45 protein-coding genes are annotated in these 50,033 nt (G+C 65.7%); 22 read left to right on the forward strand and 23 right to left on the reverse strand.

Annotated elements, in window-relative coordinates; genetic code table 11:
- Positions 1 to 31: 31 nt before the first annotated feature.
- Complete coding sequence (locus tag AC5JJ6_RS35110; RefSeq protein WP_496046480.1) at positions 32 to 1,192, reverse strand: hypothetical protein; 1,161 nt, start codon at positions 1,190 to 1,192, stop codon at positions 32 to 34.
- A 346-nt stretch (positions 1,193 to 1,538) separates the two neighbouring features.
- Here AC5JJ6_RS35110 and AC5JJ6_RS35115 point away from each other — a divergent pair, with 346 nt between their 5' ends.
- The 16 genes from AC5JJ6_RS35115 to AC5JJ6_RS35190 all read left to right on the forward strand — a co-directional run bounded on the left by AC5JJ6_RS35115 (position 1,539) and on the right by AC5JJ6_RS35190 (position 19,350).
- A complete protein-coding gene (locus tag AC5JJ6_RS35115) occupies positions 1,539 to 3,086 on the forward strand; it encodes a PfkB family carbohydrate kinase (RefSeq protein WP_496046481.1) in 1,548 nt (515 codons plus the stop codon).
- 8 nt (positions 3,087 to 3,094) lie between these two features.
- Entirely contained in the window at positions 3,095 to 3,718 is a 624-nt protein-coding gene (locus tag AC5JJ6_RS35120) for an SIS domain-containing protein (RefSeq protein WP_496046482.1), read from the forward strand.
- 10 nt (positions 3,719 to 3,728) lie between these two features.
- Positions 3,729 to 5,372 carry a hypothetical protein gene (locus tag AC5JJ6_RS35125; protein WP_496046483.1) on the forward strand — a complete coding sequence of 548 codons (1,644 nt, stop codon included), beginning with the start codon at positions 3,729 to 3,731 and terminating at the stop codon, positions 5,370 to 5,372.
- Complete coding sequence (locus tag AC5JJ6_RS35130) at positions 5,344 to 6,264, forward strand: transketolase (RefSeq protein ID WP_496046484.1); 921 nt, start codon at positions 5,344 to 5,346, stop codon at positions 6,262 to 6,264. The genes AC5JJ6_RS35125 and AC5JJ6_RS35130 overlap by 29 nt, the downstream gene beginning before the upstream one ends.
- Before the next feature lie 130 nt (positions 6,265 to 6,394).
- On the forward strand, positions 6,395 to 7,330 hold the full coding sequence (locus AC5JJ6_RS35135; RefSeq protein WP_496046485.1) for a transketolase family protein: 936 nt from the start codon (positions 6,395 to 6,397) through the stop codon (positions 7,328 to 7,330).
- On the forward strand, positions 7,327 to 8,133 hold the full coding sequence (locus AC5JJ6_RS35140) for a sporadic carbohydrate cluster 2OG-Fe(II) oxygenase (protein WP_496046486.1): 807 nt from the start codon (positions 7,327 to 7,329) through the stop codon (positions 8,131 to 8,133). Before AC5JJ6_RS35135 ends, AC5JJ6_RS35140 begins: the two co-directional genes overlap by 4 nt.
- Entirely contained in the window at positions 8,126 to 8,557 is a 432-nt protein-coding gene (locus AC5JJ6_RS35145) for an LIC12192 family sporadic carbohydrate cluster protein (RefSeq protein WP_496046487.1), read from the forward strand. Before AC5JJ6_RS35140 ends, AC5JJ6_RS35145 begins: the two co-directional genes overlap by 8 nt.
- An 18-nt stretch (positions 8,558 to 8,575) precedes the next feature.
- Positions 8,576 to 9,640 (forward strand): radical SAM/SPASM domain-containing protein, encoded by a 1,065-nt coding sequence (locus AC5JJ6_RS35150; RefSeq protein ID WP_496046488.1) that lies wholly within the window; start codon positions 8,576 to 8,578, stop codon positions 9,638 to 9,640.
- The gene (locus tag AC5JJ6_RS35155) at positions 9,640 to 10,302 is read left to right on the forward strand and encodes a class I SAM-dependent methyltransferase (protein WP_496046489.1); all 663 of its coding nucleotides are present in this window, start codon (positions 9,640 to 9,642) and stop codon (positions 10,300 to 10,302) included. The genes AC5JJ6_RS35150 and AC5JJ6_RS35155 overlap by 1 nt, the downstream gene beginning before the upstream one ends.
- Entirely contained in the window at positions 10,299 to 11,369 is a 1,071-nt protein-coding gene (locus tag AC5JJ6_RS35160; RefSeq protein WP_496046490.1) for a Gfo/Idh/MocA family protein, read from the forward strand. The genes AC5JJ6_RS35155 and AC5JJ6_RS35160 overlap by 4 nt, the downstream gene beginning before the upstream one ends.
- Positions 11,366 to 12,610, forward strand: a complete 1,245-nt coding sequence (locus AC5JJ6_RS35165; RefSeq protein ID WP_496046491.1) for a methyltransferase domain-containing protein — start codon at positions 11,366 to 11,368, stop codon at positions 12,608 to 12,610. The genes AC5JJ6_RS35160 and AC5JJ6_RS35165 overlap by 4 nt, the downstream gene beginning before the upstream one ends.
- Before the next feature lie 16 nt (positions 12,611 to 12,626).
- The gene (locus AC5JJ6_RS35170; RefSeq protein ID WP_496046492.1) at positions 12,627 to 13,034 is read left to right on the forward strand and encodes a VOC family protein; all 408 of its coding nucleotides are present in this window, start codon (positions 12,627 to 12,629) and stop codon (positions 13,032 to 13,034) included.
- Between the two features lie 292 nt (positions 13,035 to 13,326).
- Positions 13,327 to 15,498, forward strand: a complete 2,172-nt coding sequence (locus tag AC5JJ6_RS35175; RefSeq protein WP_496046493.1) for a type I secretion system permease/ATPase — start codon at positions 13,327 to 13,329, stop codon at positions 15,496 to 15,498.
- A complete protein-coding gene (locus AC5JJ6_RS35180) occupies positions 15,482 to 16,891 on the forward strand; it encodes an HlyD family type I secretion periplasmic adaptor subunit (protein WP_496046494.1) in 1,410 nt (469 codons plus the stop codon). Before AC5JJ6_RS35175 ends, AC5JJ6_RS35180 begins: the two co-directional genes overlap by 17 nt.
- 225 nt (positions 16,892 to 17,116) lie before the next feature.
- A complete protein-coding gene (locus AC5JJ6_RS35185; RefSeq protein ID WP_496046495.1) occupies positions 17,117 to 18,031 on the forward strand; it encodes a hypothetical protein in 915 nt (304 codons plus the stop codon).
- Entirely contained in the window at positions 18,016 to 19,350 is a 1,335-nt protein-coding gene (locus tag AC5JJ6_RS35190; protein ID WP_496046496.1) for a DUF6271 family protein, read from the forward strand. The genes AC5JJ6_RS35185 and AC5JJ6_RS35190 overlap by 16 nt, the downstream gene beginning before the upstream one ends.
- Positions 19,351 to 19,384: 34 nt before the next feature.
- On the opposite strand, the gene AC5JJ6_RS35195 is transcribed toward AC5JJ6_RS35190, so the two are convergent.
- From AC5JJ6_RS35195 to AC5JJ6_RS35205, 3 genes are all read right to left on the reverse strand, one after another.
- Complete coding sequence (locus tag AC5JJ6_RS35195; RefSeq protein ID WP_496046497.1) at positions 19,385 to 20,170, reverse strand: 2OG-Fe dioxygenase family protein; 786 nt, start codon at positions 20,168 to 20,170, stop codon at positions 19,385 to 19,387.
- A 74-nt stretch (positions 20,171 to 20,244) separates the two neighbouring features.
- Positions 20,245 to 21,375 carry an arginine 2,3-aminomutase gene (gene blsG, locus AC5JJ6_RS35200; RefSeq protein ID WP_496046498.1) on the reverse strand — a complete coding sequence of 377 codons (1,131 nt, stop codon included), beginning with the start codon at positions 21,373 to 21,375 and terminating at the stop codon, positions 20,245 to 20,247.
- A gap of 44 nt (positions 21,376 to 21,419) precedes the next feature.
- On the reverse strand, positions 21,420 to 23,543 hold the full coding sequence (locus tag AC5JJ6_RS35205) for a B12-binding domain-containing radical SAM protein (protein WP_496046499.1): 2,124 nt from the start codon (positions 23,541 to 23,543) through the stop codon (positions 21,420 to 21,422).
- 225 nt (positions 23,544 to 23,768) lie between these two features.
- Between AC5JJ6_RS35205 and AC5JJ6_RS35210 the strand changes: the two genes are divergently transcribed.
- The 3 genes from AC5JJ6_RS35210 to AC5JJ6_RS35220 all read left to right on the forward strand — a co-directional run bounded on the left by AC5JJ6_RS35210 (position 23,769) and on the right by AC5JJ6_RS35220 (position 27,050).
- Complete coding sequence (locus AC5JJ6_RS35210) at positions 23,769 to 24,758, forward strand: D-alanine--D-alanine ligase family protein (protein WP_496046500.1); 990 nt, start codon at positions 23,769 to 23,771, stop codon at positions 24,756 to 24,758.
- A 160-nt stretch (positions 24,759 to 24,918) separates the two neighbouring features.
- Positions 24,919 to 25,890 carry a zinc-binding dehydrogenase gene (locus AC5JJ6_RS35215; RefSeq protein ID WP_496046501.1) on the forward strand — a complete coding sequence of 324 codons (972 nt, stop codon included), beginning with the start codon at positions 24,919 to 24,921 and terminating at the stop codon, positions 25,888 to 25,890.
- 398 nt (positions 25,891 to 26,288) lie between these two features.
- Positions 26,289 to 27,050: a hypothetical protein gene (locus AC5JJ6_RS35220; RefSeq protein WP_496046502.1), complete on the forward strand. Its 762-nt coding sequence runs from the start codon at positions 26,289 to 26,291 to the stop codon at positions 27,048 to 27,050.
- 166 nt (positions 27,051 to 27,216) lie between these two features.
- Here AC5JJ6_RS35220 and AC5JJ6_RS35225 read toward each other — a convergent pair whose 3' ends face one another.
- From AC5JJ6_RS35225 to AC5JJ6_RS35235, 3 genes are all read right to left on the reverse strand, one after another.
- Positions 27,217 to 27,624: a DNA-binding protein gene (locus AC5JJ6_RS35225; RefSeq protein WP_496046503.1), complete on the reverse strand. Its 408-nt coding sequence runs from the start codon at positions 27,622 to 27,624 to the stop codon at positions 27,217 to 27,219.
- A gap of 111 nt (positions 27,625 to 27,735) precedes the next feature.
- Positions 27,736 to 29,220: a methyl-accepting chemotaxis protein gene (locus tag AC5JJ6_RS35230; protein WP_496046504.1), complete on the reverse strand. Its 1,485-nt coding sequence runs from the start codon at positions 29,218 to 29,220 to the stop codon at positions 27,736 to 27,738.
- A 40-nt stretch (positions 29,221 to 29,260) separates the two neighbouring features.
- On the reverse strand, positions 29,261 to 29,674 hold the full coding sequence (locus AC5JJ6_RS35235) for a response regulator (protein ID WP_496046505.1): 414 nt from the start codon (positions 29,672 to 29,674) through the stop codon (positions 29,261 to 29,263).
- 285 nt (positions 29,675 to 29,959) lie between these two features.
- Here AC5JJ6_RS35235 and AC5JJ6_RS35240 point away from each other — a divergent pair, with 285 nt between their 5' ends.
- Positions 29,960 to 31,369 carry a sigma-54-dependent transcriptional regulator gene (locus AC5JJ6_RS35240; RefSeq protein WP_496046506.1) on the forward strand — a complete coding sequence of 470 codons (1,410 nt, stop codon included), beginning with the start codon at positions 29,960 to 29,962 and terminating at the stop codon, positions 31,367 to 31,369.
- 6 nt (positions 31,370 to 31,375) lie between these two features.
- On the opposite strand, the gene AC5JJ6_RS35245 is transcribed toward AC5JJ6_RS35240, so the two are convergent.
- The 10 genes from AC5JJ6_RS35245 to AC5JJ6_RS35290 all read right to left on the reverse strand — a co-directional run bounded on the left by AC5JJ6_RS35245 (position 31,376) and on the right by AC5JJ6_RS35290 (position 40,886).
- On the reverse strand, positions 31,376 to 32,194 hold the full coding sequence (locus AC5JJ6_RS35245) for a substrate-binding periplasmic protein (RefSeq protein WP_496046507.1): 819 nt from the start codon (positions 32,192 to 32,194) through the stop codon (positions 31,376 to 31,378).
- Positions 32,191 to 32,589, reverse strand: coding sequence for a c-type cytochrome (locus AC5JJ6_RS35250; protein WP_496046508.1), 399 nt, complete (start codon positions 32,587 to 32,589; stop codon positions 32,191 to 32,193). The genes AC5JJ6_RS35245 and AC5JJ6_RS35250 overlap by 4 nt, the downstream gene beginning before the upstream one ends.
- A 100-nt stretch (positions 32,590 to 32,689) precedes the next feature.
- On the reverse strand, positions 32,690 to 34,393 hold the full coding sequence (locus AC5JJ6_RS35255) for a pyrroloquinoline quinone-dependent dehydrogenase (RefSeq protein WP_496046509.1): 1,704 nt from the start codon (positions 34,391 to 34,393) through the stop codon (positions 32,690 to 32,692).
- A gap of 234 nt (positions 34,394 to 34,627) precedes the next feature.
- On the reverse strand, positions 34,628 to 35,425 hold the full coding sequence (locus AC5JJ6_RS35260) for an alpha/beta fold hydrolase (RefSeq protein WP_496046510.1): 798 nt from the start codon (positions 35,423 to 35,425) through the stop codon (positions 34,628 to 34,630).
- Between the two features lie 27 nt (positions 35,426 to 35,452).
- Positions 35,453 to 36,259 (reverse strand): alpha/beta fold hydrolase, encoded by an 807-nt coding sequence (locus AC5JJ6_RS35265; protein ID WP_496046511.1) that lies wholly within the window; start codon positions 36,257 to 36,259, stop codon positions 35,453 to 35,455.
- 8 nt (positions 36,260 to 36,267) lie between these two features.
- On the reverse strand, positions 36,268 to 36,996 hold the full coding sequence (locus tag AC5JJ6_RS35270; RefSeq protein WP_496046512.1) for an ABC transporter ATP-binding protein: 729 nt from the start codon (positions 36,994 to 36,996) through the stop codon (positions 36,268 to 36,270).
- Positions 36,986 to 37,729, reverse strand: coding sequence for an ABC transporter ATP-binding protein (locus AC5JJ6_RS35275; protein WP_496046513.1), 744 nt, complete (start codon positions 37,727 to 37,729; stop codon positions 36,986 to 36,988). Before AC5JJ6_RS35275 ends, AC5JJ6_RS35270 begins: the two co-directional genes overlap by 11 nt.
- On the reverse strand, positions 37,726 to 38,745 hold the full coding sequence (locus tag AC5JJ6_RS35280) for a branched-chain amino acid ABC transporter permease (protein ID WP_496046514.1): 1,020 nt from the start codon (positions 38,743 to 38,745) through the stop codon (positions 37,726 to 37,728). Before AC5JJ6_RS35280 ends, AC5JJ6_RS35275 begins: the two co-directional genes overlap by 4 nt.
- The gene (locus AC5JJ6_RS35285) at positions 38,742 to 39,608 is read right to left on the reverse strand and encodes a branched-chain amino acid ABC transporter permease (protein ID WP_496046515.1); all 867 of its coding nucleotides are present in this window, start codon (positions 39,606 to 39,608) and stop codon (positions 38,742 to 38,744) included. Before AC5JJ6_RS35285 ends, AC5JJ6_RS35280 begins: the two co-directional genes overlap by 4 nt.
- A 39-nt stretch (positions 39,609 to 39,647) precedes the next feature.
- A complete protein-coding gene (locus tag AC5JJ6_RS35290; RefSeq protein ID WP_496046516.1) occupies positions 39,648 to 40,886 on the reverse strand; it encodes an ABC transporter substrate-binding protein in 1,239 nt (412 codons plus the stop codon).
- A gap of 258 nt (positions 40,887 to 41,144) precedes the next feature.
- On the opposite strand from AC5JJ6_RS35290, the gene AC5JJ6_RS35295 reads away from it, so the two are divergent.
- Together AC5JJ6_RS35295 and AC5JJ6_RS35300 are read left to right on the forward strand one after the other, a co-directional pair.
- On the forward strand, positions 41,145 to 41,780 hold the full coding sequence (locus tag AC5JJ6_RS35295) for a GntR family transcriptional regulator (RefSeq protein ID WP_496046524.1): 636 nt from the start codon (positions 41,145 to 41,147) through the stop codon (positions 41,778 to 41,780).
- A 58-nt stretch (positions 41,781 to 41,838) separates the two neighbouring features.
- A complete protein-coding gene (locus AC5JJ6_RS35300; protein ID WP_496046517.1) occupies positions 41,839 to 43,368 on the forward strand; it encodes an aldehyde dehydrogenase in 1,530 nt (509 codons plus the stop codon).
- Here the strand turns inward: AC5JJ6_RS35300 and AC5JJ6_RS35305 are convergent.
- The 6 genes from AC5JJ6_RS35305 to AC5JJ6_RS35330 all read right to left on the reverse strand — a co-directional run.
- On the reverse strand, positions 43,350 to 43,703 hold the full coding sequence (locus AC5JJ6_RS35305) for a hypothetical protein (RefSeq protein ID WP_496046518.1): 354 nt from the start codon (positions 43,701 to 43,703) through the stop codon (positions 43,350 to 43,352). The genes AC5JJ6_RS35300 and AC5JJ6_RS35305 overlap by 19 nt on opposite strands.
- Entirely contained in the window at positions 43,700 to 44,092 is a 393-nt protein-coding gene (locus AC5JJ6_RS35310) for a VanZ family protein (RefSeq protein ID WP_496046519.1), read from the reverse strand. Before AC5JJ6_RS35310 ends, AC5JJ6_RS35305 begins: the two co-directional genes overlap by 4 nt.
- Positions 44,093 to 44,167: 75 nt before the next feature.
- Positions 44,168 to 45,151, reverse strand: coding sequence for an ABC transporter permease (locus AC5JJ6_RS35315; RefSeq protein WP_496046520.1), 984 nt, complete (start codon positions 45,149 to 45,151; stop codon positions 44,168 to 44,170).
- Entirely contained in the window at positions 45,148 to 47,625 is a 2,478-nt protein-coding gene (locus AC5JJ6_RS35320) for an ATP-binding cassette domain-containing protein (RefSeq protein WP_496046521.1), read from the reverse strand. Before AC5JJ6_RS35320 ends, AC5JJ6_RS35315 begins: the two co-directional genes overlap by 4 nt.
- A gap of 9 nt (positions 47,626 to 47,634) precedes the next feature.
- Positions 47,635 to 48,696, reverse strand: coding sequence for an ABC transporter substrate-binding protein (locus AC5JJ6_RS35325; protein WP_496046522.1), 1,062 nt, complete (start codon positions 48,694 to 48,696; stop codon positions 47,635 to 47,637).
- A gap of 135 nt (positions 48,697 to 48,831) precedes the next feature.
- Positions 48,832 to 50,033 (reverse strand): alpha-amylase family glycosyl hydrolase (locus tag AC5JJ6_RS35330; protein ID WP_496046523.1); only part of this gene is annotated, 1,202 nt, incomplete at its 5' end.

Below are 50,033 nucleotides of genomic sequence, written 5' to 3' on the forward strand. Positions count from 1 at the left end.
CCCTTCGACCGACCGGCCGTCATACCGCCGGTCAGCTTGAGGACAGCGACGCGCCGAGTTCCTCCAGCAGGTCGTGCCGGTCCGGCAGCGAGCCGGCCTCAGTCGGGAAGAAGGCGTCGAGCAGGCGGGGCTCGGCAAAACAGACCGTAGGCTGGGTGAAGCACTCCGACCGGAATTGTCCGGCCCACAGGGGATGGCCCCTTTTGACCAGGACGCCGTTGGGAACCGTGAATTCCTGACGGATCAGACGCCCGCCGGCTCCATTCTCGTCGCCAAGCCGTAGTTCCACGGTGCCGGCCGCCAGGAAGAGAGGGGCGAAGCCGGCTTCGTACAGGAACCGGTTGGTGTCGCGGCCGTCATGGTTCCAGCCGGGGCATTGAAAGAAGAAGATCCCGTCATCGGCCAGAAGCTGATAGGACAGGGCAAGGTATTCGGTCAGCGCTCCGACGGAGAATTCGTTCAGATTGGCGTTCGAGGTGATGACATCGAACTTGCGGCCGCACCCGGCCAGGTCGGGAATGCGCCACCAGGGATAATGCGAACAGATCTCCCGGTGCCGCGCGCTCCCCGCCACAGTCAAGGTATTCAGATGCTCATAGTCGTCGGATCGGAAATAGCCTCCGCCGTGCCAGGACGAATCGCCCGGTGATTGGCCGGGAACGGCGGCATATTCGCGGAAGTTCGATCCGAAGAGATGCGTGTCCAGCAGGCTTTGCAGCAGATAGAAACTCTCGCACGCTTCGACCGAACTATAGTTTTCCAGCCCTTCGTGCCGCGCGAAGAACAGGCTGGTATAGCCGCAGCCGGGACCGATTTCGAGGATGCTCCTGAAGTCCGGCTTTAGCAGGGAGATCTTCTGGTAAATGGCCAAAGCCGACATTACGGTCGAAAATGGAACGATGACTTCCTGGGTATTCAAATACTTGAGCTGTAAAATGCAGATGTCCCGCAACGCCCCCATCAGCAGCGAGCGGCGAGCCGGTGTCAGTCCTCCCAGTTCCCGCATATAGCTGTCGAACCGGTTCTCCTGCATCGTGTCGATCAACGGACGCAGATCGGCGAAGGAATTGGCGCGGACAGGAAAACCTGCCTTCTCGAACACTTCGAGGGTATGCCGCTGCGCAATACGCCAGGTCGGAAGCTGTTGCTTGGCAATAGTCTCGGCCAGGCGGTATTGGGTTGGATCAAGCATCATCCGGTCCTTGTTGAAAGCCAGCCTTTGAGCAAGCTCAACGGCTGGAGCAATGCTCGGATACGCAACCGGTATCTTATCGGGCTTCTGCTCTAGGTCATGGGAACACCTGCAATAGTTAAGATTTTCTTTAAGTTTGCTCCCCTCTATCGAACAGCCGAAAGATGAACATCTCGTTTAGGTTTGGTTAACCGTTCCGTCCTAAGCTCGTAGCCCTAGTGAAGATCCGCTGAATTACGGGAAGCGACGAGGACATGGGGAGAGTATCGCCCGCCGGCCCCACCGGCTCGATCGGAGCTTTTCGGACGGGCCGCACACCCGGTTCCACAACCTGCTCCAGCAGAGCATGACCGTGAGCAACGACGGCGCGGGGGCCGCGACATCCAAACTGGTCGGCATCGATGAGGCGGCCCGCCTTGCCGACAGCCACAAGGCGGCGGGACGGCGGGTCGTCCTGGCCCACGGCGTCTTCGACCTCCTCCATATCGGGCATCTGCGCCACCTGAAGCTTGCCCGCCAGGAAGGCGATGTCCTGATCGTCTCGATCACCGCCGACCGGTTCGTCAACAAGGGACCGGGTCGCCCGGTCTTTCCGGAACAGGTCCGGGCCGAGATGCTCGGCGCCCTGGATACCGTATCGCTCGTCGTGATCAGCGAGGCCCCGACCGCCGTTCCGATGATCGAAGCGCTCCGGCCCGACGTCTACATCAAGGGCTCGGAATATGCCGAGGCGGAGCAGGACGTCACCGGCAAGATCGTCGACGAGAGACTGGCGGTGGAGCGCGGCGGCGGGCGGATCGTCTTCACCGACGACGTAGTCCACAGCTCGTCGGCGCTGATCAACCAGTTCATGGACATCCATGATCCGCCTCTCCAGGACTATCTCAACAGGCTGCGCGGCACGCAGCGCCTGGGCGATGTCCTGGCGGCGCTCGACAAGGTGGCCGACTGCCGGGTCCTGCTGGTCGGCGACGCCATTCTGGACGAATACGACTACGTCCAGCCGATGGGCAAGTCGCCCAAGGAGAACATGATCGCCACCCGCTTCACGGGGCGCGAGATCTTCGCCGGCGGCGTCTTTGCCGCCGCCAATCACATCGCCTCCTTCTGCCGGGGCGTCGATGTCGTGACCTGCATCGGCGACGACGGCTACGAGGACTTCATCCGGTCCTCGCTCAAGCCGAACGTCACCCTGCACGCCGTCCGCCGGCCGGAGACGCCGACCACCCGCAAGAGCCGCTTCGTCGAGCCGGCCTATGTCCGGAAACTGTTCGAAGTCTACCATTTCGACGACGCGCCGCTGTCCGACGCCCTTCAGGCGGAGGTGGACGGCTTGGTCGCCCGCCTCGCTCCGGAACGGGATCTGGTCGTCGTGGCCGATTTCGGCCATGGCCTGATCTCTGCCTCGACCATCGACACGTTCCAGCGCCACGCCCGCTTCCTGGCGGTCAACGCGCAGAGCAACAGCGCCAACCAAGGCTTCAACCTCGTCACCAAATACGGCCGGGCCGATTATATCTGCGTCGACCGGCCCGAAGTCCAGCTCGCCATGGCCGACCGGTGGAGCCCCCTGGACCAGCTGATGCGCCGGCTGTCCGAACGGGTCGCGTGCGGCAGGATCATGGTCACGACGGGCAGGGACGGCTGCATCAGCTTCGACCGCGAGACCGGCTTCAATCAGATCCCCGCCTTCACCCGCTCGGTGGTCGATACGGTCGGCGCCGGCGACGCCTTCCTGTCCGTCACGTCGCCCCTGGTCGCGCGCGGCGTTCCGCTGGACGTCGTGGGCTTCGTCGGCAATGCGGCGGGTGCCATGAAAGTGGGGATCGTCGGCCACCGCCAAGCCATCGACAAGGTGCGCCTGATCAAATACGTCACCGCTCTGCTGAAGTGAGACCCGGGATGCAAGGCCAGTTCGACCGCTACCTGAAGACCCTGGGCTCGACGCTGGAGGATGTCGTGGCGACCGACGGTGCTGGAAACCCGCTCGCCACCGGAAAGGCGATAGCCTCCACGGCCCTGGCGGCGCGCCGCATCCACGACGCCGGCGGCAAGGCGATGTTCATCGGCAACGGCGGCAGCGCCGCCATCGCAAGCCACATGGCGATCGACTTCAGCAAGAACGGCCGCGTCCGGGCGCTGGCCTTCAACGACGGGGCGGCCCTGACCTGCCTCGGCAACGACCACGACTTTTCCGAGGTGTTCTCCCGCCAGATCGGCTTCCATGCCCAGCCGGGCGACCTGCTGTTCGCCATCAGCAGTTCGGGCCGCTCGGCCGATATCGTCAAGGCGGTAGCCGCCGCCCGTGACATCGGATGTCATATAGTGACGCTTTCGGGTTTTACCCCGGACAACCCGCTTCGCCTGCTCGGCGACATCAACCTGTTCGCCCCGTCGGACGCCTATGGCTTCGTCGAGATCAGCCATCTCGTTCTCTGCCACGCCGTCGTCGATCACCTCTCGGGTGTGACGGAAGAACTGATCGCCGGCCATCCCGCCGTATCCGCCCTGGCGCACGTGACATGATCACCCGGCCATGCTGATCGGGATCGATTTCGACAACACCCTTGCCGGCTACAACAGCGCCTTCGCGGCGGAAGCCGGACGGCGCGGCCTGATGCTTCCGGACTTCCCCGTCTCCAAACGGTCGATCCGCGACCGGCTGCGTCAGCGCCCCGACGGCGAACGCGAATGGATGGCGATCCAGGGGCAGGTCTACGGCGCCCGCATGGACGAGGCCGAGCTGATCGCGGGCGCCGCGGAATTCCTGCTCGCTTGCCGCGCGCAGGGCGTCAAGGTGGCGATCGTCAGCCACAAGTCCCGCTATGGCCACTTCGATCCCGCCGGCGTCGATCTCCGGCAGGCGGCAATGCGCTGGATGACGAAACAGGGATTCTTCGACGCCTTCGGCCTCGATCCGTCCGCCGTCTTCTTCGAGGACGACCGCGACGCCAAGGTCGCCCGGATCGCCGCCTGCGGCTGCGACGTCTTCATAGACGACCTGGAAGAAGTGCTGACCCATCCAGGCTTCCCTGCAACGGCCGCGCCCCACCTGTTCCACCCCGACCCCGGCCCGCTTCCCTCCGGCCCCTTCACGGCCCATCGGGACTGGGCTGGACTGAACGCCGCGATCCTGACGCCGAATGTTTCCGATCGGCACACGACCAGCCCCCGGGTGTCCGATCCCGCCGTCGCCGAAGCGGCCGATTGGGCGGAACTCCAACTCGGGCATCCCGTAACCGCGATCCGGCGCGGGACGGCCAGCGGCAACAACCGGATCTACCGGCTCGACACCGCCGCCGGTCCCTTCTGCCTGAAGCTCTACCCAAAGCTGCCGGGTGACACGCGCGACCGCCTCGGGACGGAGTTCGCCGCCCTCTCCTTCGTGGCGCGCCACGGCGTCGAGCGGACGCCGCGCGCCATCGCCGCCGATCCGGTTTCCGGTGCGGCGCTCTATTCCTGGATCGACGGCGCTCCGGTGAGCAATCCGGGCGACGATCACCTCACCTGCATGCTGGACTTCGTGGCGACCCTCGATCGCCTGCGCCAGCGTCCCGACGCTGCCGCGCTGCCGCCGGCCTCCGAAGCCTGCCTCAGCCCGGCCGAACTGGTCCGCCAGATCGACCGGCGGCTGGCGGCGCTGGCAAGCGCCGCCGCCGGTGCGCCCGCTCTCGACCGCCTGCTGGGTGATGGCATCGGCCCACTGCTGGAACGCTGGGGCAGCCAAGTCCGCCGGCTCGACACGCCGCTGCCGTCGGATCTCCGTACCCTCAGCCCGTCGGATCTCGGCTTTCACAACGCCCTTGCGACGCCGGACGGCCTGCATTTCGTCGATTTCGAGTATTTCGGCTGGGACGATCCGGTAAAGCTGGCCGCCGACTTCGTGCTCCATCCCGGCATGGCGCTGCGCTCGGCACTGAAGGCGCGCTTCCTCGATGGATGCCGGACCGTTTTCGCCCGCGACCCCGGGTTCGCGGACCGCCTCGACCTGCTTCATCCGCTTTACGGCCTGCGCTGGTGCCTGATCCTGCTCAACGAATTCCTGCCCGAACGCTGGGCACGCCGCGCCTTCGCCGGGGCGGAGGACCGCATCGCGGCGGAAACCCGGCAACTCGCCAAGGCCACCTCACTTCTCAGGACGCTGACCGACCATGACGGCCGCTTCTCCTTCGCCGCTTGATTTGCCGCCGCTTGATTTGCCGCCGCTTGACCTGCCGCCTCTCGACCAGGCGCCGCCTGACCTGCCCATCGGGTCGGACCGGTCGAACGCCGCACTCGATGCGCGCTCGCTCCATCTGCGCCGGCTGATCGTCCGCGCGCTGGAAGGCGGCGGGCGCGGCCATATCGGCTCCAGCATGTCGCCGGTCGAAGCCATTCGCGTCCTTTATGACGACGTGATGCGCTACCGCCCGGACGACCCACGCTGGGCCGGACGCGACCGCTTCATCCTCAGCAAGGGTCACGGCTGTCTTGCGCTTTACGCAGTGCTGGCCGACAAAGGCTTCTTTCCGGAAGCCGCCCTCGACGATTTCTGCCGGTTCGACAGCATCCTCGGCGGCCATCCCGAATACGGCAAGGTGCCGGGCGTCGAGGCATCGACCGGAGCGCTCGGCCATGGCCTTCCCATCGGCGTCGGCATGGCGCTGGCGGCACGGATGCAGGGGCGCGACAGCCGGGTCTTCGTTCTGCTCGGCGACGGCGAGCTTGGGGAAGGTTCGGTCTGGGAAGCGGCGTTCAGCGCCGGCAAGCACCGGCTCGGTTCGCTGACCGCCCTGGTCGATTACAACAAGCTGCAATCCGCCGGTCCCGTCTCCGCGATCCAGCCGCTCGAACCGCTGGCGGCCAAGTGGGAAGCCTTCGGCTTCCGTGCGGTGGAAGTGGACGGCCACGATGTGGCGGAGCTGCGCCGCGTCCTGACCGCCGCCCCCGCCGATCCGGCCCGCCCGACCGCCGTGATCTGCCATACCATCAAGGGCCGGGGCGTCGATTTCGCGGAAGGCCGCGCCGAATGGCACCATAAGGCCAAGCTGTCGCCGTCCGATCTGGCCGGCCTGCACCGGGCGCTGGCGTGATGCCGACCATCGTGCCCTTGCCCTTGTCCTCCCGGCAAATGATGACATCCGATGACATCGGCGGCCTGTTGACCCAGGCCGCTTACCGCCGGTCCCCTGCACCGGGCACCTGCCCGCCGGAGATTTCCTGATGCGTCAGACCAGCCTCAAGATGGTCCATGAGCTGGCCAAGGCCGACCCCCGCGTCGTCTTCATCGGCTCCGACCTTGGTCCCGACACCCTGACGGAGATGCGGGACGAGTTTCCCGACCGCTTCTTCATGGAAGGGATTTCCGAGCAGAACGTGATCGGCATGGCGGCCGGCATGGCTCTGGACGGCTTCATCCCCTACATCAACACGATCGCCACTTTCCTGACCCGCCGTTCCTACGAACAGGTCGCGGTCGATCTCTGCCTGCACGACCTGCCGGTGCGGCTGATCGCCAGCGGCGGCGGCGTGGTCTATGCGCCCCTGGGTCCGACCCACCTCGCCATCGAGGACATAGCCATCATGCGGGCGCTGCCCAACATGACCGTGGTGGCCGTGGCGGATGCGGAGGAAATGCGCCGGCTGATGCGGGCGACCCTGGACTGGCCGCACCCGATCTATATCCGCCTCGCCAAGGGCGGCGATCCCGTTGTGACCAGCGCGGAAGACGGATTCACGCTTGGCAAGGCCATCCTCAAGCGCCCGCCCGGCGACGTGCTGCTGGTCTCCACCGGCGTCATGCTCGGGCCGTGCCTGGATGCCGCCGACCTGCTGGAGGCGCGGGGCATCACCTGCGGCGTGCTCCACATGCACACGGTCAAGCCGATCGACGCCGACGCCCTGGTGGGCCTTGCCCGCAAGGTTCGCCTGATCGTCACGGTGGAAGAGCACGTCCTGACCGGCGGCCTCGGCAGCGCCGTGCTGGAGACACTGTCGGACCGCCTGCCCGGCCGGATTCCGCCGCTCCGCCGGCTCGGCCTTCCCGACGCCTTCCCCGTCAAGTACGGCTCCCAGCAGGAGCACCACAGGCTGCACGGCCTGACGGCGCCCGCGATAGCACAGGCAGCCGTCGAGGCCGTCGTCGAGGCGGCGCCATGACCGGCTTCCTCAGCCCCGACGAACTCGCCCTCGGCGATCGCTTCGTAGCCGACCAGTGGCTGATCCTGCCGGTCGAGGACGCCGACGCCCTCGCCCGGATCCGCGACCGCACGGCGGCTCTGGCCGCCGGCCATCTCGGCGTGCCGCTGCCCAACGATCCCCAGCACTTCCTGGACCGGATCGGCGACCGGGTCGCTCCGGCCCGGCTCAACGACCTTCGCCTTGCCGTCATCCAGGGATTGAACGCCGAGCCCTGGTTCCGGACCTCCTATCACGCCCTGGCCCGCCGGGCGCTGTCGACCGTCGTCGGCAACGAGCTGGCGATGCAGCGCACCGTCGGCCTTTCCGTCCAGCTCCCCGGCGACGACAGCTCGCTCCTGCCGCTGCACTGCGACGTCTGGGACGGCGATTCGCCGTACGAGGTCGTGCTCTGGCTGCCGCTGGTGGACTGCCTGCGCACCAAGAGCATGTGCATCCTGCCGCCCGCCGCCAACGCCAGGGCCTGCGCCAGCCTCAAGGGATTCGCCGACCGCACCGTGGACGACCTGTTCTCATCGGTGGAGCAGGACCTCGTCTGGCTCGACGTGCCCTACGGGCATTTCCTGCTGTTCAGCCAGAACCTCCTCCACGGCAACCGGGTCAACCTGGAACCCGCCACCCGCTGGTCGATGAACTGCCGGTTCAAGGGCCTGTTCAGCCCCTATGCCGACAAGCGGCTGGGAGAGTTCTTCGAGCCGATCACCCTGCGGCCCGCGACGCGGCTCGGCCTGGACTTCCGGTTCCCGGACGGCTTCCATGACTGACGCCACCGGGATCTCCGGCACGACCGGGCGATTCGGCTACCGAGGCTATATCGGCAGCCGGGCCTATCTGGGCCAGAACCCGCCGCAGCACGTCCAGAACCTCGTGATCCGCGACTTCTGCCGGCGCAAGGGCTTCGACTACCTGCTGAGCGCCACCGAATACGCCATGCCCGGCTGCCACATGATGCTCAACCAGGTTCTGGCCGAACTCCCGGTCCTCCAGGGCATCGTCCTGTACAGCCTGTTCATGCTGCCCCGCGACACCGAAAAGCGGCGTGCGATCTACCGCCGGGTGATCGATAGCGGCGCCAGCCTGCACGGCGCCGTCGAGGGCCAGTCCATCCACGGCGCCGCCGATGCCGCGCGCGTCGAGGATATCTGGCTGATCCGGATGGCGCTCCCGCACTGCCCCACGACTCTCTGAAAGGGGGGATGACCGGCCATGGCGACGCTCTACAGCCCGCTCAAGTACCTGGGTTATGCCGACCACCTCGCGGCGATCCGCGAGCGCCGGGTGGAGGCGCCCGTCCATATCCGGATCAAGCCGACCAACCGGTGCAATCACAATTGCTGGTACTGCGCCTACCGCGCCGACGGCCTGCAACTGGGCGAAGGGATGCGGGAAGCCGACCAGATTCCCGAAGCCAAGATGATGGAGATCGTGGACGACCTGATCGCCATGGGCGTCAAGGCCGTTACCTTCTCCGGCGGCGGCGAGCCGCTTCTCTACAAGCCGCTTCCCTATGTCATCGACCGGCTCGCCAAAGGCGGCATCCACGTCGCGACGCTGACCAACGGCAGCAACCTGAAAGGCCGGGTCGGCGAAGCGCTGGCCCGCCATGCCACCTGGGTCCGGATCTCCGTCGACGCCTGGGACGACGCAAGCTACAGCGCCGCGCGCGGCGCGCCTGCCGGGGCATTCACCCAGCTCCTCTCCAATGTCCGGGACTTCAAGGCGACCGGCACCAAGGCGGTGCTCGGCGTCAGCCTGATAGTGTCGAAAGATAATGCCGCGCGTGTTTTCGAGATAGCCAGCCTGTTCAAGGAAGCCGGCGCCGGCCACGTCAAGCTGTCGGCCGCCGTCGTCGCCAACGATGCCGCCGCCAACAATGCCTATCATCGGGAGTTCAGGGAGGTGGTCGAGCCTCAGATAGCCTTGTGCCGGACGCTCGACGGCGACGGCTTCGGCGTGATCGACCATTACCACGAGATGACCGAAGGCTTCGAAAAGACCTATGCCACCTGCCCTTACCTGATGTTCCTGACCGTGATCGGCGCCGACCAGCACGTCTATACCTGCCAGGACAAGGCCTATACCGATGCCGGCGACCTGGGCTCGATCGAGACCAGGAGCTTCCGCGACCTGTGGTTTTCCGACGAGAACCGGGAACGCCTGCATGCCTTCGACCCGCGCACCCAGTGCCGGCACCATTGCGTCACCCACTCCAAGAACCTGTCGATCCTGGAATACCTCTCGATCGATCCCGAACATGCGGTATTCGTCTGATGGCCGAGATCGACTTCCTGCGCCCACTCCATACCGGCACGAAGCGCGACTACGTCGAGCGGGTAACCGCCCACGACAAGGCCGAATGCGCAGCGGTTGCAAAGCAATGGGGCTTCGATTATTGGGACGGCGCCCGGCAGTACGGCTATGGCGGCTACCGCTACGACGGCCGCTGGCGTCCCGTGGCGGAAGCCATGGCCTCCCACTACGGTCTGAAGGCCGGCGACCGCGTGCTGGACGTCGGCTGCGGCAAGGGCTTCCTCCTGTACGAGCTGACCCAGGCCGTTCCGGGCCTGGAGGTCGCCGGCATCGATATCTCGGATTACGGCGTCGCGCATGCGCACGAAGAAGTCCGTCCCTTCCTCCGGACCGGCACCTGCACCGCGCTGCCCTGGCCGGACGGCCACTTCGACTTCGTCTATTCGCTCAACGTCTTCCACAACCTTTATAACTACGAGCTGTGGGCCGCCCTGAAGGAGATGCAGCGGGTCGGCCGGGACCGCCGCTATATCTGCGCCGAGTCCTACCGGAACGAGCGGGAGAAGGCCAACCTGCTCTACTGGCAGCTGACCTGCGAGACCTTCTACACGCCAGCCGAATGGGCATGGTTCTTCGCGCAGGCCGGCTATACCGGCGACCACGGCTTCATCTATTTCGAATGACCGGGAACCGCACCATCGTCCTGGGCCTGATCGGCGCCGGCATGGTAGGCCAGCTGGCTCACCTCGCCAACTTCACCGGCCTGCCCAGCTGCCGTGTCGCGGCGCTGGCCGAACTGCGCCCCGATCTGGCCCAGGCCGCCGCCTCGCGCTTCGGCGTGCCCAAAATCTACCCCTCCCACCGGGAACTGCTCCGGGACCCGGAAATCGAGGCGGTCGTCGTGGTCACCCGGCGTCCCGCCACCGGCCCCATCGTGCTGGACGCCCTCCATGCGGGCCGTCACGTGCTGTCGGAAAAGCCGATGGCCCATACCGTGGCGCAGGGTGAAAAGCTGGTGGATGCGGCGGAAAGGGCAGGACTGACCTATGCCGTCGGCTTCATGAAGCGCCACGACGCCGGCGTCCAGCACGCCAAGCTCCTGCTGGACGAGGCCCGGGCGGACGGGCGCTGGGGCCGTCTTCTGACCGTGCGCTGCCACTGCCACGGCGGCGACTTCGCGGCGGGCACGCAGCTTGAAGGCGCCCACGTCATGACGGCGGAACCGCGCCCCGATGGGCTTGAGCTGTGGCCGGCGGCGCCGGACTGGCTGCCTTCGTCCATGGCCGACGACTATGCCTGGTTCCTCAACGTCTTCGTCCACGACCTCAACATCCTGCGCTGGCTGTTCGGCGCCACGCCCGATGTGACCGCCGCCGACCTGCGCCGGCCCAACGGCCGGATGGTGCTGCTCGATTTCGGCGATTTCCCGGCGGTGCTCGACATGGCGGAGACATCCGGCCCCGGCTGGAACGAGGGGGTCGAGGCGACGTTCGAGCGGGCGACCCTGACCGTCGCTTTCCCGCCCCCGCTGCTGCGCAACGTCCCGGCCAGCGTCACCCTGCGCCACGCCGGAGCCGTCACCGCCATTCACCCGCCGCCGTCGGGCTGGAGCTGGTCGTTCCGCCGTCAGGCCGAGGCCTTCGTCACCGACATCCGCGAGCGGCGAACGCCGCTCGCCAATGGCCGCGACGCCCTTGAGGATCTTCGGCTCGCCGAAGCCATCTGGCGTCATTCCGGGAGCTTTGCATGAAACCCGCCTTCCACCATCGCGACACCTGCCGGCTGTGCAGCGGGACCAATGTCGACAATGTCGTGCCGCTGCGGCCGATCCCGATCGCGACGCCGAACACCGGGGAAGTCGCGGCAGGGCTGAAGGACAGTCAGGTCCCGCTCGACCTCTATTTGTGCCGCAATTGCGGCCACTTCCAGCTCCTGGATATCATCGATCCGGAAATCCAGTACCGGAACTTCCGCTACCGCACCACGATTTCCCTGGGCCTTGACGAATACTTCCGGTCCTTCGCCGGTCAGGTGGTCGAAAGCCTGGGCCTCGCCGCCGGGGACCTGGTGGTGGAGATCGGCAGCAACGACGGCACATTGCTCCGCGCCTTCCAGCCCTTCGGCCTGCGGGTCCTGGGCGTCGACCCCGCACAAGAGATCGCCGCCCGCGCATCTGCCGCCGGCACGCCGACGCTGGCGCGCTTCTTCGACGCCGCCCTGGCCGGCGAGATCCTGGAAACCCACGGCCGGGCACGGCTGGTCGTCGCCAACAACACCTTCGCCAACCTGGACGATCTCGGCGATGTCATGGCCGGTATCCGCGCCCTGCTGACTGCCGACGGCACCTTCGTCTTCGACACCTCCTACGGTGCCGCGGTGGTCCGCGATACGCTGATCGATACCGTCTACCACGAGCATCTCTCGTACTTCATGGCGCGCCCGCTGGTCGGATTCTTCGCCCGCCATGGGATGGAACTGATCGACGTGCTGCCCGTCCCGAACAAAGGCGGCTCGATCCGGGGCATCGTCCAGCTCAAGGGCGGGCCCCGTCCGGTCTCGCCCAGGATTGCCGAAACGGTGGCGGCCGAACTGGCGGCGGGCCTCGACAGGCCCGAACCCTACCGTGCCTTCGCCCGTCGGCTGACGGAAGTCACAGACCGGCTGGGCGACCTGATCGCGGCGGAGAAAGCCGGCGGAGGCCGGGTCGCAGGCTACGGCGCATCGGTCGGCTCGGTCACCCTGGTCCACCAGTTCCGCCTCGGCGATGTCCTTGACTTCATCGCCGACGACAAGCCGCTGGCCGGCACCCTTCCGGCGGAAGGACGCGACATTCCGGTCACCACGTCGGACGCCCTCTACCGTGATACGCCGCCCTCGGCGGTCGTGGTCCTGGCATGGCGCTACGCCGCCCCGATCATCGGCCGGCACGAACGCTACCGGGCAGCGGGAGGCCGCTTCATCGTCCCCCTGCCCTTCCCCACGATCCGCTGAAGGGAGGAGAGCCGCCATGTCCCCGGTGCGCCGCCTCGCCCATGTCTGTCTCGGCACGACCGACCTTGAGCGCCTGATCGCGTTCTACGGCAGCCTGATGGAAGCCCGCGTCATCCACGAGTTCGTCAACCCTGCCGGCGAACGCTACGGCGTCCTGCTGACCGTGGCCCCAGGCACGTTCCTGGAACTGTTCAACGAACAGGACCCGGACGCCCGGTCCGGCCGAGGCCTGTTCCGCCACCTGTGCTTCGAGGTTGAAGATATCGAGGCGACGGCGACCCATGTCCGGACGCTGGGCCTCGCCGCCGAGGTCAAGCGAGGCCGAACCGACCGCACCTTGCAGTTCACCATCGCCGACCCGGATGGGACGCCCGTCGAATTTCACCAGTACGACAGCCAATGCGTCCAGTTTCCCTATGTTTGAGTCAAGGATCGACTTTGAATTCGGCCTATTATGGCTTTCACCTAGACAGGAAATAGCAGTAGCAAGATCTTGTAATTTCAATCCTGAATAGCACCGTTCGATTTCATACGCTGCGGAGAACAGTCGACCTGGATTGTGGGATGTTGCATCGTCAACATGCCGCATTGCGCGAATTTCATCTTGTCATTACATCTTTGCGTTCCTGATATCAGGACGCATCCAGCGGCACCATGGCCGATGGGGCGGGACTCCCGGTTACAGCACGTCAACCCGTTCCGAAATGCCTGCCGCCATGACCGATACCGCTACCCAGCCCTCCGCCGCCGAAGCGGCAAAGCCCGATACCGGTCTGGTGTCGCTGGCGCTGATCCTGCGCTTTCTCGGCATCGCGGCTTCTCCCGACGGGTTGAAGCACGAATACGGCCGAAGCAGCCGGGCGATGGAACCGGCCGAGCTGCTTCGCTGCGCCAAGGGATTGGGCGTCAAGGCGCGCCTCGTCCGCACCTCGTGGGAACGTCTGGAGCGCACTCCGCTGCCCGCCATCGGACGGCGAAAGGACGGCGGCTTCTTCGTGCTCGCCCAGGTGGCGGCCGACAAGGTGCTGGTCCAGGACCCGCTGGAGTCGCGCCCCCTCGCCATCGACCGCGACAAGTTCGAGCAGGCCTGGAACGGCGAGTTGATCCTGCTGACCCGGAGGGCGGCGCTGACCGACGCCAACCGCAAGTTCGGCATCGGCTGGTTCGTCCCCGCCATCGTCCGCTACCGGGCGCTGTTCACCGAAGTCCTGGTCGCCTCCTTCTTCCTCCAGGTCTTCGCCCTGATCTCGCCGCTGTTCTTCCAGGTCGTCATCGACAAGGTGCTGGTCCACCGCGGTTTGACCACTTTGGACGTGCTGGTTCTCGGGCTGGTCGTCGTCTCGGTGTTCGAGGCGGTGCTGGGCACGCTGCGGACCTACGTCTTCGCCCACACCACCAACCGCATCGACGTGACGCTCGGCGCCCGGCTGTTCCGCCACCTGCTGGCCCTGCCACTGTCGTATTTCCAGGCGCGCCGGGCGGGCGACAGCATCGCCCGGGTGCGGGAACTGGAAACGGTGCGCAACTTCCTGACCGGCTCCGCCCTGACGCTGGTGATCGACCTCGTCTTCACGGTCGTCTTCCTGGCAGTGATGTACTTCTACAGCCCGGTGCTGACCTGGATCGTGCTCGCCACGATCCCCTGCTACGTGGCGCTTTCGGTGCTGGTAACGCCAGTCCTGCGCCGCCGCCTGGACGAGAAGTTCGCGCGCGGCGCCGAGAACCAGGCATTCCTGGTCGAGGCGGTCGGCGGCGTCGAGACGCTCAAGGCGATGGCCGTCGAGCCGGAGATGCACCGCCGCTGGGAGGAGCAGCTTGCCGGCTACGTCGCGGCCGGCTTCAAGGTCTCCAACCTGGGCAACACCGCCGGTCAGGTAGCACAGCTCATCAACAAGCTCGGCACGGCGGCGACGCTGTATTTCGGCGCGCTCCTGGTGATCGGCGGCGACCTCAGCGTCGGCCAACTCGTCGCCTTCAACATGCTGGCCGGCAGGGTCAGTTCGCCGGTGCTGCGGCTGGCCCAGCTGTGGCAGGACTTCCAGCAGGCCCGCCTGTCGATCGCCCGGCTGGGCGACATCCTCAACACGGCGGCCGAACCCTCCTACAACCCGAACCGCGCGGCCTTGCCTCCGATAAAGGGGGCGCTGCGGTTCGACCACGTGACGTTCCGCTACCGGGTCGACGGATCGCCGGCGCTGACCGACGTCTCGATCGAAGTACCGGCCGGTCAGGTCGTCGGCATCGTCGGTCCGTCGGGCTCAGGCAAGAGCACGCTGACGAAGCTGCTCCAGCGGCTCTATGTGCCGGAGTCCGGCCGCGTCCTGATCGACGGCACCGATCTGGCCCTGGTCGATCCGGCCTGGCTGCGCCGCCAGATCGGCGTGGTGCTTCAGGAGAACGTCCTGTTCAACCGTACGATCCGCGACAACATCGCCCTGGCCGATCCGGGCATGCCGATGGAGCGGATCATCGAGGCGGCAAACCTCGCGGGCGCCCACGACTTCATCCTGGAACTGCCGCAGGGCTACGACACCATGGTCGGCGAGCGCGGCAGCACCCTGTCGGGCGGACAGCGCCAGCGCATCGCCATCGCCCGCGCCCTGGTGACCCAGCCGCGCATCCTGATCTTCGACGAGGCGACCAGCGCTCTCGACTACGAGTCGGAAAGCGCCATCCAGCGCAACATGCGGCGGATCTGCGCCGGCCGGACCGTGGTGATCATCGCCCACCGGCTGGCCACCGTGCGCGGCGCCGACCGCATCCTGACGATCGAGGCCGGCCGCCTGACCGAGGACGGCACCCATGCCGACCTGCTGCGCCGGGGCGGCCGCTACGCCGCCCTCCACCGCCTCCAGAACGGGGAGGCCCCCCATGTCGTCGCGGGCTGAACCGGCGGCGCGCCCGAAGCGGAACCGCCACGAGCTGGAATTCCTGCCGGCGGCCCTCGAGATCGTCGAGACCCCGCCTTCCCCCGCCGGACGCGCCACCGCCCTGGCGCTGGCGGTATTCCTGGTGACGGCCCTGGTCTGGGCCTGGTTCGGCCATGTCGACGTGGTGGCCGTGGCCGAGGGCCGGATCGTCCCGGACGAAGGCAGCAAACTGATCCAGCCCAAGGAACTGGGCGTCGTCCGGGTCATCCACGTCCGCGACGGCCAGTCCGTCAGTGCCGGCGACATGCTGATCGAGCTGGACCCGACCGAGAGTGCGGCGGAGCGCGACCGTCTGGCGCGCGAGGTGACCGAAACCGCGATCGAGGGCATCCGCCTCCACGCTGCCCTGGACGCCGCCGACGCCCATGTTCCGGCAGCCGCGGCCGTTCTCGACCTGCCCCAGGGCACCGATCCTGTTCTGGCGGTGCTGCACCGCGAGCTGCTGCGCAGCAAGCTGGGCGAGTACCAGTCGAAGATCGCGGGCTTGGGCAACGAACTGCTCCAGCGTCAGGCCGAGCGGTCCGGCGTCGTGGCGGAGCAGATCAAGCTCCGCACGACGCTGCCGCTGATCCGCGAGCGGGTGGAGGCGCTGCAATACCTCGCCCGCAGGGACCTGACGCCCAAGCTGAGCGCGCTGGAGCTTCAGCAGGAACTGGTCGAGGCCGAGCAGGACCTGTCGATCCAGAACCACCGGCTCACCCAGCTGGACGCCCAGATCGTGACGCTTCGCGACAGTGCCCGGCAGGCTGAGCAGGAGTTCAGGAGCGTCACCCTGAGCGCCATCGCGGAGGCGGAGCGCAAGCTGGCCGGGCTGCGCCAGGAGCTGATCAAGGCCGAGGACCGGCACGGACGCCTGCGCCTGACCGCCCCGATCGACGGCGTGGTCCAGCAGCTCGACGTCCATACCGTCGGCGGGGTGGTGACGCCGGCTCAGAAACTGATGGTGATCGTGCCGCGCGATGCGAAGCTCCAGATCGAGGCGCTGGTGCTCAACCGCGATATCGGCTTCGTGCGCGAGGGCCAGGAGGCGGAGATCAAGGTGGAAACCTTCCCGTTCACCAAGTACGGCCTGCTGCGCGGGCAGGTGCTGCACCTGTCGCGCGATGCCCTGACCCCGACGCCGGCAGCCAACGCCGCCGACGGACAGAACCGGCCGCGCACCCCGGACGGTCCCGTCTACACGGCGCGGGTGTCGATGGACCGGACCGTCATGGCGGTGGACGGCCAGCAAATCCCGCTCGGCCCCGGCATGGCTGTTTCGGTCGAGATCAAGACCGACCAGCGCCGCGTCATCGAATACCTGCTGGCCCCGATGCTGCGCTATAAACAGGAAAGCCTTCGTGAAAGATGAAGCCTGTCCCAGGCGGCATCATTTGTGCTGACGCGGGAAGCGGCCCGCGAATGCGGTTGAAACCACCCTTGAACTATGTGCGCATAGTTGTATTTAATTGACATTTTACCCTAATTTCTATAGGGTCGGCTTACGCGAAACGATCAGCTTGAACCTTCGGTCGATGGTGCCGTCCTTGACAAATCAACCCTCGTGCGGTTGGCCCCCCTCATCCCTGTCCCTGAAATGAGCCCATCGTCCTCCACGGCCGCGGTCCGCGCATCGGCCACCCGCATCGTGCCGCAGGATGCGGGCGATGCCCAGGCGCGGGCATGGTATGGCAGATACCGGCGCCTGTTCATCGGCGACGCGATCGTCCGCGCGACGATGGACCTTTGTGCGCATCGCGACGATCCTTGCAAGCACGCCGCTTTCGTCCGCCTGCGCGAGGATTGGAGCCGGCATGGGGGCTACATCGAGACGGTTTCGCTCGATCAAGTGCGTTCCTGGCCCGGTTCAAGAGAACACATCATTGCCGAAGCAGCACCGTTCCGCCCGGATGGCCGCTTCGAGGTAGCCGCGGACTGCGTGTACCGTCTGCCCTGCGACGGTTGGGTGATGCAGGAGTTGTCGAAGGAGCCGGTCGAGATCTACGACCGCGCCCTGTACGACACGATCATCGAGGACGGCCCACAGGCGACCGCCCTCATCGATTTCCTGGGCGTTCTGCCGGAGTGGCCGCAGCGCGAGCTCGCCGGCGACGCGCGGTGGGCCGGCATGCGGGAGGTGCGGCGCCGCAATGCCGAGCTGCCGCCGGAGATGCGCATCCGCCACGTCGTGGGCATGACCTTCGCTGTACAGGGCGTCGAGCCGCTCGATCCGGACGAGCGCGCCCGCTTCGGGCCGCTCGTCCGCCTCGCCGATCTCGGCCAGGAGGAGATCGTGAACCGTGCATCGATGCGGGCCATCTCGTTGAGCCACCGCTGCCCTGCCCGCCCGCTTGGCTGCTGGACGCATATGCCGCCGGTGCCGGTCTCGGTGGACGGCCGGCCCTATCGCCTCCACGTGCACTGGCATGTGCGCGTGCGTAACGTGGACCCTGTGACGGTCGATCCGTCCTCTGAACCATCCGACCCGGAGTTCGCATGCCTGCCAACCTGATATACGTGCCGACGGACCGGCAATGCGCCGATCAAGTCGAGCAGCTCGCTCAAGAGGCTTTGCTGATCCGCGAGAAAGCCGGCGGCTGCCTCGTCGCGCTCATCGAGCACGGCGACCGTCCGTGGAGCGGCGCCCACCGAGATGCCCTGGCTGCGGCGCGTACCCGTCACGGGATCGACGTCGCCCATATGAACTGGGCGGGAACCGCTGCCTTCCTGCGCGCCGTTGTCGACGGCGCCGACCTGCCGGCGAACGGACGAGAGCGGCTGCTGGCCCTGCTGCATCCCCGTGAAGCGCCCTACGGCGCCGGACCGAACAAGGCGGCGCTCCTTGCGGCGGCGGTCGGAGCGCGGGTACTGCACCGCCGGGATTCCGACGTGCGCATCGACGACAGGCCCGGCCTCGGACCAGCCTATCCGTGTGTTCTTGAACTCCAGGCGATCGATGCGCGTGTCGCCGATCTCGATCTCGAAGTGAAAAGCGGAACGCTCGCCGCTGCCGATATCGTTTCCTTCGTCGGCACCGACGCCTTCGGGAGCGCCGTGCATGACCGCCGCGACCTGCTCGCGGTCGATGTCCGGCACGTCGTTGAAATCGAGCTCCTCGCCTCTCCAGATGCCTCCCGCGAGGCGCTGATGCGGGAAACGGACCAATACATGGTTTCCGGCCCGGATATCCGCCATGATCGCGACTTCTTCGAAGAGGACGTAAATGCCCGCACCTGCGTAGGCGCCAGCACCATCGCCGACATCTTCCTGGAGTTGCCCGAGATGCCCATCCGCGGCACCCTGGGCAGCGACTATCTCCGCCGGAACGCCCTGCGCTTTCTTGGACGGCCGATCATCTATCACTCCCGGAAAGTGCTGCACCGCTACGACGCCGCGCGCGCCGGGCAGCGCGACCTCGACGCCGTGGTCGACTATGCGCGCCGCGACCTCCGCCATATGATCGTCTGGCCGGTGCTCGTCGCCCACCACCGCACCCTGCGCGCGCACCCGGCTGGCTTTCTCACCGCGTCCGGCGGCATCGACACCGCGGCATACCTCGCCAGCCTTCTCGCCGCCCTGGAGGCCTCCATGCCCATCATGACCGGCATGCCCGCTGCTTTCGCGGCGATCTACCGCACCGCTGCGGGGGAAGCGGACGACGCCGCACGCAGGGGCCGCCTGCTGGCCGTGGCCGAAGCCGTCGAGCACGGCCCCGACTTCGTGGAGGAGGTCGCCCGGGGAATCCACGACTTCGCGTTCCTGATCCGCCACTGGCCGGCGCTGGTAGCCTCCGCCCGCTGCACCCCCGTACCGGAAGCGATCCTGCTTTGAGGCGCAGCGCGGCGGAGCCCGCCCCGCACGCCCTTCAGAGCTGTTTGACCAGCGGCGACACCGCTACGATCAGCACGCCGCGCTGACCCGCCGCGCCCGCCTTGTCCTGCCGGATCGGGCTGACGTGGTGGCTCACGCGCGAATTGTGCACGACGAAGCTGTCCAGTTCGTCATGGAGCGTGAACTCCGCGTCGATCATCGCCTTGGACAGCTCACAGGGGAGCAGGCCGACGCAGCGCGGCGGCGCGATGTAGTTCGTTCCTCCCTCGACATTGTCGCGCAGAATGAGGTGTATGAAGGTGAAGGCTACGGCGTCGCCATCCTTGTGAAGCTCATTCGGCGTGGCTGCGGCCTCCCGGCCGGCCTCGTCTACCGAGAGGAGCATGCAACCCACTCCCACGCTGAGCGGCGTCCGCGCGAAATCACCGAGCCACAAGGTCTGCGCGACGTCGAAACGCACGATGCGCTCGACGAGCGGGTCCATTCGGACGGCGTCCGGAACAGCGGGCATCTGCCGCTTCACCGAGGCGAATTCCGGATTGTAGCCCTGCATGTCGTAATCCACGACACTTCCGTACTGGGCGTCTTCAAGGTTCGGAAGCCAGCTCAGGCGGTCCTCCCAGGGCAGGAACACACCCCGCGTATGCCGGCGAAACCGTCCGGAGTCCGGCGCGTAGCGATCGGGCGGAAGGTCCCGGAAGAAGCGCTGGAGCTGCGCGAGCGAGCTGCCGAAGCCGTCGAAAGAGTCACCGAGGATGCCCGCGCGGTCATACCTCCTCCAGCCGAGCTCCCGAAGCGCCGCCGGATCTGTTGCGTTCATGCTGTCTTGTCCTCTCTGATGAATTGGTGTGAATGCACTCGATCGATCAAGGCGGGAATGCACGGATACTCGTGTCAGCGCAGGATGAGCCCCAGGTTCTTCTTTTGTTTCTTGTAGTTTTCCACCCAGACATTACCGTCTTCATCGCGGTGAACGACCTGCCGCGAGACTGGGATCTTGCCGTAGTCTGTCGTGAGCACGTATTGCGGGACGGAGAATCCGGTGGTGAAGCCAAGAAGCTGCTCCATGATCTCGCGCTCCTCTTCGAGGCTTGTCATGAAGTGGGAGACGCCGCTGACGTTGTCGCAGTGATACAGATAGTAGGGCCGGACGCGGATCCTGAGCAGCGCCTGCACGAGGTCTCGCATCGTCCCGGCGTCGTCGTTGACGCCCTTGAGCAGCACCGACTGGTTCTGCACGGGGATGCCGTGACGCAGCAGCATGTCGCAGGCGGCGGCGGCTTCCGGCGTGACTTCCTTCGGGTGGTTGAACTGCGTGTTCAGCCATACCGGATGCAGGGATTCGAGCATGCGGCAGAGCTCCGGGGTGATCCGGGCGGGCATGAACACCGGAAAGCGGCTGCCGATGCGCAGGATCTCGACATGGGGTATGTCCCGGAGGGCGCGAAGCAGGGCTTCGAGCTTCTGGTCGGTGTACATGAGCGGGTCGCCCCCCGTCAGGAGGACGTCCCGGATCTCGGGATGATCCGCGATGTATTGAACGTCAGGCTCGAAGGAGGCCCCTTCCCGCTCCTCGAAATACGTGCCGTCGACGTTCGTGGTGTGGTACTTGCGTGTGCAATGCCGGCAGTATACCGGGCAGACGCTGGTGACAAGGAGCGCCACGCGGTCCGGGTATTTGTGGATCACGCGGTTGGTCTTCCGGTAGACCATGTCACCCACGGGATCGATTTCGGCGCCCAGGTATTCCACGAACTCTCCGGGACTGGGCACCGCCTGAAGGCGGATCGGGCAGTTCTCGTCGTGCCGATCCATCAGCGAGGCGTAGTACTGAGTGATGCTCCAGCGGTATCTGCCGCGGCATCGCTCGATCGCTTCGACTTCGGCCGGAGTGATGTCGATCCACTCCCGCAACTCCTCGATCGTCCTGATGCGGTTGGAGAGCTGCTGGCGCCATTCGCCCCAGCGGGCCTCGGTGGCGAGGTGAGGAGGCGGGTTGGGGCTGGCTGGGGCTGGATCGGCCATGAGGCTGGGTCTCCGTAAGGGGGCACGTCCGGGATCAGGCCGGATCACGCGGATGGGGAGGCGGGACGCCTGTCCCGGAGCGCCGCGACCGGTGCCGCCGCGGGCAGGGTTGCATAGACAAGGAGCCCGCGCTCGGCGAGATCGACGGCGGCGGGCAGCATCGGCGGCTCGGCCCCGCAGAGGATGGCTGCTGCAACCGCGTCCTCGATCCCGATCGCGTGAAAGTTGCCGGTCGCGAGGTTGGCCAGCCACAGCGAAGATCCGATGCGCCGCGCGATCGTATGCGGTCCGATCGCAAGGCTCGCTCCCTCGGCGAGAGGCGGCAAGGATCGGTAGCGCGCGGCGGCCACCGGTGGCGCCTCCGGCGGGATGCCGACGGCGTGACGGGCCAGCAGGCGGCGAATGGCGGCGCCCAGCTCGGCAGCGTCGCACACCGGGACGGGACGCACCCCTTCGACGGCACAGGACAGGAGCTCTCGCTGCTCCCCGGTGGTGAGCAGCAGACCCACGGTGTGGCCCAGGGACGATACGGTGCGCACCAGCCACACGTCGTCTCCGAGCGCCGTGGTGGCGAGGTCGTACGCGGTGATCTTCTCGCGCAGGTGGTCGGCATCGCCGTCGAAGGGCTGGGCGGGTCCCGTGAGGGACAAGGACACGGCATATTCGCCCAGCCGGTCGATCCCCTGGTTGGCGCCCTCCACCCGGCACCGGCTCCGGGCGGCGATATCGGACAGCGCCGGGGCTATGCCCAGCACCTCGTCGGACCAGGGGATAGGCGTCAAGCCGAAGGCTTCGAGGTTGTCGTATATCGGCTGGCCCGGAAGCACCGTGAATGCCTCGTGGCTGACGCCAAGGAGCCGATGGTTCGCCATCATGCGGTGCAGCCGGGCGGCCGTTCGGAGAAAGCTCTTGGGAGTGTCTCCCGGGAAACCGGGAATCAGGCCGACCTTGACCTGGATCCCGGCGTCGAGGAAGGCTTGCACCGCGTCGAGGTTCTGCTGTTCGGTCCGGCGCTTGTTCATCCGCCGGAGGGTCTCGTCGTCCAGCGATTCGACCCCGACGAAGACCCACATGCAACCCGAGCGGCGCAGCAGCCGTGCGGTTTCGCCGTCGGTTTGGGCGCGCATGTAGCCGCTCCAGTCGATCCGAACGTCCTTGTCGATCAGACCCTGGGCAAAGGTCCTCAGATGGTTGGGAGATCCGTTCAGCAGCGAGTCCGTGAACCAGATTCGCTCGGCACCCCAACGCCGCTGGAGTTCTCTCACGTCCGCGACGGCGCGGTCCATCTGCGTCAGGCGGAAACGTTCCCACAAGACCCATTCGCTGCAGAAGCTGCACTTGTCGGTGCATCCCCGCGAAAGCTGATAGGAGACGACGCGCTTGCCTCCCAGGGAGTACGCGGGAAGGTGCATTTCGTCGAAGTCGGGCAGCGGCAATTCCTGAAGCTTGAGAAGCCCGCGCGGCTTGTGGACGAAAGCGCCGTCGTCCGGGTCGATCGCGAGCGTCCCTCCCACCTGGGCGGCGACCGTGCGCCGGGTGGAGGAAAAGCCGGCATAGAGGTCGAGCAGCGCCTGCTCGCCCTCGCCGACGACCACGGCGTCGAAGAGGCCTGCCCTGAGCCCGAGTTGCGCCGCCGTCGAACTCTGCGAAACCTGTGGCCCGCCCGCCACGATGAATGGAGCATCCTTGCGCCGCTTCAGGCAGGCGGCGGCAAGCAGCGTCGTCAGGTAGTTGGAGGTCCAAACCGAGAAGCCGACGAAGTGGAGCTCCGGAATCCGGTCGAACACCGACGTCACGAGGTGCCCCATGCGCGCGAGGTAGGAGTGCAGGTGCAGCGAGTTCAAGCCGCGCTCCAGGCAGAACGGCTCGACTATCGCATCGGGCAGGTCGAGGAGATCCCCGCCAAGCCGGAACTGTTCGAGTACGGCGAGCACCAGCGGGAGGTCTGGCACGTCGAGGACGAACGACTCACCGAAGGGACCGATCTCCCGGTAAGTCGGCTTTGTCACGTCGGGGGCGAACAGCCGAAGATCAAGGAAGGAAAAATCATCGCAGCCGGCAGCCTTGAGGTAGGCCAGCAGCGCTGCTGCGCCCGCTGGAGGACCCCAGATCGCATAGGGCGGCACGATCGCGAGCAGGTTGGGTTTGATCGAGGCGCCGATCGACATGATGCCCTTTAAGGTAGAACCTTATTTTCATATACATTTTCTATAAGAAAATATATATAGATTACACTTTTTAGGCTGAACTGACAATCGTTTTCATCCCAGCCCGCCGCAGTTCAGCTTCAGCGAGGCTGCTTCCGTAACCTGTTGGAGCAAGAATGGACAGCTGACCGTTTCCGCTTGCAGTATTCACCAAATTACTAATTTTAAATTGTGGTCGTATCGCAAATGCGCATCGGATTGACCTACGATCTTCGTGATCGCTACCTTGAACTCGGCTTCACCGCCGAAGAAGCCGCGGAATTCGACTACCCTGAAACCATCGACGCCATCCAAGAAGCGCTGGAGCGCCACGGTTGGCAAGTCGATCGGGTCGGAAATCTCGAAGATCTTGCAGGCCGGTTGCTGCGGGGCGACCGTTGGGACCTGGTTTTCAACATGGCCGAGGGGATGCACGGGATCGGCCGCGAGGCCCAGATCCCGGCGCTGCTCGACGGCTGGCGCATCCCATACACTTTCTCCGACGCACTGACCTGTGCCCTTACCCTCCATAAGGTGATGGCAAAGCGCGTGCTCCGCGACCATGGCCTGCCCACTCCTCCCTTTGCCATCGTGGCGGAGCAGGCCGATGTCGGCCAAGTCGATCTTCCATTTCCCCTTATGGTCAAGCCCCTTCAGGAGGGCAACAGCAAGGGCGTGTCACCGGAATCGAAGGTCGATTCGCCGGCTGCGCTCGAGGCGCGCTGCCGCCACGTCATCACGCGCTTCGCGCAGCCCGCGCTGGTCGAAACCTATCTGTCGGGGCGGGAGTTCACCGTGGGAATCCTCGGTACCGGACCGGACGCGAGACCGGTCGGCGTGCTGGAGAAACTGCTGGGCGACGAGCCCGTCTATTTCAAATACGCGACCGGCTTCCCCGGGGTCCTGGTCGACGACCCGGAAGCGCGATTGGCGGGCAGGCTCGCGTTGGCTGCCTGGAACGCCCTGGGCTGCCGGGACGGCGGGCGCATCGACATACGCTCGGATGCCATGGGCAACCCCTACATCCTTGAAGCCAATGCGCTGCCGGGGCTTCGCCCCCACAACTCCGATCTTCCCGTGATGTGCGAACTGGCGGGCATCCCGTTCCACGAACTGATCGGCCGGATCGTGCGCTCGGCCCTTGCCCGGAACCAAGCTCCGGTGAGCTGGCTCCCGGAAATCGGACAGGTTGATTGACAACGGCCGCGCATGGATGCTTGCAGTGTGCGCTGCGAGCATCCGGCGAGCAGCAGCATGCAGGAGCGGAAAATCAGCGGCGACCTTTTGACCGCCGGAGGGTTTGCTATAAAAGTTCTATGGCCGGTATTTGCGGATCGGCGCCGCGGAGGGAAGAAAGATGAAGGCAATCGTTCTTGGAGATGGCGGCGTTGCACTCGGCGACGCTCCCGTGCCCCAGCCCAAACCGGCGGAGGTCCTGGTCCGCGTCCGCGCCTGCTCCCTGAACCGCGCCGACTTGATCGTGACCAGCGGACGCAGCCATGGCGCCATCGGCGGTCCGGGCACAATTCCGGGTCTCGAATGGGCCGGCGAGGTGATCGAGACGGGTGCCGAGGTTCCATCCGGCATCAAGCCGGGTGACCGGGTGATGTGTACCGGGAGCGGCGGCTATGCAGAATACGCCGTAGCCGACTGGGGGCGCGTCGCCCCGGTCGGCGCCGGGCTGAGCTTCGAGGAAGCCGCTACCCTGCCCCTCGCCCTGCAAACGATGCATGACGCCATCGTTACCAATGGGCGGCTGGGCGCCGGAGAAAGCGTCCTGATCCAGGGCGCCAGTTCCGGCGTCGGGCTGATGGGGCTCCAGATCGCCAAGCTCATGGGGGCCGCCGTCGTGATCGGAACCGCCAGGGATGCCGGGCGGCGGGCGCGGCTTCAGGAATTCGGCGCCGATCTGGCTCTCGATCCTTCCGATCCGGAATGGCCGGAGCACGCACTGAGCGCCACCGGCGGCAAGGGCGTGGATGTCATCGTCGACCATGTTTCGGCGGGCGTCATGAACCAGAACATGCAGGCTGCGGCGGTGCTTGGGCGAATCGTCAATGTCGGCCGGCTCGGTGGTTTCAAGGGCGACTTCGATTTCGATCTGCACGCGCTGAAGCGGATCTCCTATATCGGGGTCACCTTCCGCACCCGCTCGGTCGAGGAGGTGCGGACGATCAACCGGCTGATGCGCGAAGATCTCTGGGATGCCGTAACGGCGGGCCGGCTGCGCCTGCCGATCGACAAGACTTTCCCGCTCGATCAGGCTGCCGATGCGCTTGCCTATATGCGCAGCAACGGGCATTTCGGAAAGATCGTCATGACGGTTTGAGCATGTTCTGCGGGGAATATGCAGGCTTCGGGCAAACCGTTCGTCGGTTCGAGAGCTTGTGGCTATGGGCCGGCAGACGTTAATCCTGATTGTCTCAGACCGATGGCTGACTTCATGCACTGATAATAGCTTTGTCAATATGACCCATAGGCCTGACTAAACTCGCCAGTTACCATCCGAACACACGTCCATATTACTGCGCATCGTGATTGCCGTTATATAGGATGATGTTGTTGTTACTTGGGTCGGATAAGCATCTTTTGGACAGGTGCCGGTGTATAGTCACATATTCCTTTTCCTGCAAAAACTACTCCCTGGGAGATCGTCAACCGCGCCAGCAGCAGTGGTAGAGTCATTTTAGACGACAACTCCTCAGTTTATTTCCATAAGAGGCGGAAATGGGATTTTCAGCTCGCCGGGGCCTGCGGCATTCTTCTGCCCTGCCTTCCGCCCTCGCCCTGCTCCCCCTGGCCGGAAGTTTGCTGGCCGGCTGTGCCGAGACCGGCGCCGGAGAACGGCTGAATGTCTCCCAATCGCCAGATACAGTCTCGATCGCGAGTGCCCCGGTCAGTCACGCAGGCATGAAGTTCGTCCAGCCTGCTTTCGACATGCGGACGGTACAGGCCATCGCCGGGCAGGCCGGAGCGGATGTCTCGTTACTGGAGTCCTCTCCCGAAGTGGAAAGCGATGGCGCCGCAAGGCAAGGGTTCGAGAGTCGGCAGATCGCTGCCCCGACTGCCGTTTCCATCGGTTCGTCCATCGGTGCCGACGACTTGATCCAGTCCCGGACGATGCCGGACTTCACGATGGCCGACCGCGTCGTGGCGCTGCAAACCCAAACGATGCTGGCGGGTCTGGCCTGCGGCAAGGTCTGGGCGGATGTTGCGGCGTTCAAGAGATATGCGGATTTCACCGTCCGGAATTCATCGCTTCTCCGTCGTTCCCAACTGGACGTAGCCGCCCGTCTGGGTGGAGTGGAAGCTTTCGACAAGATGCACACCCGCATTTCCAACGGGGAGTCCAAGCGCCTGATCGAACTGGGAGATTCCGCTTATTGCGCCGAAATGCGAAAGCCGTTCTACGTCGTAGTGGACCTGGACGAGCAACGGCTTGCCGACATGGCGATGGATCACGAAACCGTCATAGCATCGCTGCAATAACAAGGAACCGTCCGGGCCGGAGGTTTCAGAGACGGGAGGAGACGTGCGGACGTTTCCTGCTCCGAGGCTCCGCCCACAGGCCGTCCGGCAATTTGTCGACGACGACTAATCTCGCTCGGTCAGCCAGTAATCGGCCGCAAAAGCGGCTTCCGTCCAAGATCCGTCGTCAGCGCCGCGCTCTCAGCTCGTCAATCAGTGCATCGATCAGGCGGTTAAGCCGCGCCGTTTCTTCCGCATGGGCGCGCCGGGTCTCGCGCAGCTCGTCGAGAAGCCTGTCATAGGCGCCGCGTGAGCCGGTTTCAACATCCGCCGGCTCCTGAATGCTTTCGCCGGCACTTTCCTCGCCGCCGCCGGACAGAGCTTCCGGAGCGGTTGCCGGTTCTTCGTCGGGAGCTTCCGGGCCGCCCTTGCCCTGCCGCCGTTCCCACTCGGCGATGATCTTCTTGAGCCGTGCGGCACTACCGCCGCCCGCGGCATGCTGGAGCGCCGACACCGTCACGGTACCCCAACGGTCATGCGCCTCGTCTGCAAGTCTGAACAACTCGTCGTCGGTCAACCGCCTGCGTGTAGCCATCTTCAATTCCGTTTGTACGATAGCGAGAACAAGTCTATCGCATGACGAGCGATTTTGTTCAGTTCATCCGGGCGAATACATGGTGCTGGAGGACGGGAAGGTGCTCCGGGGCTAGCGCGCAAGGACACGTGCCGCCTCCTTGGTCTTGCCGACCGCCGCCGCGACTTGCCGGATCGACGATCCGATATCGCCGATGTTCCGCGTGATGGAGGAAACGGCGGTGGAAGCACCTTGCATGCTGCGCGACATCTCGCTCGTGACGGCGGTCTGCTCCTCGACGGCGCTGGCGGTCGTAAGTACATAGTCGCGGACCGATTCGATGGACAACCGGATGCCGCCCAAAGCGCCGACGACATCGCCGGAGATCGTCTGGATGCCGTCGATCTCGCCGGAGATCTGGTCGGTCGCCCGGGCGGCCTGATTTGCGAGGTTCTTCACCTCGGTCGCCACGACGGCGAAGCCCCGGCCGGCCTCTCCCGCCCTGGCTGCCTCGATCGTCGCATTGAGCGCCAGCAGGTTGATCTGCCCGGCGATGCTCCTGATGAGGTCGATGATGCCGGTCATCTGGCGGGCAGCGTCGGCAAGGCGCTGGGTCGCGCGATCGGCTGTTTCCGCCTGCCGGCCCGCTTCGTCGGCCGCCGTCCTCGATCTCGCCATGCTCGTGGAAATCTCGAGGGCGGAACTCGCCAGTTCCTCGGCGGCGGCGGCGACGGCCTGCACATTGCCGGAGGTATCGGTGGCGGCGTTCATCGCTGCCGCCGACTGGCCGTCCGACTGCTCCAGCGCTTCGGCTATCTCCCCGAAGTTGTGATCGATCAGCGTCTTCAGATGACCCAGAAGCTCGACCTGCCTTGTGATATCCGTAGCGAACTTGACGACCTTGATGGGCTTGCCGTCGGCATCCAGGATCGGATTGTAGGATGCCTCGATCCAGATCTCGCGCCCATCCTTGGCTATGCGCTTGAACTGAGCGGCTTGGAACTCTCCACGCCGCAGCTTCTCCCAGAACAGCGCATAGTCCGAACCGGATGCCGTGGCCGGATCGACGAACATGCGGTGGTGCCTGCCCTGCACCTCGGCCAGCGTATAGCCCATCAGCGACAGGAAATTTTTGTTCGCGGCGATCACCGTTCCGCCCTGATCGAACTCGATCACCGCCTGGGACTTGCCGATCGCAGCGACCTGTCCCTGGAAATCGGCCTCGCGCGCCTTGCGGATGGTGATGTCGGTCGCGAACTTGACGACCTTGCAGGGCTTGCCACGGGCGTCCAGGATTGGATTGTAGGAAGCTTCGATCCAGATTTCCCGCCCGCCCTTGCCGATGCGCTTGAACTGGGCGGCCTGGAACTCTCCGCGCCGCAGCTTTCCCCATAAATCCAGATACTCTTGGCTGGAGGCCTGAGCCGGTTCGACGAACATGCGATGATGCTTCCCCTGGATCTCGGGCAGCGTGTAACCCACCGTGGACAGAAAATTCCTGTTGGCGTTGATCACGATACCGTCCATGTCGAACTCGATCACTGCCTGGGACATGTCCAGGGCCTTCAGCAAGGCTTCCGCATCGGATGACTTCTTGGAACGAATGAGACCGAACATGTCTGAAACCCTTCGAGTTTTATGATTTTTATCGTTTAATTCAGCGGCTGCCGATTGCCTGGGTGCGGGACTGCGCCGGCCCGGCTTGCTGCGCCAGAAGGAGCCGGTTGACCGCCTCGACCAGGGAGGCAAGCTCGAAGGGCTTCCTTAACGCCATGTCGGCGCCGAAGATGGACGCGGCGGGCAGGAAGTCGAACATCGGATCGCCGCCGCCGGAAATCGCAATGATCCCGATGCCGCGCCCGGTGCGCCGGATGGCGCGGATCAGTTCCAGCCCGTCCATGTCGGGCATCAGGATATCGGTCACGACGACGCTGGGCGTACTCTGTTCGAGAACCGCCAGCGCTTCCTCACCCGTCCGGACCCCCGAAACCGAAAACCCGGCGCGGGTCAGGACCCGCATTACGATGGTGCGGTAGGTCCCATCATCATCGACCACCAGGATTTCCTGCATGATGCCCTCTCGGATTGAACTTAGCGATTTACTTGCATTTGCCATGCCAGCCCGATGTCTTCGCCTCAAAGGCTTTGGATATGCCGTCTATTGAGCAAGGGAGGAGGGCTGCGGGCCTGCCCCAGTCGCATTTCACCATGGCAAATTGCAACGGCGTGCGTTTTTGCGGCCGATCGGGGCTGGATGGAGTGAGTGAAACCGCTTTAAGCGCTTGCCGTTCATACTTGGGAAACTAAGAAAGATAAACGATCGTTTCCGTACTGCACTGCAATTTGGAGGTTGGACTTGCAGAACGCCCGGCTGGTGCTGGTGGTAGAAGACACCCTGAGCCTTGCTCGAATCTATCTGCGCTATCTTGAGCAGGCGGGGGTAGCCGCCCGGCTGGCTGCTTCCCTTGCCGAAGCGCGGGATGCCGTGAAGCGTTTTCAGCCCGATGCCGTGCTGTGCGACCTCCAATTGCCGGACGGCGACGGCATGACGCTGGTCGAGGAGATCCGGCGGGAGGATGCCAGAACAGCCGTCATCGTCATCACGGCGAACAGCTCCATCGAGACGGCGGTGGCCGCCATCCACGCCGGGGCTGACGATTTCCTGACCAAGCCGTTCGACGCGCCACGGCTGGAGACCACGCTGACCAATGCCCTCGACCGGCGCCGGCTGTCGCGCGTGGTCGAGTTGCTGGGCGGCGACGATCTGGGCGGAGACCGGCTTTCGGAGCGGTTCGAGGGCTTCATCGGCGCCGACATGACGATGCGGGCGGTCTACCGCGTCATCGACCTGTCGGCCCGCAGCAGCGCTCCGGTCTTCATCACCGGCGAGAACGGCACCGGCAAGGAACTCTGCGCGGAAGCGATCCACCGCCGCAGCGCGCGCCGCGATGCGCCGCTGATCGCGGTCAATTGCGCGGCGATCCCGCGCGATCTGGTCGAATCCGAGCTGTTCGGCCATGCGCGCGGCGCCTTCACCGGAGCCGTGCGCGACCGGACGGGCTTGGTCGCCCAAGCCGACGGCGGCACGCTTTTCCTGGACGAGGTCTGCGAGATGGAACCCGCGATCCAGGCCAAGCTGCTGCGTTTCGTCCAGACCGGTGCGATCCAGCCGGTCGGCGGCAGCGGCACGGTGCGGATCGACGCGCGCCTGATCTGCGCCACCAACCGGCACCCGCTGGAAGAAGTCCGCGCCGGCCGCTTCCGCGAAGACCTTTACTACCGGCTCCACGTGCTGCCGGTACACCTGCCGCCGCTGAGGGAACGCGGCCGCGACGTGTTGCTGATCGCCCGCCACCTGCTGGCCCGCATCGCGGAGCAGGAGGGAACCGGCAAGCGGGAACTGAGCCCGGATGCGGAAAGCCGCCTGCTGCACGGTACTTGGCCGGGCAATATCCGACAATTGCAGAATGTCCTGCGCGGCGTCGTGGTCCTCAACGACAAGCCCGTCATCACGGCCGAGATGCTGCCGGACGATCTGGGTGGCGAGTCGGCCCAGCCGGGCAACCGTTCCGTCCCGTACCGGGACAAGCCCGGCGTTCCCGACGACGACCGTATCCTGCCCCTGGCGGAAGTCGAGCGCGAAGCTGTCGAGCGGGCGATCCGGCTGTGCGGGGGCAACCTGTCCCAGGCCGCGCAGAAGCTGGGCATCAACGTATCGACGATCCACCGCAAGCGGCGGCTTTGGTTGGCCGATGCCGAAGCGTAGCGACTGCTACCGCCCGCTGCCTTCAATTCCATACGTCTCCAGGATGCGTCCGAGCGATCCATCCGCCTCCAGCCGGTCGATCACCTCGTCCACCGCCTTGACGGTCGCGAAGTCCGAACGGCGTAAGGCTATCGCCGCCTGATAGTCCAGGGCCGGATCGACCGTCACACCCCTGACGACATCGACCGGCGACCCCGGGGAGTTCTTGCGGTACCAGCCAAGGCCCTGAAGGGAAACGACGCCGGCATCGGCCTCGCCGGCAGCAACCGCGTCAAGTATATCGGCGTCGCTGGTGAAGCGGACCCAGACGGGAATAACCCGGCTGTTGAGGACATAGTGCGCCCAGGAACCGCTGGGTACGGCGACATGGCGGGTGCGGAGATCGTCCAGATCCCGGATCTCGCTTCGCACGGCGCCCGCGGCCAGGACGAAGCGGACATCCATGTAAGGCCGTGTCAGCAGTCTCGGGAACCGCCGCGTGGCCGGAGCGGTTTCCGCCGCCCGCCGTTCGTCCGCATCCTCGGGAAGGCTGGCCGCCGACATGAAGGCGTCGCAGTGGGTCCGGCCGGCGTATTCCTTGCTCTTGATCCAGGTGATCCTGAAGCCGAGACCAAGTTCCCGCGCGATCCGCTCGCCCAGTTCTAGCTGGAAACCGGGACGACCGGCAGCCCGGCTGGAAGAGGGCAAGGCATCCGGCGCGGCGCAGACTTCCAGATACCCGGCCTTCCGCATCTCCTCCAGGGTCCCGGCGAGGGCTTGGAAGGGAGTCGAGGTCGCGGCAATCAAGGAAAGCACCGCTGGCAGGACGGATTGGAAGCATTTCATGGCTTCTGCTCCGGCATCGTCCGCAGCGACAGGATATAGGCCGCAAGCTCCCATATCTCCTCCTCGCTGAGCGTGCTTTTCCAAGGCGGCATGACCAGCGCCCCGCGCTTCCTGCCGTTGGAGATCACGGTGAAAAGCGCCGCGGGCGTCAGGTCGTTCCGCCGCTGCAAGGTGGCGCCCTTGCCGCCCGTGCCGGCATAGCCGTGACAGTAGACGCAACTCTGGTTGAAACGTGTCGCGCCCTTCCCGATGGTATCGGACGATTCCAGATTGACGGTCGGAGCAGGATCGGCCGCACCGGACACTGCGGGAGATGCGACGAGCAAAACAGCCGTCACGATGCCGGCAATGCGGCGCCGGACCTTGGGCTGGGCCTTGGTATCAGGAATGCGCATGATGATCGTTTCCGCCGAATTGACAAGCAGGTGATCCGGGCTGCCCGGTCCATGACCCGGCAGCCCGCATTTCACCGGTCGATCTTCAAACCCGCCGGTATCAGTCCAGGGCGAAGACGACCATCGTAGCGCCGCCCTGCAACTCCTTGACGCGCGGGAACACGCTGGCCATGAACCCCGGAGCCAGCGAGCCCCAGCCGCTCGGGACCGCAAGGTACTGCTTGCCGTTGACGGCATAGCTGACAAGGCCGCTGCGGATGCCGGACCCTACCCGGAACTGCCACAGCACCGATCCGTCATCCGCGTCATAGGCCCTGACGATGCCTTCCGGGTCGCCGTTGAAGACCAGCCCACCGCCCGTGGTCAGGACGCTGCCCAGACCCGGCAGCGGGTAATCGACCGTCCACTTGCGTTCGCCGGTAACGGGATCGCGGGCATCCAGGCGGGCGCTGGCCTTGCGGCCGGGGGGCGGGACCGCCTCCAGCTTGTCGACGCCAAGGTAGAGCCCGGCGATGCCGAGCTTGGACGGGTCCTGCTTGCCGGGAACCGCGATCTCGCAGACTTCCATCGCGTTCGTGTACCACAGGCCGGTCTTCGGATTGAAAGCTCCGTGGTTCCAGCTTCGGGTGCCCAGCAGATAGGGGCAGACGATGTTCTCCTTGCCGAACTCCAGCGGCCGGCGGTCGATCAGTTCTCCCGTTCTGGGATCGATGGACTTGACGAAGTTGTACGTCTCGCTGAGCGGCCAGACATTGACCAGAGCGCCGGTCGCCTTCTCCATCACGAAGACGAAACCGCTCTTGTTGAGGTGGACGATCAACTCGCGCCCGTCCCTCTCGACCACCAGCGCCTCGTAGGCGCTGTCATAGTCCCAGGTATCGTGCGGGATCTCCTGGCGGTGCCATTTCAGCTTGCCGGTCTTGGGATCGAGCGCCAGCAGCGTTGCGGTGTAAAGGTTGTCGCCCTTCCGCCCGTCGCCGTAGAAGTCGGGTGCGGCATTGCTGGTGCCGATGAACAGCGTATCGGATACGGGATCGTAGGTTCCCGGCAGCCACGCTCCGCCGCCGCCGACATCGCCGGTATCTCCCGGCCAGCTCGCTTCGCTGGCGTTGATCGTGTCGAAGGTCCAGGCCGGCTCGCCGGTCGCGGCATTGACCGCGAAGATCTTGCCCCGCTGCGGCTGGTCGCCGCCCGTCGTGCCGCCGACCAGGACATTGCCGGCCAGGACGGGCGGGGACGAGAACAAGCAGCCGGAACACTTGGACTGATCGACCAGACGGGTGGACCAGACCTCCTTGCCGGACTCCTGATCGACGGCGACGAAACGCCCGTCCATCGTCCCGACATAGACCTTGCCGTTGCCGACGGTGACGCCCCTGCTGGCCGACGCGTAGAAGCTCTCATAGGCGAGCGGGTCGATCTGCGGCTGGTAATGCCAGACTTGCTCGCCAGTCGCGGCGTTGAGCGCGAAGACGTTGTTATTGGGCGCGATGTAGTACATGACGCCGCCGACGACGATGGGCGTCGCCTGCAAGCCCATCGTGATGTCGCCCGGCTGGTGCAGCCAGGCGACCTTGAGGTTCTTGACGGTCGTCTTGTTGATCTGGTCGAGCGGGCTGTAGCGCCATGCGTTGGAGGTGCGGTGGTACTGCGGCCAATCGTTCGGGTTCTCGCTCCCGGCGGCCGCTGTAGACGTTTGGGCAGGTGCAGGCGTGACGTACCCGCCGATCAGGGCGAGGGCGAGCATCCAGACACCCGGATTGAGAATGCCTGCCCGAGAGCCAGTCTTTCCGTCCAGCTTCATGTGTTCCTCCCGATAGGATCGCGTTTTTTGCTCGTTGGCTGGCGGCGCTTCGCACCGCTCACGATCGCATCGGGTAAATTGCAATCCCGGTGCCAGCGCTGGAGGAGTGCTGGCAGACAAGATATGGCGGATTTCCGCCGGCCGGCCCACTAGCGGGCCGGTCCGCCTGACACACTTGGCGCAGGAGCCGGCCTCACATGTCGCAGTCGGCCCGCCCTCTCCGCACCGTGACGACTATGCCTGCTGGTCCAGGAAGCCGGTCAGTTGCGCCATGAACTTATCGGCGTCCTCCATCAGGAAGAAGTGGCTGCAACCCTCGAAGATGACCGTCTGCGAGTTGGAGATGCGCTCGGCCATCCACTGCGTTGCGGTCGGTGAACAGATCGGGTCCTGGCCGCCTCCCATGATCAGCGTCGGACACGAGATCTCACCCAGGCGGTCGAGCGTGTCGTGCTCGAGGCAGGCGTGGTTTTGGCGGATATAGCATTCCGGCAGGCGCGTTTCGCCGCCGATCAGGTCGATGATTTTGTCGATGCGTTCGGGTTTGCTGTTGTAGAACCGCCAGCCGACGAAGTTCTGGATCGAGTGCAGGGCATGGTCGCGCCAGTCGTGCCGCCATTCCAGCACCTCCCGCATGTTGGTCAGCACCCGATGGCCCAGCGGGTCCAATCGGGCGAAGGAAGCGCAAAGCACCAGCGACCGGACCAGTTCGGGCCGCTTCAGGGCGATGTGCTGTGCGATAGCCCCGCCCATCGACCGGCCGACGATATGCGCGCGATCGATGCCGAGACGCTCCATCAGGCCGATGGCATCCGCCGCCAGATCCTCGGTGCTGACCGCCTCGTCCATCTGGGTGCTTCGGCCGGCACCTCGGTTGTCGAAGACGACGACACGGTAGCGGTCGCGCAGTTCCGCCACCTGCGGCAACCAAGCGGTGTGATCTCCTGCCAGACCGTGGATCATCACCACGGCGGGTCCGGAGCCCTCCTCCAGATAGTGGATGTCGTAGCGGCCGATGCGAGCGACAGGCATGAAGCGTTCTTCCCGGTTGGTTATGGATCAGACGGCCCGCATGCGGGCGCCGGCCTCAAGGCCAAGGAAACCGGAGATCGCCCTTACGAACCCGTCAGGATCCTGGACCATCGGGGCATGGCCCAGCCCGGGCAGTTCGACCAGTTCGGCGCCCGGGATCGCCTTCGCCAGTTCTTGCGACATCGGGGGCGGCGTCGCGGCGTCCAGGCTGCCGACCAGGACCAGCGTCCTGTTCCTGATGGAGCCGATGGAGTCCTTGAGGTCGAGAGCGGCCAGCGCTTCGCAGGCCTGCGCGAACAGCACGGGATCGGTCTTGACCAGCGCCGCCCGGCGCTCGGCGATGACATCGGGGTTGGCCTCGATGAAGGCGTCGGGGAACAGTCGCTTCATCGCGATATCGACGACGCCCTCCATCCCATGCTCGCGGACGCGTCCGGCCATGGCGTGGAACGCCGCCTTGCTGGCATCGGAGAACTCGACCCCGGTGTCGGCCAGCACCAGCCGGTCGAACCGATGTCCGTGGCGTATCGCCAGCGTGCTGGCGACGAAACCGCCGAAACCGTTGCCGAGAACGTCGGTGTCCGGGCCGAGGTCCAAGGCCGGGAACAGCTCGGCCAGCCGGTCGGCGAAGCCCTCGATGGCCGAACCGGCGGACGACGAGCCGCCGAAGCCCGGCAGGTCGGGAACCACGACGCGGCGTCCCGACGCCAGCGCCGGCACGACCCGGTCGAAGACCGAACGGTCGGCAAGCAGCGAGTGCAGCAGCAGCAAAGGCTTGCCCGTGCCCTGTTCCACGGCGTCCAGGGTGCCGCCGTTGACGTTGATCTGAGACATGGGTTCCCTCAATAGATCCCCAGGAGTTTTTCCAGGAGTTGTTCGTTGGAGCGGATCGTCGAGACCGGTCCGCTATGGGCGACGCGCCCGCTGTTCAGGATGACGACATCGTCGGCGATATCGGTGGCGAGCGCGGTGTTCTGCTCGACCAGGACGATGGCAAGGCCGCTGCGCTTGAGGTCGACCAGGACACGCGCGACCTCCTGGATGATCTGCGGCGCCAGCCCTTCCGACGGCTCGTCCAGCAGCAGCAGGCGGGGATTGGTCATCAGCGCCCTGCATATCGCCAGCATCTGCTGCTCGCCGCCGGACAGCGAGCCGGCGAACTGCTTCTCGCGCTCCTTCAGCCGTGGGAAGGCCTCGTACACGTGCCCCAGGGTCCACCCCGGCCGGCCATCGCCCTGCCCCTTGGCGGAAGTCCGGGCAGCCACCGTCAGGTTCTCGCGCACCGTCAGCGTCGGGAAGATGCGCCGGCCCTGCGGCACCAAGCCGATGCCCTTGAACGATAATGCCTCGGGGCTCAGTCCCGCGATGGGTTCGCCGAACAGACGCATCTCACGCGCCCTGGACCGTACGAAGCCGATGATCGAGCCGATGCAGGTGCTCTTGCCGGCACCGTTCCGTCCGAGCAGGCCCAGGACGCGGCCGGCGCCGACGCTGAACGAGACGTCGTGAAGGACGTGGCTGTCGCCGTAGAAGGAATCGAGCCCGTCGAGGACGAGGGCATCAGTGGCCAAGATAGACCTCCCTGGTCTTGGGATCGGCGACGACTTCCGCTCGGGTGCCCTCGACCACGATCTGGCCGCGCTGAAGAACCGTGATGCGGTCCGCGAAGGCCAACGCCACGTCCATGTCGTGTTCGATCATGACGATGGTCACGTCGCGCGGAATGCGCTCCAGCAGGCGTTGGACCTCGAGCCGTTCGTCGGCGGACAGGCCGGCGAGCGGCTCGTCGAGCAGCAGGATCTTCGGGTCCTGGGCCAGCGCCATGGCGATTTCGAGCCGGCGGCGTTCGCCATAGCTGGTCTCCAGCACGGGACGGTCGGCGGCATGGCCCAGTCCGACAAGGCTCAGGACCTCGCGGGCGCGCTCCCACAACGCGCTCTCCGCACCCAGGTCGGCGAACGGGTTCCAGCGGCGCTTGCGCAGGCCCAGCAGGGACAGTACGACGTTGTGGGCCAGCGTCTGCTTGGCGAACAGGGTGATGATCTGGTAGGTGCGGGCGACGCCGCACTGGGTGCGCTGATCGGTCCGCAGTTTCGTCACGTCCCGGCCGAACAGGCTGATCGTTCCCGAACTCGGCTTGAGATCGCCGGCGATCAGGTTGAACAGCGTCGTCTTGCCGGCGCCGTTGGGGCCGAGCAGAAGCCGCCGCTCGCCCGCTTCGACCTTGAGGGTGACGTTCTGGACCGCGGGCAGGCCGCCGAAGAAGCGGTTGAGGCCGGCTATCTCAAGGACTGCGGTATTCATGCCGACCTCTTGCCCAGGGTTGGCGGCAGCGCCGCAGCGTCAGGTTCCGTGTTTTTCACGGCTGTCCGCCGGGTGTTCCTGAACCGGCGGATCAGCCGCGACACGCCCGGCACCAGTCCGTCCGGCATGAACAGCACGATGGCGACGAAGACGGCGCCCAGCAGCATCATCCAGCGGGCGATGTAGGCGCTCGCCATGTTCTTGAGGATCACGACCAGTGCTGCGCCGACCACAGGTCCGAACAGCGTCCCCGCCCCGCCGGCGATGACCATCAGCAAGGTTTCGGCTGAGGTCGTCAGGTGCAGGACATGTGGGCTGACGAACTGGTGATAATAGGCGTAGAGCAGCCCGGCGACGGCGCCCCAGAACCCGGCATAAACGAAGCTCAGCAATTGGATCAGTCGGACATTATAACCGAGTGCCGACATGCGGCGCGGCTGGTCGCGCGTCCCCTGGAGGCTCTGGCCGAACGGCGAATGCATGAAGCGGTGGATCGCGAACAACGCCAGCCCGAAGACCACGAGCGCGAAGTAGTAGAATGCGGCCGGATCGGCCAGATCGATGCCGAACGGCTGCGGCCGCGTAAAGCCGCCGAGCCCGTTGTCGCCGCCGGTCAGGCTGACCCAGCGATAGGCGATGCCCCACAGGATCTGTCCGAGTGCCAGCGTGATCATCAGGAAGCCGAGACCGGAGGCCCGCAGCGCCAGCAGCGCCAGCAGGCCGAACAGCAAAGCCATAGCGGTCGTTCCGGCAAGGGCCATCGCGGCACCCGCCAGATAGCCGAACCCGGCATGGGCGCTCAGGTAGACCGTGAAATAGGCCGCCGTCCCGGCATAGGCCGCGTGCCCCAGCGAAGTCAGACCGCCGAACCCGACCAGGATGTTGAGGCTGGAAGCCAGGATCGCGGCGATCAGGATCTGGCTGCAAAGATTGACGTAGTAGGCGGAATCGATGACCTGCGGCAGCAGGATCAGCACGGCGCCGAATGCCGCGACCCAGAGCAGGGACGGTTTCATACTGTTCTCCTTCCCATCAGGCCGCGCGGCCGGAGCGTCAGCACCAGCACCATGGGCAGGAACAGGATCACGTACGCCAGGTCGGGCAGCAGGGCCTGACCGTAGCTGTAGATGAAGCCGATGATGAAGCTGCCGACGAACGCGCCGCCCAGGCTGCCGACGCCGCCCAGGATCACCACCACCACCACCAGCGCCAGCGCCAGGGGCAGCATGTCGCTGTCGAGGCCGGGATAGACCGACAGGATCGGTCCGGCCAGCACTCCGCCGGCCCCCGCCAGCGCGGCGCCCAGGCAGAAGACGACGGTGAATAGGACGGACGTCCGGATGCCCATGGCTCGGGCCATGTCCATGTCGTCCACCCCGGCCCGGATCATGGCGCCCAGGCGCGTCCGTTCCATCAGCAGCCACAGGGCCAGTCCCAGTGCGCAGGCGACGGCGACCACGAACAGGCGGTATTTGGGGAAGACGAAGCCCTGGAAGCGGAAGACCCCCTCGAATCCCGACGGCACCGGCCGGGGATCGCCGGTCCATAGCCAGATGCAAGCGTCGGCGATGATGAAGGCAATGCCGAGCGTCACGAGCACCTGTTGCAGGGGCCGGCCGGCGAGCCTGCGCAGGATCAACCGTTCGACCAGCCCGCCCAGCAGCGCTACCGTCGCTCCACCGGCCAGCACGCCGGCCCAGAAGCCGTAGCCCCGGTCGATGCAGGTTAGGCCGACATAGGCGCCCAGCATGAAGTAGGCGCCGTGCGACAGGTTCGCGACCCGCATCAGCCCGAAGATCAGGGAGAATCCCGCGGAGAGAATGAACAGGAGGGCACCGAGCGCCAGCCCGTTCAATCCCTGCATGACGTAAAAATGCATGACGCGTCCTCACGGCCCCGATGGGGCCTTGATCCGGGATTACTTCTTCGCCGGCTGGTAGTCGCGCGAGTAGACGGGCTGCGCCAGGAACTCCTTTTGGTCATAGGTCCAGAACTGGCTGGTCGCGGGATAGGTCTTGACCACCGTGTTCTGAAGGCGCCCGTCCTTCTTCTCGACCTTGCGGATCGTGACGTCCATCACCGGCTGGCCCAGATCGTCGATCGAGACCTTGCCGTAGGGACCGCTGTCGATGCTGACGGAGCGGAGCGCCTTCATCAGCGCCTCGCGGTCCTCGACATTGCCGCCGACCTTCTCCAGCGCATTGTTCAGGAACTGGCAGGCCATATAGGCGCCGACGGTATAGTAGCCGGGATCGGCACCGTACTGCTTGCGCACCGCCTCGGTGAATTCCTTGTTGCCCGGATTGCTGTTCGCGGCGCTGTACCAGCCGGCGGAGATGACGCCGACCGCCTCGTCGCCCATGCTCTTCAGCACGCCCTCGTCCACCGTCGTCATGGCGCCCAGGACGGGCGTCGTCATGCCGTAGTTGTTGTACTGCTGGAGGAACTTGATGCCGTTGCCGCCCGCGAACGCCGCGAATACGGCATCCACGTCGGGCTCGATCTGGGAAATATAGGAACCATAATCCGGCGTATTGAGCGGCGACCAGAGCTTCTGGACGACCTTCCCGCCGTTCTCCTCGAAGGTGCGCTGGAAGCCCGACGCAATCTCGTGGCCGAAGGCGAAGTCGTCGGCGATCACCGCGATCTTCTTATAGCCCAGTTCCTTGGCGGCATATTCGCCGAAGGGATGGTAGGGCTGGGCCGAGGTGCCGACGGCCCGCACGAACCAGGGATTAGGTTTGCGCTGGGTCATGTCCTCGGCGGCGGCGGAAGGAGAGATCGTCGGGATTTTCGCCTGCCGGATATAATCGTCGATCGCCAGCGCCTCGAAGGCGGCCAGTGGTCCGATCAGCACGTCCACGCCGTTCCGCTCCACCAGTTCCTGCGCCTTGGTCTTGGTGACGGCCGGCTGCCCGGCGGTGTCGGCCGTTATCACCTCAACCGCGCGGCCGGCCATCTTGCCGCCGTGCTGGTCGACGCACAGCTTCAGCCCTTCCTCCATCTGTCGGCCGCCGGCACTCAACGCGCCGGAGCGGACGGTCATGAAACCGACCTTGATCGGATCGGTCTGCGCCGACGCGGCGCCGGGCAGCAACGAGGACAGGAATACCGTGGATAACAGGGCAGCCGACAGAGTCTTGCCGCGATGCAGCATATCACATCCTCCCTTTTGTCTTGCCGTCGGAACATCACGGCACAGTGTTTTTGTTTATCAGACGATCTCACTGGATCGATCTTTCTGTCAACTGCATAACCGATCTCGCACCGATAATAAGCAGAAAACCCAACGATGACGGGGATCTTTATCCTCTCAGAAGCTCCATTCCAGATTTGATAAACAGAGTTTTTGCGTTGACGTGAGATATCACGGCTGTCAAAATAATGTTACTGGATCGTGGATCGGTTGACTGAAATGCTGCGGGAAGAGATTTACGCAACGCTGCGGAGTGAGATTCTGACCTGTGCGCTGGCGCCGGGGATCGAACTGCGCGAGCAGGAACTGGCGGTCCGGTTCGAGGTCAGCAAATCCCCTGTCCGCGAAGCATTGCAGCAACTGGTCCGCGAAGGATTGGTCGCCGTCATGCCGCGGCAGGGCTATCGAGTATCGCCGGTATCGGTGTCGGACGCGCACGACATGTTCGCGTTCCGCCAAGTTCTGGAACTCGCCTGCGTGGCGGAAGCCAGCCGCAATGCTACGGACCAGCAACTGGCCGATCTCGACCGTTTCAGGACGTTCTCGGACGAGGACGCTTCCGCCTTCATCACCTACAACAAGGACTTTCATTGCCAGTTGGCGCGCTGTTCCGGCAATAGCCGCTTGAGCAAGGCGACCTGCGACCTGATCGAGGAAATGGACCGGGTCGTCCGGCTCAGCGTCAATACGATCAGGGGACGCAACCCGCAGAAGCTCGTCGCGGAGCACTGCGCGATCATCGACGCCGTGCAGGAACGCAACGCCAAACTGGCGGTCAACCTTCTCAAGTCCCACACCCAGGCTGCCGAGAAGCGCCTGATCTCCGCCCTGGAATGGGCCGCCGTGCTGGCCTGAGAAAACGAAGTCGAAACGCACGTCCAAGCAATAGAAAACGGTACCCTGGGGAGTGAACATGAGCCTCGCTGACGCCATAAAGTCCAAGAGCAGCGTCGAGACCCACGGTCTCTATATCGGCGGCGGGGAAGTCGCCGCCTCCAACCCTGAGCTGATCGACGTCCTCAATCCCGCCACCGGCAAGTTGATCGCCCGCATTGCCCATGCAACCGTCGAAGACGTCGACCGGGCGGTCCGGAACTCCCGTGCCGCCTTCCGGAGCAAGGAATGGTCGGGCATGGACGTCCGCACCCGCGCCCGGCTGGTCAACAAGCTGGCCGATGCCTTCGAGGCCAACCTTGAGGAGCTTTATCATCTCGAAACGATGAACAACGGCCGGCCGCTCAACGAGACCAGGGCCCAGCTGCGCCGCCTGCCCGACTTCTTCCGATACAACTCCGGCCTGGCGCTGTCCCGCCGCGACGCCGTCATCCCAGTGGAGGGCGACTACCTGAACTACACGCGGCGCACGCCGATCGGCGTGGTCGGCAACTGCACGCCGTTCAACCATCCGCTGATGATCATGTGCAAGAGCTTGGCGCCGGTGTTCGCGTCCGGCTGCGTCACCGTGGTCAAGCCGTCCGAGTACACGCCTCTCACCACCCTGGCGCTCGCCCGCATCTTCACCGAGGCGGGGCTGCCCGACGGCGTGTTCAACATCGTCACGGGGCTGGGTCCCACGACCGGCAAGGCGCTGTGCGACCATCCCGACCTCAACAAGATCGTCCTGACGGGCGGCACCGAGGCCGGACAGTATGCAGGCAGTCAGGCCGGACGCCACTTCGCCCATGCGACGCTCGAACTGGGGGGCAAGACCCCGGTCATCGTGTTCCCCGACTTCGACCTTGAGCAAGCCGTCAACTACGCCGCCTTCGGCGCCTTCATCGGGGCCGGCCAGACCTGCGTCTGCGGCAGCCGGCATATCGTCCACCGCGACATCTACGACGACTTCGTCGCCGGATTGGCGGCCAAGGCCAAGTCGATCCGGATCGGGGATCCGACCGATCCGTCCACCCAGCTCGGTCCGGTGATCTCGGAACGTCAGCGCCAGCGGGTCCTCAAATACGTCCAGTTCGGCCATGAGGACGGCGCCCGCCTGGTCGCCGGCGGCAGGATACCGGAGCATCTGGCCGACCGGGGCTTCTTCGTCGAGCCGACGGTGTTCGCCGACGTGAAGCCGGAAACCCGGATCTTCCAGGAAGAGGTGTTCGGGCCGTTCACCTCGGTAACGCCGTTCTCGAGCGAGGAGGAGGCGATCGAGCTTGCCAACAACTCGCCCTTCGGGCTGGCGGCCGCGATCCGCACCCGCGATATCGCCCGTGCCCACCGGGTCGCGGCGAAGGTGGAGGCGGGCATCGTGTGGATCAACGACCATCACCGGTTGGACCCCGCCTCGCCCTGGGGTGGCGTCAAGCTCTCGGGTGCCGGCCGCGAGTTCGGCCCGGAGTCCTTCGACGATCACTTCGACGTCAAGAGCGTCATGGTCAATCTGGGCGACAAGCCGTTCGACTGGTATCAGGATACCGCAGGTCAGTCCCGATTGAACTGACCGGCACCGGGGGGAGGCAGGCGGCGGTACTCACCCGGCGGGCCGGAGTCCGTCGGCGGCCGGTAATCGGGAGGCGGACGAACCGCCGGCCGCTGCGGCTGGACAGGCGGCTGATATGACGGCGGCGAGGTCAGGTCGGGAAGCGACCGGGGTGCCGGCGGCGGGCGCACGGTGGGCGGCCGGATCGGAGCCAGCCCCCGGCTTGGGCCGGTTCCGCGCTGCTGTGCCAGCACGGACGAAGCATCGGCTGCTACCCTATGGACGGGCGATGCGGGCGCCGGGGACGACGACAGCATCGGCAGAACGAGGGCGACGGCGGCGAGAAGCTGGCTCATCCTGCCCTCATTCCGTGGCGCCTCTGGCGGAAGACCAGGAAGGCGAACGCAAGTCCGATCAGCGCCCCGCAGGAATTGACCGCGAAATCGGCCCAATCCGGCTGCCTGCCCGGCGAGAATGCCTGGAGCAGTTCGAGAAGGCCGCCGAAGCCGACGGCGGCTCCCAGAAGGATGCCTAGACCGATCCGGTGCGACCAGCCCAGCGCCATCAGCAGCATCAGGACCGTATAGGCGGCAAGATGGTCCACCTTGTCGCTCAGCCCCGACTGAATCGCCGGCCCCTGGGCCGACAGCGATGCGAAAGCGATCACGACGGCAGCACAGACGGCGGCTGCCCGTACCAGCAAGACATTGGGCGTACGAAGAAGAATATTGTCGACATGGGTCATGCTCCTTCATGCCGCCCGGCAGCCGGAAGTTCCACGGCGCGGCCGGGTTACCGGCTGGAGCAGGCGGCTTCCCCCTCATCTCCGGCTCTCGCGCCCCGCCACACCCGCCAATGCGAGCACGGCGATGATGACAACGCCCTGGATGATCTCCTGGGTGCCGCCGGGCAACCCGGCGATCTGCATAGTCGTCACGATCAGCACCAGCAGGACGGAACCGCACAGCGTCCCGAACGCGGTGGCGCAGCCGCCGAAGATCAACGTGCCGCCCAGCACGACGGCTCCCACCGATTGGAGCAGGAAAGGGCTGCCCATGTCGAGAAAGGCGCCGCCGGCCCGCGCAGACAGCAGGGCGCCGGTCAGCCCCGCCGCGGCTCCGCTGACGAGGAACGCGATGGCGATCACCCGGCTCGCCGGGACACCGGCCAGTTCCGCCGCGCGCCGGTTCTGCCCGACGGCGGACAACGCGCGCCCGAAAACGGTACGGCTGAGCACGAAGGCGGCGAGCGCGGTCGCCGCCAGGGCCGCCAGCACGATCACCGGAACGCCGGCCACCTTGCCAGTCGCGAACCATGCGAGCATGGGGCTGACCCGGTAGGTGGAGAAGGACCGGTTCGCCAGCAGGGTCGCGGTCGCCAGGACGTAGCCGGTCGCAAGGGTCGCGATCATCGCGGGGATGCGCAGCGCCAGCACGAGGAAGGCATTGACTGCCCCTACTCCCAATCCGACCGCCGCAACCGCGCCAAGCCCCAGCGCCAGCCGCGCATCGGACCCATCGACGATGTTGACCGACAGGAAGGCGGACAGGGTGATGACGCTGGGGATCGACAGGTCGATGTTGCCCCGGCCGGTCGTCACCACGATCATCTGACCGAGCGACGGGAACAGCAGGAAGGCGGCGGAAGCCGCGACGCCCGACAGGCTTTGAAGGCTGAAGCGGGACGTCAGCACGCTGAGAACCAGCCACAGGATGGCGATGCCGGCGAGCGACCAGATCCAGCGCCGCGTCTCGACCCACTGGAAGAACGAGGGAGCGGGCCGGTATGCGGGAAGCGCCGTCATTCCGCACCGTCCTCCCGCCGCTCGATCAGGGTCCGCAGACCCAGGATGGCGATCAGCAGCAATCCCTGGACGGCGGCGTTGTAGTCCGTGCTGACGCCGAGAAAGCTGAGCAGCGATCCGATCAGCGAGAGGGTCACGGCTCCCGCCGTAACCCCCATCGCCGTGACGGTACCACCCAGCAGATGGCATCCGCCGATCACCACGGCGGCGATGCTAAGCAGCGTGAAGCCGCCGCCGGCGTTGATGTCGCTGGCCGTCGTGATCGCGGTCAGGGACAATCCCGCGACCGTCGCGAAGAGACCGGCGACGACGTAGCGCAGCACCGTATACCGGAGCGGAGACCATCCGCCCTGCTCCAGGGCGGCCGCGTTGTTGCCGAAACCCCGCAGCACGACGCCGGTGCGCGAACGGTTGACGGCGACGCCGCACAGGCCAGCCATCAGGATCAGCAGCAGCGAGGTCGGAAGGCCAGGGATCTGCCAGTTCACCGCCGCCATCAGCCAGTCCGGCGCCATGCCGCCCGGAGCGGACTGGAGCGTGTAGCCGCACCCGAGCCAGATGAAGCTGGCGCCCAGCGTCACGACGATGGCGGGAATCCGGCGCCGTTCGATCAGGGCGCCGACCACAGCGTAGCCGCCGAGCCCGGCGGCCAGCAGGACGACTCCCAGGCTGGGCTGCCCGGTCAGAACAGTGGCGCTGACCACGTTGACCAGACCGGCGAACGCGCCGATGCCAAGGTCTATCTGACTTCCCCCGACGACGAACATCTGAGCCAGCGCGATCAGGACCAGCGGAACCGCCGAACTGAGCAGCAGGTCGATGCCGAACAGGCTGGCAGCCGCGGGGTTGAGCGCAGCCAGGGCGGAGCAGACCAGCAGGAGGCCGATCAATGGGATCGCGTGGTTCAGGAGGCCGGCGGTGCTGTGTCTGCGTTCCACCGGAGCGGCGTTCCCGCCGCGGCCGTCCCGCCCGCTCTCCTCCTTCTCATGGAGGAAGGCGGTATCGACGATGCTCTCCTCCGAGATATCGGCGCCTAGCAGTTCGCGGACGATGGCTCCCTTGTGGAAGACGAGGACGCGGGTGCATTGCAGAAGCTCGATGTCCTCGGTGCTGTACCAGATCACCGCGACTCCGGCATCCGCGCTCTGCCGCACGACACGGTAGAAATCATGCTTGGAGGCGACGTCGACCCCGCGCGTCGGATCGTCGAGAAGCAGCAGGTCGGACCGGCGCGCCAGGGCGCGGGCGACCAGCGCCTTCTGCTGGTTGCCGCCGCTGAGCTGAAGCACGTTGGAGGACAGGCGTGCGGGATCGAGACGCAGACGTTCGGCCCAGTGCTTGGCGGTCTCCGCCTCTTCCTCCCTCGCCACCAGGGATGCCAGCGGCTTGCCGGCCAGCGCGCCGATGCCGATGTTGGACAGCACCGACCACTGCGGCAGCACGCCGTCGCGCTGGCGGTCGCCGGACACGAAGCCGGCACCGGGATGGGCGGCTCGGATGGCGTGCAGGCGCGCGCGCTGGCCGCTGCCTTCCAGACCGGCGAAGCCGACGATGTCGCCGGCATGCAGGACGACTTCCCGTCCGAGCGGTGCCGTGAGCGCGCCGCCGAGCCGCAGGATCTCGCGGGCAGGTGCCTGCGGGTTGCGAGTACCGGCGCTGGCGGCAGCCGTGCCGGTTCCGCCTCCCATCAATTCCACCAGGGAATGGACGGTAAAGTCCCGGGCGCTGCCCTCCCGCGCGATGCGGCCGTTGCGCATGACGACGACGCGGGTCGCGATCTCCAGCACCTCGCGAAGCTTATGGCTGATGAAGATGAAGGAGATGCCTTGTGCGGCACGGCGGCCGACATAGTCCCTGAGCTGGGCTGCCCGTGCGGCATCCAGCGACGAAGTCGGCTCGTCCAGGATCAGCAGCTTCAGCTTGGGATCGCTGGCGGCGCGGGCGATCTCGACCATCTGACGCTGGCCGAGCGGAAGTCCGGCAAGGACGGCACCCGGATCGATGCCGCTGCCGGGAAACACGGCATCGATCCCGGCCTGTGCGAACCGGCGGTAGCGGGCGCGCCAGAACGGCGAGAGGGTACCGTGCGCCGGTTCCTCCAGATAGAAGTTCTCCGACACGGTCAGGTTGGTGCAGAGCGACAGTTCCTGATAGACGATGCGGATGCCGGAACGCCGGGCGGCGGCGGGGGACCAGTCCCGGAACGGAACCGGCCGGCCGTCCAGCGTGAGCGTTCCGCTATCCGGCGCGGTCACGCCGCACAGGATGCGCATCAGCGTGCTCTTGCCGGCGCCGTTCGCCCCGACGAGGCCGATAACCTCGCCGGGGCGGACCGACAGGGTGACGTCGTCGTTGGCAAGCGTTGGACCGAAGGTCCGGGTTATCCGGTCGAGGGCCGCCACCGGGAGGCTTGCGCTTGCCGGTGGCGGAGTCTCCAGGGTTTCGACCGGCATGCGGGATACGGCTTCGGCCATCAGCGATGCCTACTGCTTGGCCGGGGACTGGAGAAGCGTCCGCTGCACCCATTCCTGGCTGAAGGATGGGCTGACGATGGTGCCGGACGGCATCTTCAGGTACTCGTCCAGGTTCTTTTCGTCCACGACCGCGACCGGCATCGTCATCTTCTGCGGCGGCTTGGCGCCCTTGGCGATTTCATACGAGAGCCAGAAGGCGGCGCCGCCGATGCCGGGCGTCGTGTTCATCGAGATGGTGGAGTAGCCGTTCTTCCTCCGCCGCTCGCTCCACCACTGGATGAAGTTCGAGCTGCCGCCGCCGCTGATGATCGGCATGGCGTCGGCGTAAGCGCCGCCGTACTGCTCGAACGCCTGGGCGATGCCGAAGTCGTCGCCGCCGCCCTGCCCCAGCACGGCATCGACATGCGGCAGGCTCGGCAGCACGTTGGCGACCGCCGACTGGGCGACCGAGGTGGTCGCCTGCCCGTAGACCGTCGCGACCGTCTTGATCTCGGGGAACTGCTTCAGCGCCTCGATCTGGCCGTTGTACATCTCGTTGTCGGGCGCCGAGCCCTTGACGCCGCGAACGACGATGATGTTGCCCTTGCCGTTCAGGCGCTTGGCGATCTCCCGCGCCATGTCGCCCTGGTACTTGGCGAAATCGAAGCCCAGCGTATAGGCGCAGGGGGCCGAGACGATGCTGTCGAAGGCGAGGACCTTGATGCCGGCTTGGCAAGCCTTCTGGATCGTTCCGTTGAGCGCCGTTTCCGACGCGGCGTTGATGGCGATGACATCGACCTTGCGCAGGATCAGGTCGGCCATCTGGCTCATCTGCTGGTTGGTCGTGCCGTCGCCGTTGACGACGATGAAGTCCTGGATCTTGCCGTCCTTCTTGGCTTGGCCGGCGGCTTCCTCGAAGCTTTCGACCATCTGGTGGCGCCAGGTATTGCCGTAGTAGGAGTTGGACAGCGCGATCACCGGGCTTTCCGGCGACGCCTGGGCGGTGTTCGGAGCTGCGGCGAGCGAGAACAGCAGGGTTGCCGCCAAGGCGGCGAAGATCACGCGATTCCGGGATTTCGATGGATTCTGCACGGCGCTTCCCTCCCACTGGTTGATGCCACGGCTTTTTCCGCCGGTTTGTTCGCACCGGCTTTGTTGTGGAACAATCATCATACCAGTTGGCTCGGGAAGCAAGATGCTTTGTGCGGGGAAAACATGCGCCCTTCCTTAGACGAACCCGCCGATATGGACCCCGTGGCCGGCAAGCCGGATGTCCTCGCCGCCGTTCCGGAAGGTCGCCGGCTTCCCTGACAGATTGAAGACGCAGAGGATCTCGGAGCCCTGGTGCCGCCGGACGAAAGCCAGCACTTCGCCCGGTTCCGGTGAGGCGTTGCCGAGAAAGGAGATGTCGCCCTTGACCAGCGCCGGATGCTTGGCGCGGAAGCGCAGCAGGCGCCGGTAGTAGTTCAGAATGGAACCCGCATCGGTGTCCTGGGCATTCACGGCACGGCCGAGATGGGCGGCGGATACCGGCAGCCACGGTCGTCCCCTGGTGAATCCGCCGGCCGGCGAGCCGCAGTCCCAGACCATCGGCGTCCGGCAGCCGTCACGGCCCTTGAACTCGGGCCAGAGGCGGAGGCCATAGGGATCGACTAGGTCCTCGTACGCCAGTTCGGCCTCGTGCAGGCCCAGTTCCTCGCCCTGGTACAGGCAGACGGAGCCTCTCAGCGACAGCAGGAGCGCCGCGGTGAGCTTGGCGAAACTCAAGTCATCGGACGCGGCATGCGACCGCCACCGGCTGACATGGCGCACCACGTCATGGTTGGAAAAGGCCCAGCACGGCCAGCCGTCGACGGCGACCTCCTCGAAGCGGGCGATGTGGGAGCGGAAGTGATCCGCCGTGAAGGCCGCACCGAGGAAGTCGAAGGTATAGGCCATGTTCAGCTTGTCGCCGCCGCCGGTATACTCCGCCATCAGGTCGAGCGAGCGGGGACCCTGGCCGATCTCGCCGACCGTCGCCGATCCGGGATAGAGGTCCAGCAGGGCGCGCAGCCGCCGGAGGAAGCCCGGCGTCTCCGGGCGGTTCTTGTCGTAGCGGTGGTCCTGCCAATGATATGCCTCGATCCGCTTGTAGTCCGGGACGGCAGGATCGGGCGGGTTGGAGCGCAACGCGGCGTCGTGGAAGTAGAAGTTGGTGGTGTCCAGGCGGAAACCGTCGACGCCCCGGTCCAGCCAGAACTTGACGGTGTCGAGCAGGGCACCGACGGTTTCCTCGTTGTGGAAGTTCAGGTCGGGCTGCTCGGTCAGGAAATTGTGCAGGTAATACTGCCGGCGGCGGGAATCCCACTGCCACGAACTGCCGCCGAACACCGACAGCCAGTTGTTGGGCGGACTGCCGTCGGGCTGCGGGTCGCTCCAGACATACCAGT

Source organism: Skermanella sp. (assembly GCF_059503625.1).

Bases quoted from the DNA above. Each gene is read 5' to 3' on its own strand.
- blsG (WP_496046498.1), bottom strand. From the start codon at position 21,375: ATGGCCGATCCAGCCCCAGCCAGCCCCAACCCGCCTCCTCACCTCGCC.
- AC5JJ6_RS35210 (WP_496046500.1), top strand. From the start codon at position 23,769: ATGCGCATCGGATTGACCTACGATCTTCGTGATCGCTACCTTGAACTC.
- AC5JJ6_RS35250 (WP_496046508.1), bottom strand. From the start codon at position 32,589: ATGCGCATTCCTGATACCAAGGCCCAGCCCAAGGTCCGGCGCCGCATT.
- AC5JJ6_RS35285 (WP_496046515.1), bottom strand. From the start codon at position 39,608: ATGCATTTTTACGTCATGCAGGGATTGAACGGGCTGGCGCTCGGTGCC.
- AC5JJ6_RS35140 (WP_496046486.1), top strand. From the start codon at position 7,327: ATGACCGGCTTCCTCAGCCCCGACGAACTCGCCCTCGGCGATCGCTTC.
- AC5JJ6_RS35160 (WP_496046490.1), top strand. From the start codon at position 10,299: ATGACCGGGAACCGCACCATCGTCCTGGGCCTGATCGGCGCCGGCATG.
- AC5JJ6_RS35125 (WP_496046483.1), top strand. From the start codon at position 3,729: ATGCTGATCGGGATCGATTTCGACAACACCCTTGCCGGCTACAACAGC.
- AC5JJ6_RS35295 (WP_496046524.1), top strand. From the start codon at position 41,145: ATGCTGCGGGAAGAGATTTACGCAACGCTGCGGAGTGAGATTCTGACC.
- AC5JJ6_RS35195 (WP_496046497.1), bottom strand. From the start codon at position 20,170: ATGAACGCAACAGATCCGGCGGCGCTTCGGGAGCTCGGCTGGAGGAGG.
- AC5JJ6_RS35220 (WP_496046502.1), top strand. From the start codon at position 26,289: ATGGGATTTTCAGCTCGCCGGGGCCTGCGGCATTCTTCTGCCCTGCCT.
- AC5JJ6_RS35120 (WP_496046482.1), top strand. From the start codon at position 3,095: ATGCAAGGCCAGTTCGACCGCTACCTGAAGACCCTGGGCTCGACGCTG.
- AC5JJ6_RS35145 (WP_496046487.1), top strand. From the start codon at position 8,126: ATGACTGACGCCACCGGGATCTCCGGCACGACCGGGCGATTCGGCTAC.
- AC5JJ6_RS35190 (WP_496046496.1), top strand. From the start codon at position 18,016: ATGCCTGCCAACCTGATATACGTGCCGACGGACCGGCAATGCGCCGAT.
- AC5JJ6_RS35165 (WP_496046491.1), top strand. From the start codon at position 11,366: ATGAAACCCGCCTTCCACCATCGCGACACCTGCCGGCTGTGCAGCGGG.
- AC5JJ6_RS35135 (WP_496046485.1), top strand. From the start codon at position 6,395: ATGCGTCAGACCAGCCTCAAGATGGTCCATGAGCTGGCCAAGGCCGAC.
- AC5JJ6_RS35300 (WP_496046517.1), top strand. From the start codon at position 41,839: ATGAGCCTCGCTGACGCCATAAAGTCCAAGAGCAGCGTCGAGACCCAC.
- AC5JJ6_RS35260 (WP_496046510.1), bottom strand. From the start codon at position 35,425: ATGCCTGTCGCTCGCATCGGCCGCTACGACATCCACTATCTGGAGGAG.
- AC5JJ6_RS35215 (WP_496046501.1), top strand. From the start codon at position 24,919: ATGAAGGCAATCGTTCTTGGAGATGGCGGCGTTGCACTCGGCGACGCT.
- AC5JJ6_RS35235 (WP_496046505.1), bottom strand. From the start codon at position 29,674: ATGCAGGAAATCCTGGTGGTCGATGATGATGGGACCTACCGCACCATC.
- AC5JJ6_RS35110 (WP_496046480.1), bottom strand. From the start codon at position 1,192: ATGCTTGATCCAACCCAATACCGCCTGGCCGAGACTATTGCCAAGCAA.
- AC5JJ6_RS35315 (WP_496046520.1), bottom strand. From the start codon at position 45,151: ATGACGGCGCTTCCCGCATACCGGCCCGCTCCCTCGTTCTTCCAGTGG.
- AC5JJ6_RS35180 (WP_496046494.1), top strand. From the start codon at position 15,482: ATGTCGTCGCGGGCTGAACCGGCGGCGCGCCCGAAGCGGAACCGCCAC.
- AC5JJ6_RS35155 (WP_496046489.1), top strand. From the start codon at position 9,640: ATGGCCGAGATCGACTTCCTGCGCCCACTCCATACCGGCACGAAGCGC.
- AC5JJ6_RS35305 (WP_496046518.1), bottom strand. From the start codon at position 43,703: ATGAGCCAGCTTCTCGCCGCCGTCGCCCTCGTTCTGCCGATGCTGTCG.
- AC5JJ6_RS35175 (WP_496046493.1), top strand. From the start codon at position 13,327: ATGACCGATACCGCTACCCAGCCCTCCGCCGCCGAAGCGGCAAAGCCC.
- AC5JJ6_RS35170 (WP_496046492.1), top strand. From the start codon at position 12,627: ATGTCCCCGGTGCGCCGCCTCGCCCATGTCTGTCTCGGCACGACCGAC.
- AC5JJ6_RS35130 (WP_496046484.1), top strand. From the start codon at position 5,344: ATGACGGCCGCTTCTCCTTCGCCGCTTGATTTGCCGCCGCTTGATTTG.
- AC5JJ6_RS35255 (WP_496046509.1), bottom strand. From the start codon at position 34,393: ATGAAGCTGGACGGAAAGACTGGCTCTCGGGCAGGCATTCTCAATCCG.
- AC5JJ6_RS35225 (WP_496046503.1), bottom strand. From the start codon at position 27,624: ATGGCTACACGCAGGCGGTTGACCGACGACGAGTTGTTCAGACTTGCA.
- AC5JJ6_RS35115 (WP_496046481.1), top strand. From the start codon at position 1,539: ATGACCGTGAGCAACGACGGCGCGGGGGCCGCGACATCCAAACTGGTC.
- AC5JJ6_RS35205 (WP_496046499.1), bottom strand. From the start codon at position 23,543: ATGTCGATCGGCGCCTCGATCAAACCCAACCTGCTCGCGATCGTGCCG.
- AC5JJ6_RS35185 (WP_496046495.1), top strand. From the start codon at position 17,117: ATGAGCCCATCGTCCTCCACGGCCGCGGTCCGCGCATCGGCCACCCGC.
- AC5JJ6_RS35265 (WP_496046511.1), bottom strand. From the start codon at position 36,259: ATGTCTCAGATCAACGTCAACGGCGGCACCCTGGACGCCGTGGAACAG.
- AC5JJ6_RS35245 (WP_496046507.1), bottom strand. From the start codon at position 32,194: ATGAAATGCTTCCAATCCGTCCTGCCAGCGGTGCTTTCCTTGATTGCC.
- AC5JJ6_RS35310 (WP_496046519.1), bottom strand. From the start codon at position 44,092: ATGACCCATGTCGACAATATTCTTCTTCGTACGCCCAATGTCTTGCTG.
- AC5JJ6_RS35320 (WP_496046521.1), bottom strand. From the start codon at position 47,625: ATGGCCGAAGCCGTATCCCGCATGCCGGTCGAAACCCTGGAGACTCCG.
- AC5JJ6_RS35275 (WP_496046513.1), bottom strand. From the start codon at position 37,729: ATGAATACCGCAGTCCTTGAGATAGCCGGCCTCAACCGCTTCTTCGGC.
- AC5JJ6_RS35230 (WP_496046504.1), bottom strand. From the start codon at position 29,220: ATGTTCGGTCTCATTCGTTCCAAGAAGTCATCCGATGCGGAAGCCTTG.
- AC5JJ6_RS35290 (WP_496046516.1), bottom strand. From the start codon at position 40,886: ATGCTGCATCGCGGCAAGACTCTGTCGGCTGCCCTGTTATCCACGGTA.
- AC5JJ6_RS35150 (WP_496046488.1), top strand. From the start codon at position 8,576: ATGGCGACGCTCTACAGCCCGCTCAAGTACCTGGGTTATGCCGACCAC.
- AC5JJ6_RS35280 (WP_496046514.1), bottom strand. From the start codon at position 38,745: ATGAAACCGTCCCTGCTCTGGGTCGCGGCATTCGGCGCCGTGCTGATC.